The sequence below is a fragment of the Paenibacillus sp. S-12 genome (assembly GCF_030363895.1).
Lineage (GTDB): Bacteria > Bacillota > Bacilli > Paenibacillales > Paenibacillaceae > Paenibacillus_B > Paenibacillus_B alvei.
The window spans coordinates 115,343-173,013 of record NZ_JASIUF010000012.1 but is presented as its reverse complement, the minus strand read 5'-3'; the positions used below and the strand labels follow the sequence as shown (position 1 = coordinate 173,013).

Below are 57,671 nucleotides of genomic sequence, written 5' to 3'. Positions count from 1 at the left end.
CGATCATGTAGTGGCGCTAGCGACGTTCCTAACGAGATTAGAAAAGAAGGTTCTAATTGTAGATGCTACAACAACGAGAAGGATTGGAATGGAGATTGGGCTGTTGACTCAGTCGCCCATTCCTATTATGAGCTGGAATGGCTATGATGTTCTATCCGGTGCTGTATCCTGGGACGACATGCTCCAACTGATTGAATGGCATGGCGGTAGTGTGGATTCATACGAGCATATTATTATTGACACGGATCGTGCACTGTTTTGCAATGCTGAACAGTGGAAGCAGATAGATGTACGTTTTCTTGTGCAAACGATGGAGCGTTATTCCTTGCAAAAGAATAGGGAATGGTTGCAAGCGTTTCAGCAGCAATATGATGGGGAAGAGCTAGAATTTGTCCCAGTACTTCTTCGTTCATTTATGCCTGAAGATGAATATGAATTTATGATGGAATGGTATTTTTCAATTTTTGAGCATCGGTGGTCTCGAGAATATATTGCCATTGAAGAAGACGAACGCAATTGGATGGCACGTATGTCAGGCATTCATGAGGGACAGCTGCAAACATATGCTTATCCTCGTGCTACAAAACGTGCTTGGCGGTTATTGACCGAGCATTTCACCGGGAAATTGGCAGAACGAGTCTGGAGGCAATGCTTGAAAACGCCAAAGAAGGGACGAATGAATCATGCCGCTTTGTAAACATTGGATGATTTCGTCTACAGGCAGGGGGATGGCTGGGGGATCAACCGTAGCTGCTTGTACGGCAATCAGCCTTGCCTGGCAATTTCGCATTAATGTGCTGCTCATACATGCCAAAGGTAGGGGAGAGGGAGTAGAAAGATTATTTCCACCCTCTATTGACCTTGTTGGTGAGGCGGGAATTGGAGGTCGTCTTACGACTCCGAACGGATGGAGCGCTCTAGTCCGCATGCTAAAAAATCATCAAGTTGATGAAGAATCAATATCTACTTACATGACGAGCGTGATGAGCCGATTAGACATTCTTCCTGGTTACGAATCGGGGGAAATGGAAGACATGCTCAATGCTGATCTTATTCTTCATGTACAAAGGCTTGTAAGTAAGCGATATGATCTTGTGTTGTGGGATATCAATGAGCAGGATTTTATTTCTTTGAAGCTCACAGGGAACATGCATCTGCATGGTACTATTGCTGTGATATCACAAGTTCGGTCAGAGATCCATAATGCAATGGAGAATATAAGTAAAAGAGCAGATGCATTTGTTATCGGTCAGTATGATACAAATGTTAGATTGAATCCCATAAATGTGAAACGAATGTATTTTCTTCATCAGCCCATTTTTGCAATGCCTTATTCATCCGCTTACCGCAATGCAGCAGACGATAGGATGCTGATAGATTGGTACCTGCGTCAATCTCTCCGTCAGGATCGGGGGAAACGTTCTCCATTCATCTCTGAGCATGAGAAATTATGCAGATATATCCTTGAAGTGTCTGGTTATCATCCTGGAAGAAGCAGAAAGGCGGGGGGATAGGAGATGTCATTATGGAGTTACGTGTTATTCTCTATTCTCGCTGGAGCCATTCTATTTGTTGCATTGTATGTTTATTTGCGTATGCTTCGACATTGGCGAAGCCAGATTGTCTATCGAAATGAGGTTGAATGGACGTGGGACGGACTGCATCAAGCAGTGAAAGATACATTTCTAGCATGGACGAGTGATCTACCGCTAGATATGTACCGTGAAGAAGAGGAATTTTCACGTGAAATGAAACGTCGTGTTTCGCTTCGAAAATCTTTGCGTTCATGCTGCAGCGGCGATATTGCTGATAAAGAGTACATTAAGGAATGGATTGTTGACATGCTTCGGGAGCAGATCCGCTTGACAAAAAGCAACGCAGATCAGTTGTTGCCAATCGAGCGTCCAGAGCAGTTAACATCACAAGACAAATTTGATTTATTGTTATTTGTCTATAAGAAGCGGCATGGCTTGGATGCCTTGAGTAGACTAATCGAAAAATATGGTTGGGATGAACGGAAACGTATGTTGTCTGCTCAAGGCGAGTATCAATTGCATGATGTGATTACGTCAGAAGATATTGATACGTCCTTTCGCTTAGAACGGCTTCAGTTCAGCTGGGAGGATCGAATTCGCATTATCGCTCAGCGGTTGTACCAGCTTTATAAGGGGTTTTCTGTCATTGATGAGATTCGTGATATGCGAATTGATGGTGTATCAGGTGGTGTTAGTGGAATACCCGATGAAGCAATGACGAAAGGGGATTACTGGTCTAATCCCTCTCGAGCTTCATTTGCAAAGAACGAAGGTGAACCTGCAGTTGGTGTCATGCTGCGTGCATGTGATAGTATTTGGATTTTTTATAAGGGGAAGTCCATTAGGCTAGCATTTCTCACTTTCGGGACAGAATCGGAATTGCGCCGAGTATGCCACAATATCTATAAATATCAAACGCCTGGTTCGCTTACTGAAGCGGATGGATATCGGATTAATCATATGAAGGATGGTTCGCGTGTCGTTGTGTTGCGCCCGCCATTTGCTGAATCGTGGTCATTTTTCGTACGAAAGTTTGATACGCAGGTCGTATCACTTGATCAGCTTATTCGAGATAAGAATGCCGAGCTTCCGATTAAACTTCTGCATTTCCTAATGCGAGGGGCAAGAATAACGGCAATTACAGGTGCACAAGGATCAGGGAAAACAACATTGTTAATGGCATTAATTCAATCGATTTATGCATTTTATCCGCTTCGAGTACAGGAACAGGCCTTTGAGCTCAACCTTCGCAAGATTTATCCAGGAAGAAATATTTTGACACTTCGGGAGACAGAACGGATAGCCGGACAAGCTGGATTGGATGTACAAAAGAAGACGGACGGAACCGTACATATTTTAGGTGAAGTGGCAACAGACCCGGTTGCAGCCTGGATGATACAGATGTCACAAGTTGCGAGCTTATTTACTGTCTTTACTCACCATGCAAAGACATTTCCTGATCTCGTGTTATCACTGCGGAATTCGCTGCTTAAGACAGGAATGTTCCATAATGAATCCATTGCAGAGCAGCAGGTATGCCAGGTTATTCACTTTGATGTTCATCTAGCGCGGGATGCGGAAGGAAATCGATATATTGAACGAATTACGGAATGTATACCGATTAACAATGCAGACGAAAGTGATTTGAATGACGAGAAGCCTTTGATTCCAAACATAACATGGGATAGTTATATTGATTCTACACAGCGTATGCATCGGTATATTATGCGTACTCGATCATTCACGCATCGCAATATTATTGAGTATCATCATGGTCGATATTATCTCGTAAATCCAATCTCCGTAAATCAGAAGGAAGCCATGGAAGCAGAAATGACAACTGAGGACAAACTGCGCTTCCGAGAATGGCTTGCTCAGGAAGGAGGATATTCGGTTGCCAGCTAGCAGCTTGTTGATATGGATTGCAATTGGAGCAATTCTCGTTGCTTGGATATTGTGGATGCTGTCTCGAAAACTGGGCCCGACTCGTGTGGTTGCGAGTCAAACTGGTGCACGGGCACACACGACCGGAATTGCTGGTCTCTGCCAATTTTATAAGAGAGTGCTGCGTGAAGCATACCGCTGCAGTTTGAAAGTTCCTTTACTGAAGAAAAAGACAACATCTCTCCGGCAGCAGCTCGCACCTTTATACAGTTATGATGAATGGCTGTTAAGAGAGCGTACTGTTTCCATACTTCTCGGCAGTGGACTGGCGATTCTTGTTGCTGTATCGATATTTATCACCTTTGATCAAAATATCTTGTCATGGATCATGCTTATTGTTGTACTTAGTGTGGCGGAAAGTCTATATCGAGATGTGGTAATTACTCGTGCAGAAATCAAGTTACTACGATTATCTTCCCTATCAATAGGGCATATGAGACATGCGTATCATCGATACAAAATGGTAGATGCCGCGCTTGAAGATACCATTGATCGAGCGCATCCGATGCTTGTACCGCATTTACAGCGTGTTGCGAACATGATTGCGGATCCTGATACCGATACAGCCATGTCTGTCTTTGAGGAAGCAGCACCTAACCGGTATTATAAAATGTTTGGGGGCCTATCCAAGCTTGTTGCAGAATATGGCGATCCGAAGGGGGGAGATGGCTCCTCTTATTTAAAGGGGCTTGCCATGATTGTGCGTGAAATGCAAACAGAGTTGGTCATGCGTACAAGGCTTGACTATTTGCTCGGGGGATTAAAAGCCATTGCTGTTATTCCAATTTTATTTACAGATCCTCTGGAGCGATGGGCTATAACTTATTTCCCGGCGATGGAGCTGTTTTATAACTCGAAGCTTGGCTGGCTTCTTCAATTAACTGTGTTTTTATCTGTACTCATTTGTCATCGCTTATTGCAACAGCTCCATTGGAGACATGTGTCTGGACATGAACAAGTCAACCATATTGGATGGAGCAAACGATTGCTGGATCGGCGAGCAATCAGACGAATGCTCGTTAATTGGGTGAACTGTCGTTCGAATGACCAGATTAAGCGAGCACAGCACTTATTGCACGAAGCAAACGAATCAATGACATTAGAACAATACTTTGGGCGTCGTTTTGTACATGCAATCGTAACTTGCACTATATGCTTTATGCTAATTCTATCTCTTCACTTCGGCTCTGCACAATGGATGTGGAATCAAATCGATGACACGTCACAAAAAGCAGGATTGCATGAGGATTTCGTTAAAGAGTGGATCAGTAATGTTTCATTAGATATAGGCAGTTCGGGGCTTCAGCTTGATCTGAAAACGACTCTTACGGAGACATATCCTGAATGGAGTCCCCAACGTGTTGATCAATTAACAAAATCAATTGTCCCGCTTGCCATGTATTTTCGTGAGATGAAGGTGGCTTGGTGGGAAGTTGCTCTCCCATTTATCGCTGGATGGTGTGCCTTTTATGCAACTGTTATCATTTTGCGTCTTCGTATACGGATAAGGCAGTTAGATATGCGTACAGAAATCAGCCAGATGCAATCGCTCTGCATGATGCTGCGAGCTTTTGAGCGCATGACAGCCGAAATGATGATGGAATGGATGAGTCGGTGCACGATTATGTTCCGCCGACCATTACAAGTATGTTTGCTAAATTGGGAGAGCGGATCAGATCGTGCGCTTAAGCAGTTGCGCATTCAAGCGCCATATCCTGATTTTGTAAGACTTGTTGACAAGCTGGAGCTTGCCCATAATCATATTCCGCTTGTTGAGGCATTTGATGATGCGGAGCAGGATTGGGGCTATGAGCAGGATATGCTTAGACATCATTACGAAGCAAGCATTGAGGCAAAAGCAGGATGGGGAAGATGGCTGGGGTTCGCACCGATATACGCATTAATCTTTTTGTATCTCGTTATACCGCTTGTGTGGATGAGTGCGGAGCAAATGCGCTCTTCCTTTGAACAAATTCGAAACCTATAAACAAAGGAGTGTATGAAGTATGAATAATGCCCAATCTGCATTGAAGGTGGCAGCAGGGATTTTTCTTACCATTGCATTAATTACGATCGTTGTCTTATTGTTCGTCAGCGCACAAGAGGCAACGAAGACGGCGCAAAATGAGTTTTCCTCCATCCAGACAGAGCTGAGCAAGGCATCTTTTACGGTATATGATAATACCTCGGTAAGCGGTTCTCAGGTTATCAATGCAATACGGAAGTTTTTTAAACAAGATCAATTTGGTATTCGTGTAGTTACAGGCAAAAACAGAGCCAGCAAATCAGATGGGAACCATTATGGTTATTATGTGCTGCCAAATGGCGAAATTGCAGGTAACAATCGAAATGACAGTATTGATTCGGCATTGAATGAGTCGTCGGATAACTATGTGAATCCAAGCGGTAAGTTTAAAGCAAAATTAATTGTTGATTCCAGCAATGTGACAAGAGGAATTGTTTTTGAGCAGCAATAGGGGATTAATTACCAACTGTGTGATGGCAGAATCAATATACTTTTACAATAGTCGCTATTCTTAAAGGAGTAATTCAGTATGTATCATGCGAGTCGAATGGTTGAACTAGCGGTAGCATCCATATTGTTAGTAGTCGCATTGGCTGTCGCTCTACAAATGATTGGAAGTACATCTTCTGTAATTCGACAAGTGGACTCTGCGAACCAAGATAAGGATCGCAGTGTTCGCGCAACGATTGATCCGATACGCTCCAAGTCTATAACATGCGCTGACGTCATTTTGTTTATTGGGCAGTTGAGGACAAATGTTGAACTAGTAGTCGAAGGCTTGAGATTTACTTCACCAATCCATCTTGATCAGATTCAACTCGATGCGATATCGCGAACCAAGCGTTATGAACTTAGCGTGGAACGAAATGAAGGTGGCGACATCCGAAAAATGATCTTCAGGTAGGAGGATTCGTGTGGGGAATGCAGTGTTGAAGCTGCTTAGTGTGATGATAGGAGTTTTGCTGCTATTCCTTTACCCGATATTAGAATCATATCAGCGGCAGGATGATTTGGCTGTGATGTATGTGATGAGAAGTGCATCTACATTTTCAGATGCGGTAAGGGATAAGGGAGCGATTACACCTGTCATGTGGAATGATTTTATGACGGATATCGAGCGGACAGGAAATACATACGAGGTTGTTGTAGAACATTATGAGAAAAAATATGATCCAATATACACGGATCCCGTTCAGAATAGTACGTTTGCTGGTGACTATTCGATTCGGTATCAATTGAACAATAAAGCAATGATTATGGAAAAAATGTTTCCAGGAGATGGTCAATCTGTCGAATCAACTACACGTAAATACAAGCTTAGCATTGGTGACTATTTCTTTGTATCTGTGAGCAATACGAATCGGACGCGAGCCGCAATGATTATGGACTGGTTAACTGGCTCGTTTGGCCCAACGGAGCGAATTCGTATTCCTGTCGGAGGAATGGTTCGAAATGAAAATAGTTAAATTCTCAATCCTTTTCGTCTTAATCTGTTTTCCTTTATTTTGGGTGAATAAGCTGCAAGCAAGAGAGGAAGCGGAAAAGCTGCAGCTTGAGCTGAAGTTTAACGACGCAATGAATCAAGCGGTTGATGATGCGGCCCGCACATTGCGGACATCAGCAGTTTGGAAGGAGACAGAGGAAGGCTATGAATCAAAGAAGCGGCTTGAGCTTCGTCGGGACGATGCAGTTGAATCATTTTTCATGACGCTATTTCTTAACTTTGGACTATGGGATGGTGTCAGAAAACAGGATGAGTTGAAGCGATATATACCGGTGGTTGCAATCATTGGTTACGATGGTCTCGATATATATGCTGAAGAAGAGTATGTCGGCAGAAGTGGAGATGCAATACTGAATCATGTATGGAAACCTACATTGCCATATGGCTTTACGGATCAGTACGGAAATGTAATCGGGTTCACGCTGGATGATTATGTTACGATATATCATCCGTCTTCGAAAAGATGGATTACAGGGTATCAGCGTGAGTTGAAGTACGATACGGCGGAAATTCCGCTTCTGAAGGATGATCATCTTTTCGATTCAGTAAGACGTACAACAATCGTGAATACAGTTCAGAACGCATTGGCCAGTACGATTAACGCACACAATGAGATTTCTCTGCGAAATGGCGTTTCCTACACGTTTACACTACCAGCTATCTCTGAAGAAGAGTGGCATAATACGATTAATGATGTCGGAGTAATGGCTTTTATTCAAGGTCTTCCTGTAGGCTACTCTACATATAATCATTATGCACTTGGTGGTTCACGGCTGCTGAAGCGGGATAATTATCGTGGCACGATTATAAATGGAATTAAATATGCATTTCCTGAAAGATGCGCTCCTACAGATGCGATAGAATCTTATTTGTCTGCTCCTGATGCTGCTAAACGAGGGTATTTCATAAGATCATGTCCCTAATGAAATGGTTCTCGTGTATTCATCAATTATATAGGGCACTATGTTGAGATATTGTAAATCTATTGTCTCGATTCGTGCCTCATGCTAACAATATAGGAGATATGAAGACATTACGGTGATGAGACGAGGAGCAATCGAACAAGAATGAGTACCTATAGGAAGAAATTACGAGAAACGTTTGTGACTGCACTTCAATTGGGGGTAACCTCATTTGGAGGCCCAGCAGCGCATATTGGATATTTCCATAGAACTTATGTGCGGCAATTAAAATGGGTTACTGATCAACAATTTGCAGATATGCTAGCTGTTAGTCAAATGCTTCCCGGCCCTTCTAGCAGCCAGCTAGGAATTGGAATTGGGATAAGCAGGGCAGGATGGCTTGGCGGTATAGCAGCATGGCTGGGATTTACGTTCCCATCTGCTTGTCTGCTTGCCTTATTTGCATATGGGATCAACTGGATGCCTAGTCAAGATCCAGGGTGGCTGCAGGGACTGAAGATTGCTGCTGTCCCAATCATTATTCAAGCATTGTGGGGAATGAATAAGCAATTGACGACTGATACGCACCGCAGAACGATTGCTATCATTGCCGCTATTCTATCTCTTCTACTGCCTGGCGTATACGGGCAGCTAATGATTATAGCACTGTCACTAGCTGGTGGTGTCTTATTGTTCCGAAATGAACTGGATGAATCTGTACTAACCTCCAGAAATGGAGGCATTTCAACCGTATGCGAAGAAGAAGTTATGACCATGATTTCACGTACTTTTGCAAAATGGATGCTGGCACTATTTATCTTGCTGCTCGTTGGCCTGCCCATAGTGGGCTCATATATTCCCGGTGTACTAACTCAGCTTATGGAAATGATGTACCGTACAGGGGCATCAGTATTTGGCGGAGGACATGTTGTTTTACCTATGCTTAAGCAGGAGTTAATGTCCGCGGAATTGTTGGACGATTCGACATTGCTAGCGGGATATGGAGCAGCACAGGCCGTTCCGGGCCCATTGTTTACATTCGCGGCATTTATCGGGGCGTCCATTAGCCACGGTAGTTTTGGGGTTTTACTGGCTATTGTGTCAATTTTATTTATCTTCCTTCCTTCGTACTTACTGATGGGGGCGGTATTGCCATTTATGTCGCATATCCGACGAAGTCGAGTAGTTCGAGCTGCATTACATGGGGTTAATGCAGCAGTAGTGGGATTATTGCTAGCTGCTCTATATGATCCTGTAATTACGACATCAGTTACTACTCCATTGCATATGTGCATTGTGCTCATTGGGGTAATGTCACTTATCGTATGGAAGCAATCGCCGTTGATTACGGTTTTACTGTCTGCCTTGTCGGGGATGTTGCTGTTGTAAGTAAAGTAGTGATTATCAAACAGCCATTTGATGTCAGTCATTCGTACTGGAGCATCAAATGGCTATTTTCTTACGAAGATTGAGGATAAGATTGCAGGAAAAGCAGTGTACATTCAATCGCGACTGCAAATGATTAGTAAGTAGCCTTCCTTTACTTGAATAGTTGCGGCATCAACATCATCCCATTCGTTGCTAACCCCTAGAGATTGTCCGATATGTAGTGTTGCATCATCAAGCGGATACTTAAATCCGGTTAATGTAATCCCTGTTACCGTTAAGCTCAAAGGAAGTAAAGATACGTAAGGATAATTGTTAGTCTGAAGTGTTACCGTCGAGTTTGTTAACATAATAATGTTATGGTCATTGATTATACGACACATAATCCCTGCATCAACGGCTTTACGCAATAAATGTATATTAGCCATCGTGTGATCAAGACGTGTACCGGTTACTCCGAACATTGTAATTTGCGATGGTTTCATCGCTAACGCACGATTGAATGCAAGCTCTGAATCGGTATAATTTTTATCGATCGCGTCACAATCTGTATACTGCCTGCTTGATTCACGAATTCGTTCACGTTCAGCATCAGTGACAGAGTCAAAATCCCCTAAGGCCAGATCAGGTGTGATTTGATGCTGTACAAGATATAGTGCGCCTCGATCGGCACCAATAATATAATCGCAAATTTGAATTTGCATCAGAATTTGTTCCGAGATGGCTCCTCCAGCTACAATGGCAATATGTGATGGTGTTATGGGTAACTTTAGATCGTTTGGCAATGTAAAGACCTTCCTTTAATTCACTAATAGGGTTGATGGCATGCTGCATCCTTTTTATTATATCGAATTATGCAAGTCGAACCAAATATAAAATCCATTTGCATTACATAGTGACAGTCGATACAATAAGTGAAATCTTATGGAGGATGTGACCATTTATATGTTGGGGGAATTCCGCTAACAGTAAAATAGTGATAATAAAGGAGGGAGCTTCTGTGACAGAAAGTACGAAAGTAAAAGTATTGTTTGTTTGTTTGGGAAATATCTGCCGATCTCCTATGGCTGAGGCCGTGTTCCGTGACCAAGTAAAGCAGGCGGGCTTGGAACACGTGATTCAAGTGGATTCAGCAGGAACAGGGGACTGGCATATCGGTCATCCGCCGCATGAAGGAACGCGCAAGTTGTTGGACAAGCATGGTATTACTTATGAGGGGATGATAGCGCGCCAGTTGATACCGACGGATTTTCAGACGTTTACGTATATTGTTTGTATGGATCCGAACAACGAACGTAATGTGCTGGATTGGAACGGTTCAGACACTCGGACATCAGAAGTTCTTCGATTCATGTCTTTGCTGCCGGAAGAGAATAGCGACGAGGTTCCTGATCCGTACTATACAGGCAATTTCGAAGAGGTATACCGCTTAATTAAGACAGGTTGCGAGCGCTTATTAAAGCGAATCAAAAATGAACATCAATTCATGTGACAAAATTTTATTATAATAGGATCAAAGTAGTGACATACATCCTTGTATGCCACTACTTTTTTTTATTAAATAGGGATGTCTCATATCATTGCTCGTAATGTGACAGCTATAAGATAGGCGGGCTTGATTAGTCTAGGAAATGACGCAGAGCATCTGGGACGTATTTTTGCCAGAATCCCCACAAATGATGTCCATCATGCTCAGCATAGTGGACATGTGCTTTTCGATCTGTAAAAAGCTTATGTGTATCTCGGTTCAATTCAACGAAGTTGTAAGTGCCCGTATCAGTTGTAAAGGCCGTCTCTTGCAAACCAACAATCATAAAGAGATGCAGCCATGAAAGATCCTGCTCCTTCGCAATTAGCTGCTGCGAATATGGATAATAGGCGCCGGATAATGAGATTACTTGGCGGAACTTATCAGGATATTTTAGTGCCAAATGCAGAGATACTGTACCCCCAAGTGAATCACCGGCAAGCGTGATTTCTGTCCAGTCTGTTCGAACAGGATACATCTGCTCGATTGCAGGTACAATTTCTTCTGCGAATGCACGTGTATACGAATCAAATCGTTCTCCATCTGGAGCGTACTCTGAAGTGCGAATTTTCTTATTTACATCGACACCAACGATAATAAATGGCTCCATATCGTCTTCGATAATGAGCTGATTCGCGTGTGTCGCAATGCGACCGAAATTAAAGAAATCTTCTCCATCCTGACAATAGACAACCGGGTAGCTGAGAATTTCCTGGTATCCCGGCGGCAAGTATACGCGAACGTGACGGCTGCCTCCTTCGAGATATTTGCTTGGAATATCGTGTTTTACAATAGTTCTTTTTAAGATTGAAGAATCTGACATGCATAGCACCGCCTTCATGCAAAATTTTATCAATGTTGGTGAATACTAAATTCGATGGTCTTGATTAGAGAATCACTATAGAAAAAAGCAGGATTTTTGGCTTTCTACTATATAATGTTCCGCGAACAAGTATCGAGTATGTGAGTGAGTTCACAAATTTGTAACACCCTGTTATAGTCAAAAATAAGAGCTGTTATAACAACAATTCAACAAAATGTTCACTTTTTTCGCGTTTTATTTTGACCAATCGACTAAAACAGGTGTATAATAATTCTATAACAGCGAAACAAAATCTTCAAACTTTTATTGAGGTGAAAAACATGAGCAAGTTCCCATTTGAAGTTCAGACGGAAGATATTCAACCGTTGTCCGTTTTGTCTCCGGAAGGAGAAATTGTTAACCCGGATATGGTTCCGGATCTGACTGACGAACAATTGAAAGAAATCATGTACCGTATGGTATTTACACGTACATGGGATGATCGCGCAATCAACCTCGGTCGTCAAGGCCGCCTTGGTTTCTATGCACCTGTATCCGGTCAAGAAGCTTCTATGGTAGGTAGTGTATATCCTTTGCAAAAAGAAGACTTTGTTGTGCCAGCATATCGTGACATGCCGCAAATCGTATGGCACGGATTGCCATTGTACCAAGCATTCTTGTACTCCCGTGGACATCAACATGGTGGACAAATTCCAGAAGGCGTTAACGTAATGATGCCGCAAATCATCATCGGTGCGCAAATCCTGCACGCGATGGGTATTGCTATGGGCTTCAAATTGAAAAAGCAAGCACAAGTTGCAATCACATACACAGGTGACGGCGGTTCTTCCGAGGGCGACTTCTACGAAGGCTTGAACTTCGCAGGCGCATTCAACTTGCCAGTTATCTTCTTCGTACAAAACAACGGTTATGCAATCACAACTCCATTTGCGAAACAAACAAATGCGAAGTCGATCGCTCACAAATCCGTTGCAGCAGGTATCCATGGCATGCAAGTAGACGGCATGGACGTACTTGCCGTTATCAAGGCTGTTCAAATCGCTGCAGAACGCGGACGCAAAGGTGAGGGCGCAACATTGATCGAAGCGTTGACTTACCGTTACCGTCCACACTCCATGGCGGACGATACTACAAAATATCGTACAAAAGACGAAGAAGCAGAATGGGCAATCAAAGATCCACTCGTGCGCTTCGGCAAATACTTGGAGAAAAAAGGTCTTTGGACAGAAGAAGACACAGCTCGCGTAAAAGATGAAGCAAAAGCAAAAGTGAACGAAGAAATCAAACGTGCTGAAAAGACAGAGAAAATGACTGTTTCAGGTTTGATCGACAGCATGTTCGAAACAACTCCGAAATTCTTGGAAGAGCAAAAAGCAGATTTCCAATAATTCGGACAGCGATCTGAAAGTTAACGGGACTCGTATTGATGCGAGGACAACGAATCCATATAAGGTTCTGTGATAACGGTAAGGAGGAAACGAAGCAATGGCACAAATGAATATGAAAGAAGCGATTCGCGACGCAATGCGCGTTGAGTTGAAACGAGACCCTAATGTTGTGGTCTTTGGGGAAGACGTTGGCCATGTCGGCGGTGTATTCCGTGCGACTGAAGGTTTGCAAAAAGAATTTGGTGAAGAGCGTGTATTCGATACACCGCTTGCGGAGTCCGCAATTGGCGGTTTGGCAGTAGGTCTTGGTGTTCAAGGCTTCCGTCCTGTTGCTGAAATCCAATTCGTAGGTTTCATCTATGAAGCACTTGACCAAATGTGCGTTCAAGCAGCACGCATGCGCTTCCGTTCCGGCGGCCGCTACAATGCGCCAATCGTATTCCGTACACCATTTGGTGGCGGCGTAAAAGCTGCAGAATTGCACACTGACTCGCTAGAAGGATTGATGGTACAAACTCCTGGTATCAAGGTTATTGTTCCTTCCAATCCTTACGATGCAAAAGGATTGATGATTTCCGCAATCCGTGACAATGATCCAGTATTCTTCATGGAACACTTGAACCTGTACCATGCGTTCCGTGATGAAGTTCCAGAAGGCGAATATACAGTTGAGATCGGTAAAGCAAAAGTTGTTCGTGAAGGTAAAGACGTAACAATTCTTGCATACGGCTTGATGGTTCATACAGCAATGAAAGCTGCTGCTGAGCTTGAAAAGCAAGGCGTACAAGCAGAAGTAATCGACCTTCGCACTTTGGCGCCGCTTGATATCGACACAATCGTTGAGTCCATCAAGAAAACGAACCGCGCAATCGTTGTACAAGAAGCACAAAAAACTTCCGGCGTAGCTGCAGAGGTTATTGCGCAAATCAACGAAAAAGCGATTCTTCACTTGGAAGCACCTGTACTTCGCGTTGCAGGTCCAGATACAGTGTATCCTTTCGCACAAATCGAAGATCAATGGTTGCCTACACCAGCTCGCATCGTAGATGGCGTCAATAAAGTATTGAACTTCTAAGAGAGAACCGAACAGAGAGTAGAAGGAGGATTTTACTGTGGCTAAATTTGAGTATCGCTTCCCTGAACTAGGGGAGGGCCTTCACGAAGGCGAAATTATTAAAATGCACATTAAAGCAGGAGACAAGGTAACTGATGATGACATCATCATGGAAGTACAAAACGATAAAGCTATCGTTGAAGTTCCTTGCCCTGTAAATGGTACGGTATTGGAAGTATTCGCGAAAGATGGTCAAGTATGCCACATGGGCGAAGTTGTAGCGATCATCGACGCTGAAGGTGACATTCCTGAGCAAGATATGCCAGAAGAAGCAGCTCAAGAGGAAGCAGCTCCTGCACCAGCAGCAGCTGAAGCTCCTAAAGCTGAAGGCGTAGCAACAGCACCTAACCGTGATGTTCTTGCAACTCCAAGCGTTCGCAAGCATGCTCGCGATCTTGGCGTGAACATTGCTGAAGTTCCTGCTACAGGCAAGAACGGTAAAATCACTCGTGAAGATGTAGATGCATTCGCTAACGGAGGAGCACCTGCAGCTCCAGCAGCAGCTGCAGCACCAAAAGCAGAAGAAGCGAAAACAGCAGCACCAGCAGCACCTGCAACAGGGCGTGCAGCTGAAGAAGAGCGCGTACCATTCAAAGGTATCCGCAAAGCGATCTCCAATGCAATGGTTAAATCGGCTTATACAGCTCCACACGTTACAATCATGGACGAAGTGGAAGTTGGCGAGCTTGTTGCTTTCCGCACACGCTTGAAGCCAATGATGGAGAAGAAAGGTATAAAAGTAACTTACCTTCCATTCATCGTAAAAGCACTCGTTGCAGCTTGCCGTCAATTCCCTGCGATGAACGCAATGATCGACGAAGCAAACAACGAAATCGTGTACAAAAAATACTACAACATCGGTATTGCAACAGATACAGACAATGGCTTGATCGTTCCTGTTATCAATGATGCAGATCGTCGCAGCATCTGGATGATCGCTGATGATATTAAAGACTTGGCTAGCCGTGGTCGCGAAGGCAAACTTGGCCCGAACGAATTGAAAGGCAGCACAATTACAATCACTAACATCGGTTCTGCTGGCGGTATGTTCTTTACTCCGATCATCAACTTCCCAGAAGTTGCAATCTTGGGTACAGGCCGTATCTCCGAGAAACCAGTTGTGAAGAACGGCGAAATCGTGGCAGCGCCAGTTATGGCATTGTCCCTCAGCTTCGACCACCGTCTGATCGACGGCGCGACAGCTCAAAACTTTATGAACTACATCAAGCAACTGCTTGCTAACCCTGAGTTGCTTGTAATGGAGGTGTAACCGGAAATGGTAGTAGGAGACGCATCTTTGAATATTGACACTTTGGTTATCGGGGCAGGCCCTGGCGGTTACGTGGCAGCGATTCGCGCTGCCCAACTCGGCCAAAGCGTACTCATCGTAGATAAATCCGAACTCGGCGGTGTTTGCTTGAACCGCGGTTGTATTCCATCCAAAGCGCTTATTAGCGCGGCACATCAATATGAAGTAACACAACACGCTTCTGCAATCGGTATTACTGCAGAAAACGTAAAAGTTGACTTCAAAAAAGTGCAAGAATTCAAAGGCGGCGTAGTTAAGAAATTGACTGGCGGCGTAGGCGCTTTGTTGAAAGCTAACAAAGTTCAAGTGTTCAAAGGCGAATGCATGTTCATCAATGAAAATGAAGCACGTGTCTTCAACGATCAAGAAGCACCGCGCTACAAGTTCAAAAACTGCATCATCGCAACAGGTTCCCGTCCAATCGAATTGAAGCCATTCCCATTCACTGGACGCATCCTGTCTTCGACAGAAGCTTTGGAATTGCAAGAAGTTCCTAATTCCTTGATCGTTATCGGTGGCGGCTACATCGGCGCTGAGCTTGGTCAAATGTACTCCAAGTTCGGCACGAAAGTAACAGTTATCGAAGGCGCGGACATGGTTCTTCCTGGCTTCGATAAAGACATGACACAACTTGTATCGAAAAACATGAAGAAATCCAATGTTGAGATCTTCACTGGTGCTAAAGCTGAGTCTGCTACACAAACAGACAAAGACGTTACTGTGAAATTCACAGTTGGCGGCGAGTCCAAAGAAGTGACAGCTGACTACTTGCTCGTAACAGTTGGTCGTCGTCCGAACACAGACGGTGAGCTTGGTCTGGACATGATCGGCGTGAAAATGACTGATCGAGGCTTGATCGAAGTTGACCATCAAGGTCGCACAAGCATTCCACACATCTTCGCTATCGGCGATATCGTTGCTGGTCCTGCATTGGCTCACAAAGCTTCTTACGAAGGTAAAGTGGCTGCAGAAGCAATCGCTGGAATGCCTAGCGTTGTAGATTACAAGTGCATCCCTGCAGTATGCTTCACTGATCCAGAGTGCGCAAGCGTAGGCTTGTCTGAATCCGAAGCGAAGGAAAAAGGCTTCAAAGTGAAAGCTGGTAAATTCCCTTATGCAGGTAACGGTCGTGCGTTGTCCCTCGGCGGCAGCGTTGACGGCTTCGTGAAAATCGTATCCGATGCTGACACAGGTATCGTTCTCGGTTCTCAAATCGTTGGTCCTGAAGCATCGAACTTGATCGCGGAGATGGGCTTGGCAGTTGAAATGGCTGCAACTGTAGAAGACTTGGCTCTTACAATCCACGCTCACCCAACACTTGGTGAAATCGTGATGGAAGCTGCTGAAGTTGTTCTTGGTCACCCAATCCACACGGTAGGTAAGTAATCCCCTCTCTCTCTGAGGGTTCTGTATACGTTCTGTTACGGTTCTGTTTATATATTGATTTGCTTTTGCCCTTGCAGCAGCGCTGCGGGGGCTTTTTTTTACCGAGATGTAAATGGTACTGGTTGTAAAAGGTCATCAATGTAATAAATAGGGGATTTTTCTTCTATATTACTAATACCAATGTATTGATGATAAGTACACATTTACGGAATGGAGAGGATACTATGAGCAATTTCTTTGATAAATTAAAACAAGGTGCGGCGGAAGCAGGCAAAAAAGCACAGACCACGATAGAGGTAAATCGGTTGAAATTTCAAATATCCTCAAAGGAAAAAGAAATTACGGGCATTTACAGTCGTATGGGAGAATGTGTATATCATGCCATGCAAAATGAGTCATTAGAAGAGATAAGTGATCAACTGTTACTCTTTAGTGAACAGGTCAATCAAAAGAAAGCCGAAATTCAGGAAATTGAAGACCGAATTCGCACCGTGCAGAATGAGAAGTTGTGTCCGGCTTGTAGTAAACCTGCTGCATTAGATACGAAGTTTTGCTCGAGTTGTGGTCATCACTTTGTAGATCATAATCCAAATATGGAAAATGGAGAAATAAAAGTGATGGTTGTATGTCCAGTGTGTCAGGTAGCAAGTGAGAAAAGCTCTAGCTTTTGTGCGGAATGTGGACATAAATTCGAAGGGCAGCAATAAGATGGTGATGCATCCGGGTATAATATGCCCGGATTTTGCTTTTGATTTTGCCTCCTTTAGAGAATGAGAATCAAGTAACCTTAAGGTAAGGCGCAACTTGGTATACAATCAACACAATGATAATGGAATGGGATACCCGATGATTTTTTTACTTCGGAATGGTACACTAGGTAAGATACACTTCAGAACGGTAAGGAAAGTGAGTGGATAGAGAATGAAATCATATTTGGCATTGTTGCAGGATATTTTGGATCATGGTGTGAAAAAAGAGGATCGCACGGGGACAGGTACTATCTCAGTATTTGGCCGGCAGCTTCGATTTGACCTAAATGAAGGCTTCCCGCTCGTGACGACGAAGCGTCTGCATCTTCGTTCGATTATTCATGAGCTGCTGTGGTTCCTTAGCGGCGATACGAATATCGGCTACTTGAAGGAAAACAAGGTAACGATTTGGGATGAGTGGGCAGACGAGAACGGTAATCTTGGCCCTGTCTACGGATCTCAATGGCGGAAGTGGGAGACGAAAGACGGTCGTACGATTGACCAAATCACGAATGTTATTGAACAAATTAAGTCGAATCCGGATTCTCGCCGCTTGCTCGTGTCAGCATGGAATGTAGGAGAGGTCGACCAAATGAAGCTGCCTCCTTGCCACTATTCCTTCCAATTTTACGTTGCGGAGGGCAAGCTGAGCTGTTTATTGAACATGCGTTCCGTGGATACATTCCTTGGATTGCCGTTCAATATTGCTAGCTACGCGCTGTTGACGCATATGGTTGCTCAGCAATGCGATTTGGAGGTAGGTGAGTTCATATGGAGCGGTGGTGACGTCCATATTTACTCTAACCATTTGGAGCAGGTGAACACGCAGTTGCAGCGTGAACCGTTGCCGCTTCCAAAGCTGGTCATTAAGCGCAAGCCAGAATCGATCTTTGATTATCGCTTTGAGGATTTTGAATTTGAAGGCTACGAATATCACCCGGCAATCAAAGCGCCTGTAGCTGTGTAGGAGCAGCGAACGTAATGATTACATTCGACTTCTGTGACTCTGCAACAAACGAACCAAGGAGGAATTGAATTTGTCGATTACGATGATATGGGCGATGGATGAACAGCGGCTTATCGGCAAGGATAACGGGATGCCATGGCACCTGCCGAATGATATGAAGTTTTTCCGTGAGAATACGAAAGGCAAGATCGTTGTTATGGGCAGAAAAACGTATGAATCGCTGAATGGAGCACTACCGAAGCGTCGCAATCTCGTGCTGACGCGTAATTCGGAGTGGCGTACGGATGATGCCGAAGTTATTACTGACATCAATCCCGTACTTGAGCTTGCCCAAAATGAAGAAGTGATGATTATTGGTGGAGCACAAATTTACAATCTTTTCATGCCTCATGCGGATAAGCTGCTTGTAACCCGGATTTCGGGTACATTTGAAGGCGACGAGCGGTTTCCGGCATATGATGAGCATGTATGGGAGCTGGAATGGGAGCAGCCGGGCATTGTGGATGAAAAGAACGCGTATTCTCACCAATTCCAGTCCTATTTGCGGAAAAAATAGATCGAAAAACTAGTTGGTTAAGTTGCTGCTGTGTGAAGAAATGCAAATGATTTGTTCATGACTCCATTGGAATATAGGTATAAATTGAGTAGGATAGGTTGAAATAACATGTCGAAGAGTGCAATGAAAAACGATACATTAACAATTACAGGAATAGAAATACCAATCAACCTAACTCGTACAAATATACGGATGGACGGATGGAGGAAATCGCATGTCAACACCTACTGGATTTATGGAGTATCGCCGTCAGATTCCGGCTGATCGCGATCCCTTGGAACGGATGAAGGATTGGGAAGAGTTCCATAAGCATTTAAGTGAAGAAGAGCTTCGTATGCAAGGGGCCCGCTGTATGGACTGTGGAACTCCGTATTGTCATACTGGTATTGAAATGACGGGAGGAACATCAGGCTGTCCCGTACACAATCTAATTCCAGAATGGAATCAACTCGTGTATCGTGGGTTATGGCAGGAGGCTCTTGAGCGTTTGCACAAGACGAATAACTTCCCTGAATTCACAGGGCGCGTATGTCCTGCACCTTGTGAGGGCTCTTGCACGGTAGGTTTGATCGGCCAGCCGGTTACGATTAAGACGATAGAAGAAGCAATTATCGAGCGCGGATTTGCGGAAGGTTGGGTGCAGCCCGAGCCTCCTGCTCAGCGAACTGGGAAGCATGTAGCAATCGTAGGCTCTGGCCCTGCTGGACTTGCCTGTGCCGCTCAATTAAACAAGGCAGGTCATTCGGTTACTGTCTTTGAGCGGGCAGATCGTCTAGGAGGTCTACTTACGTACGGGATCCCGACAATGAAGCTCGAGAAGCATGTTGTGGATCGACGCATTCAGCTTCTAGAAGCGGAAGGCATTCAATTTTTGACGAATACGGAGATTGGCAAGGACATACCTGCAGAGCAGTTAGTTGTCTCTCATGATGCTGTCGTTTTATGCGGTGGCGCCACAAAACCGCGTGAGTTCCAAATCGAAGGAAGCAATTTGCAAGGAATTCACTATGCGATGGATTACTTGAACGGTACGATTAAGAGCTACCTGGATTCCAAGCTGGAGGATGGCCAGTTCATTCATGCGAAGGGCAAGGATGTGATCGTCATCGGCGGTGGGGACACCGGAACTGATTGTGTGGCTACAGCGCTGCGTCATGGATGCCGCAGCGTAACTCAATTCGGCACGCATGAGATGGCGCCGTTGACACGAGATGCTAGCATCAATCCTTGGCCGCAGTTCCCGAACGTATATACATTAGATTATGCTCATGAGGAAGCAAAAGCCTTGTATGGCAATGATCCGCGCGAATTCTCCATTATGACGACCAAGTTCGTCGGTGATGGGAATGGCTATATCAAGGAGCTTCATACGGTGCAGATCAAACGGATCGTGGATGAATCCGGAAAGAAGAGCTATAAGCCGATTCCGGGGACAGAGCGTGTATTTCCGGCTCAGCTCGTTTTAATTGCAATCGGATTTGATGGACCGGAACAGACCCTAATTCAGCAGCTTGGCTTGGAGACAGATCGCCGTACGAATGTAAAGTCTGCATATGGCAAGTATATCACGAATGTTGATAAAGTTTTTGCGGCAGGCGATATGAGACGCGGCCAGAGTCTTGTCGTCTGGGCGATTAACGAAGGCCGTGAGGCAGCGCGGGAAGTAGACCGTTATTTGATGGGATCGACGTTGCTGCCATAACACGGTTCAAGGATGTTAAAGTTATGTAATCCATGCAGGGAGAAGCTGTGCCTTCTAGGGACTAACTCTCATTTATCAGATAAGGAACACAACAACTTGCAAGTTAAACAGCCAGGCGTCGAAATTAATCGGCGACTGGCTGTTTCGTTTCGTTTGAATACAAAGTTTTTTATCGAGGCTTTAGTTATATTAATTACCAACTGGTTGCTCTAAACGATGGAGTTCACCTTCCCGATACTCCTATTGCCATTTAGATATTTAGGCGAGTTAACTTTTCGCATCCTTAACTGTTCCATGATTGTTGTTACGGCATACTTCCAATCTCATCTGAATTGGCTTGCATTTTTACTTCTTTTGAATAGATCGCTCTCGTTGACGACAAAAAAATCCGATATTGTCCTCATATTTTACGACATAAAAAAACATTTTCTTGAAGGTGATTTAATTTTATGTAAGACCAGGCTACTTTTAGGATGTAAGCAGTACGTAATACCAATATGCGACGGCGTTATCCCTATTCATAGAAGCATTTTACAAAATAATTATATTAAACCATGTTGCCATAAAAAACGAAGAAAATGCGTTTTTTCTTAATATCGTCAAAATATTGAATCCCAGAAATCGACAAATAAATCAGTCAAAGGTCGAATAAACGCATTATATGTCGCAAATAAATAGTTGAATAATATCAGATTCTAGGATATCCTCTTGCTTGATTAGAAATGTTGTATTCGATTCGCAAATTTGTGGGATGATTTCCATTAAAATTTGATCGATCTATATTATTTATAGCGTTAACCGATCAGTAATTTAACGATAATGGTTAATGTCTTTATGAAAAAGGAAGTGAGTTCATGCAAGTGGTAGAATCGTCGACCTTATGCGAGTTGAACCCACAAGAGAAAAAGGGGAAAAGAGGAAGCAATACGGCACCTAATCGAACTGCCTGGCAGACTTTTAGCTGCAATACTCATGACTATGTGAATCATGATCTGACCTTTGAGGTTCGACTTATCGGCTTGTTAAATCCACGGCTGCTTGAAGATAGCATTAGGCATCTAATGAATAAGTATGCTGGATTCCAAGACAGTATAAACCAGCCAATTGGCATTCATAACGTGCAGCTCGAAGAGTTGGAAATTGCGAATTATGATCCAAACACATGGGAACTGTTGCTTAGGCTGGAAGCTGAGCAGTGCGATCCAATTGGACAACATCTGCGTCATCCGTGCTTGATTAAAGTAACAGAACAAGAACACAGACTTCTCTGGAACGTGCAAGCTGCTGCATACAGACCAATCGTATATCGCTTGATTCAGGAATTGGTCCATATTTATTCCACACTTGAGGTAGATACTTCATCCTACATATACCAATCATCGACAACAGACTTCACTCCTCTTCCGTTAGAGGAAGAGCTCTCGCTTCTGCAAGACATAGACACCTTCGAAATGCTTGAATTATTCACCAATCATCAGCTAAATAAGGAATCGAGTGCTTCTAGTGCAGGATCACGACGGACAGCGTGTACAGTAAATCCGCCGATCAACACAAAGCTCGAATCATTGGCTTTGGCGCACAACCTCCATATATCAGACCTTGTAGCAGCAGCAGTGTTGACTATACTTTACCGGTACAGCGGACAGGATCGCTTCCATGTGGCCATGTCGGACGGGAGAGTAGGAACCTCTTATCTCGAAACAAGCATACAAGAGTCGGAAACGCTTGCCGATATGGCACTCCGAATAAATCATGACTTAGATATAGCCATACGTCGGCAGAAAGATCCACGGCTGTTGAGACAGATTGCACAATTGCCGGCAGGAACGCCTTGTCATCAAGTGCGCATTTCCAAGAATAACTTTCCGGACGCAAGCTTGCACACTGCAAATTTACGGTGGGAATTGTATGAAACGATAGACGGCTTATTGGGATATGAATTGGACGTCAAGTTAGACACTCGCGATAACGCGCTTGAAGTCCATTTTGTACACGGGGCGGGAAAGCGGGAACTGGAAATTGCCCAAGGCATGACCGCACATATACTAGATTTGCTGCATCGTTATACACTTGATCCTCACATTCCAATATGGCAATTGACAGAATCCATCCCGCCTCTACGACTTCGGGTAGCCATTTCATCAACGTTTACATCCGGTTTAGTTGCCGATTCCTTATCATTCTGGCTGGAGCGCCTTAGGGTGCCATATGAACTCTGTTTCGCTCCTTACAATCAAGTGTTTCAGCAATTACTCGATCCACGTAGTTTACTTGCTGCTAATCATGAAGGAATAAATTTAATTTTATTGCGTTTGGAAGATGTATTTCAGCTGCAGGACAGTAGCCAAAGTGAAGCAGATCAAGCTTGTGCGCTTGTCGATGAATGGTTCCAGACGCTTGAGGCTTATCGACGTATGAATATGGCCCCAACCCAGATTTTGATCCTGCCGTCTTCGGACCGAATACAGGCGGATGAGCACCAGCTTGAATGGTACGAAAATCTGACATCTCTGATGATACATAATGCAGGCCGTGTAACTAACGTAACGGTAACCTCACATCATGATATTTCCCGCCTATATCCAACGTTGACGACAACCGATGCATATGCTGATGAATTGGGGCATGTTCCTTATACTTCAGAATACTTCGCGGTGATAGGTACATGGGCTGTACGACACATTTACCCTCTTCTGAAGCTGCCATATCGCATGGTAATCGTAGAGTGTGATGATGTAATCTGGTCTGGCTCAAGCAGTGAAGGTGAACAAATTGAAGTTGGACAGCACCATAGCTTACTCCAGCAATATTTCGTGAATGTGCAGCAGCGGGGAACCCCGATTTGCCTCTGTGGCGCGAATGCAGAGATCGATATGATTCGGGCCTTTCGCGATCAGCCTTCTATGCCGCTGCGGCTGCGCCACATAACATCTTGGCGCTTTGGAAGCCAGCATATCTCGGCAGCAGTGCAAGAAATGGCGAACGATCAGGGGGTCAGGCTGGAAGAAATCTTGTATATAGGAGCCAATCCAGCTTTTTGTGAAGAGGTGCGCGTAAGCTGTTCAGGCATTACAGTGGTGCGCACTTCTACAGATCCTGATGATATGGTGTCTTTCTTAAAAGACACTTGGGCATTGGATGAGCATCATTTTGAAGGATGGAATCAAAAACGAGAGGAGTTACTGGTATGAGATGTGAAGAGATTCTGAGTGCAGTGACCGGTGTGCCTGAAGCGCAATTGAACGACGATTCAGGACGAGACAACGTAATGGAGTGGGATAGCCTCGCACATATTAATCTGATTACAGCGCTTGAAGAGACATACGAGGTGTCCTTCACGATCGAAGAAATTCAACAGATGAAGACGATTGGCGATGTGAAAGCCATGCTCAAGCAGAAGGGTGTAGAGACCCTTGCGGGTAACGTGTAAAGGAGGGATAGTGTGAGCTTATTTCAACTTCGCATGCAGTGGCAAAAAATAAAAAAGTCAGGTAAGCCTGCAAATGTAAAGATTGCATACTTGTCTACGTTCACGATCAACCCGCTCGAACCGTATCTGGGCATTACATTGGAGCAAAGCGGGCTCATCTCTGAAGGATTGATTAGTCCATACAATCAAGTAGTGCAGGAATGCTTGAATGATAACAGTATTACGGCACGCTTTCAACCGGATATCATGGTGGTATGGCCGAGTCTGGAGGATCTGTGGGCAGGCCAGCAGCTACCGATGGCGGATAATCTCGGTTCGTATGTGAAAGAAGCCATTGATATGGCGGATGCTGCGCTCGAAGCCTCTAGGAGATGGCAATCTACACTTGTTTATATCTTGCCTGCCGTGTCGGAACGTCGTCCTCTTGGTGTCGGGGATGCCAATAATGTTGAGGGGGTGTTTGCGGCAGCAACAGCGGTTCGTGAGGAGCTGCGGCGCAAACTTGCTCGCAAACTTGGCGTTCTGCTTGTAGACGCGGAAGAGGTAATTCGTCACTTCGGATATGAGAAATCCTACAATGAACAGTTGTATTTCTTAGCCCGCATCCCATATACGGAGGAAGTGTTCCATGCGATTGCCAGAAACACTGCGCAATTGATTACGTTAAGCAAGTCTTCGCCTCGCAAATTGATCGCCGTAGATGCGGATAATACGCTTTGGGGTGGCGTTGTCGGGGAGGATGGCGTCGAGGGAATTGATTTGGCAGACAACGGGAAAGGTGAAGCGTTCAAAACCTTTCAGTCTTACCTGCTGGAGTTGCGTCGTGCGGGTATGTTGATCGCTGTATGCTCCAAGAACGCGCACGAGGACGTTATAGAAGTGTTTGAAAAACGTCGGGAGATGAGACTGAAAAAGGAACATATCGCGGCTTGGCGAGTTGGCTGGCAGCCTAAATCAGAGAGTTTGCGCCAGATCGCTGTAGAGCTGGGACTCGGACTGAACAGCATTGTCTTTATCGATGATAATCCAGTAGAAATCGCAGAGGTGCAGGCTTCGATTCCAGAGGTTTCCTGCATTCAGATGCCGGCCGATCCATCTGCGGCCATCCGTGTATTGCAGCAAGCAGGTACGTTGGATCGTCTTCCGCCGACATTAGAGGATTTAGGACGTGCTGCTTACTATGAGCAGGAATCAAAGCGGCGGGAAGCTGCGAGTCATGCCATTGGACCGGAACAATACAGAGCAGGGCTCGAAATTCATGCCCGGCTGTTTACACCGGAAGCCACTGACATGGCACGATTCACTCAGTTAGTGAATAAGACCAATCAATTTAATATCAATTGCCGGAGAAGAAACGAATCAGAGCTGATGGAGGTTTGTAAAGATTCGGCTTATGTTCCTCTGTTATGCGAATGCAAGGATCGCTTTGGCGATTACGGAGTCGTAGGAGCGTTGATTGTAAAGTTGGAAGGTGATACGGCAGAGTTGGATACCTTTGTCCTTAGCTGCCGCGTACTAGGAAGGGGAATTGAAGAAGCAATGGTTGCAGCGACGTTCAGGCTGCTGGCTGAACGTGGGGTATTGCGCTTGCTGGCGCAAGTGGAGCAGCATCCACGAAATGAGCCGGCTAGACAGTTTTTTGCCTCAATTGGCTGTATTGCGGTCGGTGAAAAATGCGAGGTTGCGAGTGTGGAATGGCCTGCCTATATTACTCGAGAAGACGAAGTGGTTGTGTCATGATGGCACAAGTTACGCGTTCCGTTATCCGCTTTACAATGGAGGATCTGGATGAGTTTGCTCGTGCCAGCCATGACTGGAGCCCATTACATGCCGATGCATCATATGCATACCGGACGCCTTATGGGGCACGAATTGTGTATGGAGCACTGGAGCAGCTCTTCTGTTTATCTTCTCTCCCTGATCGAGAGGGATATACGTTGTCTAGTGTTACGGCCGAATTTGTACATCCGTTGTTTGTCGAGGTAGATTACATCATCGAGACCGTAAGCGAGTCTATGGAGGAGAGTCATTTCCGAATTTATGACGGCGAGCGAATAGCCGCAAAGGGAAAAGCATTCTTCCGGCCTGGCGCTCCTAGCGAACCGAACCGGATGGAGGCACAGCCGAAAGTTCGTAAAGAACCGATAGAGCTAAGTGGAAGCGACCTGTATAAGGGACGCCAGGTGAACGGAGAATACTGGCCGCTCCAGCCTTCCTTGGACATATGGATGGAAAGATTGAAGCTGCGTGACAAAGGTGTAGGCGCAGCACAGGCAGCAGCACTCATGTGGCAGACGTATCTTGCCGGAATGGTACTTCCGGGGAGGCATTCATTATGCAACAAGTTGACGATGCATTTTCGGGAGCAGGCAGTAATTGGCGATGCCGCGATTAATTATGATGCTGAAGTCATTGGTTATGACGATCGATTCAGCAAAATGCGGGCGCGTGCGACTCTCAAATCGCAAGATACATTAGTTGCAGAATCGGAGCTTCACGTCTTCTTGCGGGAACCAGTTGCTGAGGTGACAGTAGATCGGATAGAAGAGTTGCTGCCGAGATCGCGGGCACTAGTGGGGAAGGTAGCGATCGTAATGGGAGCAAGCCGCGGCTTCGGAGCAGCAATGTCGCTCGGTTTAGCGATGCAGGGCGCTACTGTACTCGCCATATATCATCGTAGCGAAGAGTCTATGAGGCGGCTGGCGGAGATGGTACCTGCCGGATGTGGAAGCATACGACCATATCAAGGAGATGCCGGTGATGCTGCATGGTGTTTGGAACTACAGAAGTGTTGGGATGATGAGTTTGGAAAGCCTGATATCTTGGTAATTAACGCCGGACTCCCGATGTTACCGATGACAACAGAGGTACAGCAACTGGAACGCATGCAGCAATACGTAGCGAGCAGCTTCCGATTGACCAGCGTGCCATTAACTGTATGGCTAAAGTCGGTTGCTGCGAAGCAAGGTTGGAGTGTTGTGCTGTCGGCTGAGAGCGTTACGGATGTTCCGCCTGATTATCCGCATTATGTTGCAGCCAAAAGCGCTATAGAAGGGCTGGCGAAAACCGTCGCCAAGCGGCACAAGGGAAAGCTCTTGATTGTACGACCTCCGCGAATGCGGACTGACCTCAGCAATATGCCGTTGGCTCGACACGAATCGATTATGCCTGAGCATGTTGCGGTGGAGGTAATTAAGCGTATCGGAAACACATCGGCTAAGGATGGCTATGAGATTCTGGAAGGCTCTTTCCGACATCAATAGGGGGGATTGGCATGCAGTTGTTAGATTTTCTAAGCCGCATGGAATTGCGTGTAGACTTTCGCCCGGCAACGGAGAAAGAGTTCGATAAGGTTGTATACCTCACGAATTGGACGGCAGACTTCCATCTGACGGCACATGGTCTGGATCGTGCAGCGTTGGAGGATTTGATCGATCGGCAGTCCCATGAATGCTGGGTCATCGAAGCCAGTGATCGCTTCGGCGAATATGGCGTGGCTGGAGTCATGTTGTTTGTGCAGAACGGAGACGTGCTGGACGTTCACTCTTATATTATTAGCTGCAAAATACTAGGGAAAAATATTGAGATTATTGTTTTGCAGAAATTAGCTGGCCTAGCAGAACGGCTAGGCTGCAAGAATATACATTTGCATTATCGCAAGACCCCTCGCAATGCGGTGTCCGCAGACTTTGTGAAACGTGTCGCTGCAAATTGGATTGTACCGGAAGAGGGAGGATTTGGTGCAATCCTGCCTGTGCAGGAGCTCATTACGTCGCTTGCAGCAGAAGGGGAGGAGACGTCAAGAGCAATTGGGCCTAGACGTTCTATCGACTTGAGGAAGGCGTTCACCGTAGGTCGGATGGAACCGAATCTGACAGAACTATGGAGTGATATTCGAAATAAACTCCGCACCAGCACACAAATTATGGAGGGGATACGCTGGAGCAAGCAGCAAACATCCGTTGATCAATATTCCGTCTACGCAGCACCACGAACGCCTAATGAAGAAACACTTGTATCGATATGGGAAGATGTTTTGCTGACGAAGCCGATCGGTATTACGGATCACTTTCTGACGCTGGGTGGCAATTCATTACTTGCTACCCAGATCATGTCCCGCATTCGCGAGTCATTTGGAGTAGAGTTGCCGATTCGAGCCATTTTTGAATATCCGACAATCGAAACGCTGGTCGAATGCATATCCGCATCGAAAATTGCCGATGAAGGATTTGAAGCGGGGTATAAATTTGTCATATACGATAAAAGCGGTGTTTTTCCGCTCTCCTTTGCACAACAGCGATTGTGGTTCTTGGATCAATTGGAGCCAGGCAGCCCTTATTACAATATGACATTGTCCATTCGCCTATCGGGTTCGCTCGTTATTGATGCACTGCAGCAAAGTATTCAGTCCATAGTTTCCCGCCATGATATATTGCGTACTACCTTTCACTTCATAGATGGGCAGGCTGTCACCCGAATAGCGCCGACTGGTTCGTTTCCAATAAAGATGCAGAAGTTGACAGGCAGCAAAGCACAGAAGCAGAAGCAATTGCAGTCAATTATCTATACAGAATCGCGGCGGCCATTTGATCTGAACAAGGGTCCGCTCTTTCGGGCAATTCTGCTTCAACAAGCGGTAGATGAGCATTTGCTGCTGCTATCGATGCATCATATTGTATCAGATGGCTGGTCTTTAGGTGTTCTGCAGCATGAGTTGCAGCAGTTTTATATGTCATACATAACGAATGAACCTCCGAATTTGGGCGAGCTTCCAGTGCAGTATGCCGATTTCGTTCATTGGCAGCGTGCATGGCTGCAAGGAGCACGGATAGATGCCCAGTTGGAGTATTGGCGCAACAAGCTTTCAGACATCCCGCCGCTGCTGCTGCTGCCGACAGATCGTCCTCGCCCTGCGGTGCAAACTTTTAATGGCGCAACGGATCGCCGGATAGTACCGGTTCAGTTGGCTGGGGAAATCAATGCGCTGTGCAAGCGCGAAAGAGTCACGTTATATATGGTGCTATTGACGGCATTCCAAGCGCTGCTTCATCGGTACACGGGGCAAGAAACCATTGTCGTCGGCTCGCCTGTGGCGAATCGGCAGCGTACGGAGATTGAAGGATTGATAGGATTCTTCGTCAATACGCTTGCTCTGCGGGCCGACTTTGCGGATAACATTTCTTTCCGAGATCTATTGCAGCAGATAAAGCTGACTACACTAGAAGCATATTCAAATCAGGATTTGCCATTCGAGCAACTGGTTGAAGCTTTGAACCCAGAACGATCTCTAGCAGCGACACCTATTTTCCAAGCTACCTTCGCACTACATAATTTACCTGCGACTACTCGCGAAGTGGAAAATGTTTGCATGGAGTTCCATGAATTATCTAACGGTACGAGCAAGTTTGATTTAAGCATGGCCGTAGAGGAAAGTGAGCGCGGTCTTTATGTAGCCATCGACTACAATACTGATCTGTTTAATCCGGATACGATCGCTCGGATGCAGGATCATTACCAGACTCTGCTGCAATCGGCAGTTCAGGATTGCTCCCAATGCATTGACAACTTATTACTGCTTTCGAGCAGCGAGCGGGAGCAGCTTGTCATTGAATGGAATGACACGAATGTGCCGCATCCTGCCGCAAAATTTGTTCATGAACTCGTAGCCGAGCGGGCTGAGATGATGCCAGAGCGAATAGCCGTTACGTGCGGAGCGGAACGGATTACATATAATGAACTGAACAAGCGTGCGAACTCCCTCGCTCATTACATGCTGGAAAAAGGTGCCGTTAATCAAACGGTTGTTGCTATCTATGCGGAACGATCCATTGATTTAGTAGTGGCTCAGCTTGCTGTGCTGAAGACAGGTGCAGCGTATTTGCCGATCGATCCTGCGTATCCGCGTGAACGCGTAGCCTTCATGCTGCAAGATGCTCAGGTCAGCATGCTATTGACAAAAGGGGAATTTCTGGAATATATACCGGTTAAGTTTATTCCGAGCACCATCTTATTGGATCGGGATGTTGAATACTATGAAAGGTATTGCACTGATAATCCGGATCATGCATGTACAACTGCTGATTTGGCGTATGTCATCTATACCTCCGGCTCTACCGGGCAGCCGAAAGGAGTAGAGATCGAGCATAACGCCTTACTCAATCTAGTTTTCTGGCATCAACGTGCCTATCATGTCACTCCAGACGATCGTGCTACTTTATTGGCGGGTACAGCGTTTGACGCTTCAGTATGGGAATTGTGGCCATACCTATCTATAGGAGCTTCGTTGCATGTGGTAGATGAAGATGCTCGCATGGATGCTGCCAGATTACGAGATTGGATGGTGTTAAACCGAATCACCCATTCGTTCGTGCCTACGCCTCTAGCAGAGACGTTAATCATGGAGCAATGGCCACAATCTGTGCATTTGCGTTATATGTTGACAGGTGGGGATCGCCTGCGCTTTGCACCATCTTCCGCATTGCCGTTTCAATTGATCAATCACTATGGTCCGACGGAATCGACGGTGGTTGCGACAAGCGGCATCGTACTCACAGGCGGAGAAGGACCGATTACAATCGGCCGACCAATCGATAACATACGTGCCTATTTGCTTGATTCGACCATGCAGCCTGTTCCGATTGGTGTGCGTGGCGAGCTATATATTGGCGGTCAAGGTTTGGCTCGGGGATATCGGGGGCGTCCGGATCTGACAGAGGAGCGGTTTGTTCCGAATCCATTCCGCAGCGGCGAGCTATTGTATCGGACCGGAGACCTGTGCCGTTATTTGCCGGATGGTTCTATTGAGTTCATTGGCCGCATCGACCATCAGGTGAAAATACGCGGCTATCGAATTGAGCTCAAAGAGATCGAGAGTGCGCTGTCCGGACATCCGAATATCAGAAGCTGTACGGTCGTTGTGCATGAAGACCGCGAAGGCACTCGCCGTCTTGTCGGTTATGTAGTTAGTGACTTCATGCTGGAACAACAGCAGTTGAAGGAATATTTGAAGGAAATTCTGCCTGCTTATATGGTTCCGACAGCATTCGTCCAGATGGATGAACTACCGTTGACCCCGAACGGTAAAGTGAATCATAAGGCTTTGCCTGTTCCTGATTACTCCATTTCCAGTGATAGTGAACACGACATTCCGCATTCGGAAACAGAAGCAGAGCTTCTGCACATATGGCAACAAGTATTAGGGATAGAGAGAATCGGTATTCACGATAACTTCTTCGTGCTGGGCGGAGATTCGATCCTGAGTATTCAGATCGTGTCCCGTGCGAATCGGTCTGGAATTCCGATTACGACGAAGCACATGTTCCAGTATCAGACGATTGCAGAATTGGCTGCTTCGGCGGCGATTGGATCAATGGTAGCTGCTGAGCAAGGAAAGGTAGTCGGCAATGTTCCGCTGATGCCGATTCAGCGCTGGTTATTCGAGCAAGAGCTGGAAGAACTTGATCAGTGGAATATGGCGATGCTGCTGTCATTGAAGCAGTCTACAGATTCCAAGCTGCTTGGACAAGCCTTCGGTTATTTATTGGAACACCACGACGCACTTCGCATGCGCTACTTCCAGACGGAGGAAGGATGGAAGCAAATCAATGAAGAAGAGGCGCCGACGCTTTCTGTAGAAACAGTCGATCTAAGTCGTTTACCTTCCGAGAAGCAGGAAGCCGCTATGCAGCAGCACGCAGACCAAGTACAGAGAAGCCTGCTACTGACCGCTGGGAAGTTAATGAACGCCGTGCTGTTCCGTCTTGGACACGTGGACAAGCTGCTGATTGTCGTCCACCATCTCGTTATTGATGGTGTCTCTTGGAGAATTCTGCTGGAGGATTTAGAGACCGTTTATCGGCAATTGGTGAATGGAGACAAGGCGGTGCTGCCACCAAAGACGACTTCTTTCCGCGACTGGGCAATGGCAGTGCAATCGTATGCGCGCAGTGAACAGTTGACAGGGCTAGAGAAGCATTATTGGCAATCGGTGGCCGACGTACAGCCAGAAGAGGCTGTGCTCCCTGTCACAGTTGATATGTCACATGGTGTAACCGGAAGCAATACGGTTGCGACTATTGGCCAAGTTACGGTTACCTTGGATACCGAACATACGAGGCTGATGTTGCAGCAAGTGCCGCGAGTATATCGAACGCACATTAATGATATATTGCTCGCTGCGCTGACCCGCGCCATCACAGAATGGACAGGTGGCCGCAGTCTTTATGTCGCCCTGGAAGGCCACGGTCGTGAGGATCTTATTGATGGTATAGATATTTCCCGCACTATCGGATGGTTTACATCGTTGTATCCAGTTCATCTGCAGTTGGGCACGGATCCATCTCTTGGCAGCCAATTGAAAGCAGTAAAAGAGCAGCTACGCCGCATACCAAATCGCGGCATTGGTTACGGACTGCTGCGTTACTTGTCCAATGATCCGCATATGAGCTGGACAGAGCAAGCTCATCCTGAACCGCAGATCAGCTTCAATTATTTGGGTCAGTTCGACCAACTGGTTGCAAACAGTGAGCTATTCTCACTTTCCAAGGGGAACATAGGAAATGTGCGTAGTTTGCAAGGCCGCAGACGTTATGCCATTGATGTACACGGAATGATCCGCGATGGTCAGTTGGAGATGATTTGGGAGTATAGTCGCACACTTCATGATGCGATTTCAATTGAGCGAGTAGCCCACGGCTTCATTGATGCACTTACACAATACATAGCGCATTGTATGTCTTCAGAAGCAGGAGGATATACGCCATCTGATTTCCCGGCATCCGCTCTAAGTCAACAGGAGCTTGATCGGATTGCGCGTGATTATAAAGAGTTGGAAGATGTACATCTGCTATCGCCACTGCAGCAAGGGATGCTATTCCATGCGTTGTATTCGCCGGAATCTACCGTCTATTTCGAACAGGCTGTCACCGAATTGACGGGACCGCTGAATGTAGAGGTGTTCGATCGTGCTTGGCGGTCTATTATTCAACGTCACGCGATCTTCCGCACATTTTTCCAATGGGAATGGCTGCAGGAGCCTCATCAGATTGTACTTGCGAACGTGAATATACCTATCAAGGTGATCAATCTGCTTGATCTTGCAGTAGAGGAGCAGCAGAAACAGATCTCGCAATTATTGGAACAGGATCGTCAAGAGCGATTTGATCTGTCTAATCAGCCACTTATGCGTCTAATGCTGATTTGTCTTGAAAACGATCGGACGAAGTTTGTGTGGAGCTTCCACCACATTTTACTGGATGGCTGGAGTGTATTTGCGGTATTGCATGAACTGTTCGACATCTATAAAGCACTCATGAATCACGAAACGCTTCATCAGGATATCGCTGTTCCATATCGGAATTATATTGAGTGGTGCGCCGCACGGAATTTGAATGAAGCGGAACAATACTGGCGCTCTTATTTACAAGGATTCAGCACACCGACATCACTGCTTATCGGTGGAGCAACCCGTCTTACAGAGGAAATATTTGAACAGCATTCAATATTACTTACGCAGTCAACAACGAAAGGGTTGCATCATATTTCACGCAAACAGCGCGTTACGGTCAATACACTCATGCAAGCAGCATGGGCTATATTGCTGCACCGCTATAGCGGCGAGGAGGATGTGCTGTTCGGAGCGACTGTATCAGTACGGCCGCCTGAATTGCCGCATATCGAATCGATGATTGGACTGTTCATTAATTCATTACCTGTAAGGATCCAAGTCAAGCAAGAAACGGAGCTGTCGGCATGGATTCAGAAGCTGCAGGAGCGCCAAGCGGATTGGATTCAGTACGCTCATACACCGCTGTCATTGGTCATGGATTGCAGTGAAGTACCGAATGGACAGCCGTTATTTGAAACGTTGCTCGTATTCGAAAACTATCCTGTTAATCGTTCTGACCTGACCGCCAAGACGGGATTGTCCGTTGGTGATATTTCGATACTGGAACGGACCACCTACCCATTGACGATTATCGTAGTACTTGGAGAACGACTCGAAGTGCGCGCCATATACGATCGCAGACGTTACGAACAGCAGGCTGTTGAAAGGCTGCTGGGGCATTTGCAAATGATTGTGACTGGTATCGTGCAAGCGGACGAGCAGCTGATGCTGCAAGAGCTCCCGTTGCTAACAGAAGCAGAACATGAATTGTTGTTAACCCAATTTAATGCGGGAGCACGAAAGGCAGTGCCCGCGAACACGACGATTCATCATTTAATCGAGGAGCAGGTTCAGCGTACGCCAGATGCAACGGCTCTGATCGTAGACGAAAAGCGAATCAGCTACCGCGAATTGGATCGAAGGGCGAATCAGCTTGCAAACCATTTGCGTCAGCTTGGGGTAGGCCCTGAATTTTTAGTTGGCATATGTATAGAACGGACTGCGGAAATGCTCATCGGTCTGTTGGCAATTCTGAAGGCGGGCGGCGCTTATGTACCGCTTGATCCATCATACCCGAAGGATCGGCTTGGATTTATTTTGGAAGACACAGAAGTGAAGGTGCTTCTGTCCCAATCTCAATTAGCGGATCGGCTGCCGTTACATGCGGCGCAAACGATATGGCTGGATACTGACTGGCCTGCTATTGATCTTCAGAGTGATGAGCCTATTGAGAGCGGTGTGTCAGAGCATAATCTGGCATACATCATTTATACGTCAGGTTCTACGGGGAGACCGAAAGGAGTGGCTCTGGAGCACCGCAATACGGTTACTTTCCTGAAATGGTGCCGTGAGAACTTCACAGAAGATGAGTTGGCTGGCGTATTAGCTGCTACTTCGATCAGCTTCGACTTATCCGTGTTCGAGTTGTTCCTGCCGCTTACATGCGGGGGCAAGGTCATTTTAGCCGAAAATGCACTTTATTTGCCGGAGCTGCCCGCTGCTCAAGAAGTAAGCCTGATCAACACGGTTCCATCCGCGATGGCAGAACTGATACGGATGAACGGGGTACCGCTTTCTGTTGTTACGGTCAACTTGGCAGGAGAGCAGCTGCCATTGAACTTAGCACGTCAAATATACGGGGTTGGTTCCATACAACGTCTGTACAACCTGTACGGTCCGTCTGAAGATACGACCTATTCGACATATTGGCTGGTGGAACCAGACGCGGATTACTCGCCGCCGATTGGATATCCAATCGCTGCGACGAGCTGCTACATCTTGGATACTCATTTGCGTCCCGTACCGATCGGGGTACCTGGGGAGCTGTTTATTGCCGGACAAGGTCTGGCGCGCTGTTACTTGCACCGTCCAGAACTGACCGCTGAGAAGTTCATTGATAATCCGTTCGCAGAACAAGCTGGGGAACGCATGTATCGCACGGGCGATTTGTGCCGTTACCGAAGCGATGGCGTCATTGAATATTTAGGACGCATGGATCATCAAGTGAAGGTTCGCGGCTTCCGTATCGAATTGCAAGAGGTTGAAACGGTATTGTCACTCCATGCGGCAGTAAGAGAAGCGGTCGTGATGGTGCAGGAAAGTCATGCGGGCAGTAAGCAGTTGATTGGTTATTTTGTTCCGAACGTGTCCGCAGCTGTGGCACCGACGACAGATATGCTGCGGACGCATCTCAAGGAATTTTTACCGGACTATATGATTCCGTCAGCATTTGTGTCGATGGACAGTTTCCCGCTAACACCAAGCGGCAAGGTTGATCGCAAAGCGTTACCGATGCCGGATAGAGCGGCAGAGGGCAGCGACAATTATGCAGAGCCGCGCAACGAGGTGGAGCGCGTGCTGTGCAGCATTTGGCAGCAGGTGCTTGGGGTGGATCGGGTTGGCATTCATGATGGTTTCTTTAGCTTGGGAGGAGATTCTATCCTCAGCATTCAGATCATATCCCGGGCGAGCCAAGCAGGCTTGAAGCTGACACCGAAGCAGTTGTTCCGCTATCAGACAATAGCCGAACTGGCTGAAGTAGCTCAAGTTACAGCTGTCCAAGTGGAGCAGGATCAGGGCGAAGTGACGGGAACTGTGGCGCTGACACCGATTCAGCATTGGTTCTTCGAATCCGATCTGCCTGATTGGAGTCATTGGCATCAAATTGTCCATCTGAATGTTGCCCGTCCTATGGATCAAGTGCTGTTGACGCAGGCGGTAGAGGAGCTGCTTAGATATCACGATGGTTTGCGGCTGCGGTTCGTTCAGGATGAAACTGGATGGCGGCAAGAGAACGTTGCATTTGATGGGACAGCGCCCGTGTCAGAAGTTGATTTATCACGGTATACCGAAGAAGAACAAGCGGCTGTCAAAGCAGCTTCCATTACGGAGTGGCAAGGTCGGCTGCATATAACGGACGGACCGCTTATCAGATTCATTTATTTCCGTACGGGAGAAGGCTGCTCGGATTGGCTGACGATCATTGTCCATCATCTTGTATCCGATGGAATTACACTACGGTTGCTGCTTGAAGATGTGCAGACGGTCTATGCACAGTTGGAGCGTGGACAGCAGCCACAGCTTCCACTGAAGCATACCTCTTATCAAGAATGGGCAGCACGCCTGGATGCATATGCGAACTCTGAGACGGCTGGCAAGGAACGAACTTTTTGGCTTAATCCTGCACGATGGGCCAGCTCACCGCTTCCAGTCGATCATTACCTTGGCGAGAATACGCACGCTTCTTTGCGTAAAGTAAGCATCAAGTTATCGGCCGACGAGACAAGGCTGTTGCTGCAGGAAGTGCCTTCTGCTTATCGAACGCAAGTCAATGACGTGCTGCTTACTGCACTTGTGCAGTCTTTTAAGGGCTGGACGGGACAACATTCCCTGCTCATTCATATGGAAGGGCATGGACGTGAAGATCTCTTTGAAGGTGTCAATGTAGCACGTACTGCAGGCTGGTTTACGTCGCTCTATCCTGTCTTTCTCAAACTTGAAGCAGAGGACGATCTCGGAACTGTATTGAAATCGGTCAAAGAGCAGCTCCGAGCGCTTCCGAATCGAGGCATCGGATTTGGCATATTGCGTTATTTATCAGAAGATCCTGAGATGCGGGCAGAGTCTTGGAGTCAACCTGATGCTGAGGTCATTTTTAATTACCTCGGTCAGTTTGATCAATTAGTAGCTGGTTCAGAGTTCTTTGACAAAGTAGAGCTGGAGCAAAGTATTGGCGGAAACCGGAGACATGTGCTTGATGTGTATGGCATGGTTAGCGATGGCGAACTGCAGATGGTATGGGAGTATAGCGAACATCTGCATCAGCGCACAACAATCGAGCGATTGGCTGATGAATTCATGTCGGCACTCCGTAATTTAATTGCACATTGTCTTGCACCAGAAGCGGGTGGAATAACGCCATCTGACTTCCCGTTGGCTAATGTTACTCAAATGGAATTGGATCGGCTGTACGCTGGAGACGGTGCGATCGAGGACATTTATCCGTTGTCGCCTACTCAGCAAGGCATGCTGTTTCACACGCTGCTCTCACCAGGATCGGGTATGTACTTTGAAAATATGAACGCGGTACTGGAAGGCAGTTTGGATACTCAGGCATTCCACAAGGCGTGGCAGACATTAGTGAATCGGCACAGCATCTTGCGAACGGGGTTCGTATGGAAAGACATGAACCATCCGCATCAGGTGGTGTACCAGCAGGCAACTATGCCTTATGTACAAGCCGATTGGCGCCAGTTGTCGCAAGCCGAGCAAGAACAGCGGCTGCAGCAGTACTTGGCAGATGAGAAGCAGCAGGGATTCCAATTGGATCAAGCTCCGCTCATGCGTGTGGCCTTGTTCCGTATCGGGCTGGAAGGAGCAGAACAATACCGGATGGTATGGAGCTTTCACCATTTGCTGCTCGATGGATGGAGCGTATCGCTTTTATTACGTGAGCTGTTCCAATTGTATCGCAGCTACTCACAGCAGCACGAAGAGTTGCAGCTTCCACCATCTCGACCGTATCGAGACTATATGGAATGGCTGCATGAGCAGAACCTGCAGCAGGCGGAGCTGTATTGGAAAGAGCAGTTGTCTGGCTTCCAAACTCCTACACCGCTTGTCATGGAAAAGAAACAAGCAGCAGCAAATGAATCTAGTTATGAAGAGCTCCGGTTGGAATTGACGGAGAAGGTAACGGCCAACCTGCTCTCCATGATGAAGCGCAAGCAGGTCACGATGAATACGATGATTCAGGGGGCATGGGCAATTCTGCTCAGTCGTTATAGCGGAGATAGCAATGTTGTATTCGGCGCTACCGTATCTGGCAGGTCGGCGAATGTACCGAACATTGAGGCGATGGTAGGACTGTTTATTAATACCTTACCGGTACGTGTGCGTGTGAATCGGGATGATTATTTGATGGACTGGTTGTGGCAGCTTCAAGACGAGCAAGCTGAACAGCGTTTGTACGAGTACACGCCGCTGTCGCTGATTCAGAACTGCAGTGAGGTGCCTAATGGAACATCGTTGTTTGATAGCATCCTTGTATTCGAAAATTATCCAGTAGACGCAGGCAGTGAAACAACCAATGAACTGCGGCTGCAATCCGTGGAAACCAGTGAACAAACCAACTATGCGCTTACGCTTGCAGTTGTACCAGGTGCAGCTTTATCCTTGCGTATGCTGTATTCGAAAGCGCGGTTCGATCCGCTTACCATTCATCGCGCCCTCGGTCATATGCAGATGCTGCTTGAGCAAATTGCAGATGCAGATGAGCAAGTTCAATTGAAGGAGCTTGTAATTCTGACTCGCGAGGAGCAGCAGCAATTGTTAGAAGATTGGAACAACACTTTGAATAATTCTGCTGCAGGATCGTGTGTCCACAAGCTGGTGGAGGAGCAGGCAGAGAAGACGCCGGATGCTGTAGCTGTTGTGAGCCGGGAGCAGCGTCTTACCTATCGCGAGTTAAACTTGCGGGCGAACCAGCTCGCGCATCATTTGGCAAAGCGCGGCGTCGGAACAGAGGTGCCAGTTGGCATCTGCATGGAACGCAGTGTGGAGCTGATCATTGCGGTACTCGGCGTATTGAAGTCCGGAGGTGCTTATGTACCGCTTGACCCTCATTATCCGAAGGAAAGATTGCGCTTCATCATTGAGGATACGCAAGTTCCGGTACTGTTGACGGCTGTGGACTTGTTGGCGCAGCTGCCTGAGAAGGCAGAGCATGACATGGTAACGCTGTGCCTTGATTCAGACTGGGCGCGCGTCGCGCAGGAAAGCGACAAAGCGCCGGAAGTTGCTGTAAGTACAGCCAACTTGGCTTATATCATTTATACTTCAGGCTCGACTGGACAGCCGAAAGGTGTGCAGGTGCAGCATGATTCGCTGCTTAACCTTATCCAATGGCATCAGGAAGCGTATCAGGTGACAGAGGCGGATCGGGCTACGCTCATTGCGGGAACGGCCTTCGATGCATCCGTATGGGAAATATGGCCGTATCTGACGGCCGGAGCGGCGCTGTATATCGTAGATGATGAGATCCGATTGAGTCCGCAGCAGCTGCGGGATTGGCTGATCGAGAGCGGAATTACGCTCACATTCCTGCCGACGCCATTGGCGGAGCGAGTTGTCAGTGTGGACTGGCCGCAGGAAACGCCGCTGCGTGCCCTGTTGACAGGAGGAGATAAGCTGCATCGCCATCCGGAGGTGGAATTGCCATTCGCTCTGGTGAACCATTATGGCCCAACGGAGAATACGGTTGTTGCGACGTGTGGAATGGTAGCATGCGGTGTGCATACGGAAGAAGCGCCGACAATCGGCAGACCGATTGCCAATACGAGATGCTACATTCTAGATGAGAATGGACAGCCTGTGCCGATCGGTGTACCCGGTGAGCTATATATTGCGGGAAGCAGCTTGGCACGCGGATACTGGAACAGACCGGAGCTGACTGCTGAGAGGTTTGTGCAAGATCCATTCCGTGCTGACCCACATGCGAGAATGTATAGTACAGGCGATCTGTGCCGATATACGGCAGATGGGGAGATCGAATACCTCGGACGCATGGACGATCAAGTAAAGATTCGCGGCTTCCGCATTGAACTGGGAGAAGTGGAAACGGTTATTTCCCATCACCCGGAGGTAGAGGAAGCAAGTGTAATTGCCCGTCAGGATGCATCTGGCCAGAACCGGCTGGTGGCGTACATTGTGCCGGCTCAAGCGCAGGCCAATGCCGAGACGGACAATGCCTCCAATGCCGTACTAACGGATACGCTGCGTCAGTTTGTGAAGCACAAATTGCCGGATTACATGCTTCCAAGCGCGTTCGTGATGATGGATCGGCTACCATTGACGCCGAATGGCAAGATCGATCGCAGAGCGCTTCCAGAAGTTGATTGGAGCAGCGAAGCCCAAGCTTATGTGGCGCCTCGGAATGCAGTGGAAGAGATACTATGCTCCATCTGGGCGCAAGTGCTTGGCTTGGAGAAGGTGGGTATTAACGATCATTTCTTCGAGCTTGGTGGAGATTCGATTCTTAGCATACAAGTTGTCGCTCGGGCTGCCCAAAGAGGTCTGCGCATACAAACTAAAATGCTGTTCGATTATCCTGTCATTGCCGAGCTGTCAGCTGTAGCTGGCGAAGAGGCTTTGGTTGTTGCGGATCAGGGTGAAATTGTAGGAGAAGTGCCGCTGACACCGATTCAGTGCTGGTTCTTCAACCAAGATATTTGCGACCGACACCATTGGAATCAGGCTATGATGCTGGAACTGCGTAAACCGATTGCCACACAAGTGCTTAGTGAGGCACTTCATCAACTGGTTCTGCACCATGATGCCCTGCGCTTGCGTTATGCAAATGGTGATAAAGGATGGACACAGCGCATCGTTCCAGCGGCAGAAGTAAAGGTTCCTCTTGAGTTCGTCGATCTGTCATCTTATGACGAAGCGAAGCAGCGATATGAGATGGAAGCACGAGCGACGTCTGCTCAGGCAGGCATGAATTTGATGGAAGGGCCACTGATTAGGGCCGTGCAGTTCGAATTGGGTAAAGACCAGGGCAGAAGATTGCTGCTGGCGATCCATCACCTGGCGATCGATGGAGTTTCTTGGCGGATTCTGATTGAAGATTTGGACTTGTTGTGCGGACAGTTGACGCAAGCACAAGCGCCTTCACTTCCTGTCAAGACGACTTCCTATAAGAGCTGGGCGGAGCGATTGACAGCCTATGCACAGACAGATGAGCTGCATAAGGAACAAGCCTATTGGCTGCGAATGGTTGATTCCTATACGGTACCACTTCCGATTGATCATGAGAATGGCTCCAATACGCTCAGCTCAATGAATGAAGTATCGGTGCAATTATCACAAGAGGAAACCCAATCTCTATTGAAGGAAGTCCCAGCCGCTTATCGCAGTGAAATTACGGAAGTATTCCTAACTGCACTTCTGCGAGCTTTTGTCACTTGGACAGGAGAACGCGGGTTAATCGTGACTTTGGAAGGTCACGGCCGCGAAGCGCTGCTTGAAGATACCGATCTAAGCAGAACGGTTGGTTGGTTTACCTCTATGTATCCGATGTATTTACAATGGAATGCTTCTGGTACGTTAAGGGATCAGATTAAGGCGCTCAAAGAACAAGTGACAAATATTCCGAATCGGGGCGTAGGGTACGGTTTGCTTCGTTGGCTGAGCGAAGGTGAACAACTGCGCGAGCAGTTGGAAGCAATTCCGGAAGCAGAGGTCAGCTTCAATTATCTGGGTCAGTTCGATCAGATTACCTCGCCAACGGGGTGGCTCGGAGCGGCTGAGGAATCGGTTGGACTTGTCCATGGAGAAGGTGCACGGCAGCATCTGCTGGACATTGTAGGTGTCGTAACAGGTGGATGCCTCAGATTGACTTGGGCTTATAGCAGCAATTATCACCGCCGCGATACGATCGAACGGCTTGCCGAAGATTATATGCTGGCGCTGCGAGAGATTATAGCGGGCTGCAAGGAAGCAGGGCAGGCTGATTACACGCCATCTGACTTCAAGCGGACCAAGTTGAATCAGAAGACGCTTGATGCGATTATGGCGCAAGTGAATCAACATAACAGGAGGTCACCGAAATAATGGGAGTATTGATTGAGGATATTTATAGATTATCTCCCATGCAGCAGGGCATGTTTTTCCATAGTCTGTATGATGAGGGATCACAGGCCTACATTACGCAAGTCCAATTCTCTCTGCATGGGGAATTGAATAGACCCGCTTTCGTAGAAGCTTGGCAGCTAGTTCTGGGCCGTCATCCTGTTTTGCGAACTTCGCTCGTCTGGGAGAATGTCGAGGAACCTTATCAAGTTGTGCAAGCCAACGTGAAAGTTCCAATGATTGAACATAATTGGGGCGAGGCTTCCTTGGAAGAACAGGAGGAGCTGTTTGCGAGACTGCTGGCAGCAGATCGTGAAGCAGCTTTTGATCTGAAGGTTGCGCCGCTAATGCGTGTGACGCTTGTCCGATTGAAAAACGATTCGCACCGTGTATTGTGGACCTTCCATCATCTCTTGCTTGACGGTTGGTCGATACCGCTTGTAATACAAGATCTGTTCAGCTTCTATAATGCGGTGGATCAGGGGATACAACCGCAGTTGCCTGAAGTGCGTCCATATGGCGATTATAGTGAATGGCTGGAAGCGCAAGATATGGGCAAAGTTGAGCAATTTTGGCGCAGCAACCTGCAAGGCTTTACTGCGCCGACTGCGCTGCCAGCAGACATTGAGCGCGGAACAGAGGCTGGATATGCGCAAGCATCACTGCGTTTGTCGCGTAACACGACTGATATCTTGAATCGATTTGCACGCAAATGTCGTATCACCCCCAATACGCTGTTCCAAAGTGCTTGGGCGTTATTGCTTAGTAGTTGCAGTGGAGAAGAAGATGTGCTGTACGGGACAACCGTGTCCGGACGACCAGCCAATCTGCCAGGTGTAGAAGCGATGGTTGGACTATTCATTAACACACTTCCTGTACGAGTAAATGTTAGTAGTGATGCTGTACTTGGGCCGTGGCTTCGCCAGGCCCAAGCACGGCAGGCCGAGCTGCGGCTGTATGAATACAGCCCGCTGCTGCAAGTTCAAGGCTGGAGTGACGTGCCGCGCGGTACGCCGCTGTTCGATAGCTTGTTCGTATTCGAGAACATTCAGACGGACAGCAAAACATGGGATGTCAATGACAGGCTGTCCGTAAGTGATCAAGATGCTCTAGAGCAGCCTGACTTGCCGTTAACTGTAGTCGTTCTGCCAGGCAAAGAAATATTGCTTCGCATGTTGTACGATGTGAGCCGCTTCAGCGAGAAGCAGGTTCACTGGCTGCTACATCGGCTACAGGTTGTGCTCGAAGCGATGAGCGTGTCTGGTGAAGGAGTTATGCTGAAGGATCTGCCGTTTATTACGGCTGAAGAAGAGCAGATGATTGTGCAGCAATGGAATGATACTTCTATCGCTTATCCGAGCGAGAAGACCATTCATCAGCTGTTCGAGGAGCAGGTGGCAGCAAGGCCGGAACATGCGGCGCTTTACAGCGAAGGAATGTCATGGAGCTATATGGAGCTGAATCGTTGTGCCAATGCGGTAGCCAGGAAGTTAGTTGAACTAGGAATTCGCAACGAACAATTGATCCCGATGATTACACATCGTTCACCGGACATGGTTATCGGCATGCTGGCTATTTTGAAAGCGGGGGGCGCCTATGTGCCCATTGATCCTGCCTACCCAAGTGAGCGGATTGAGGTAATTGTCGAAGATTGCGAGTCAAATCTGCTGCTTGCAACAAGCAAAAATAGTTTGCCTGCCTTCACATTTGACGGTGAAGTCGTCTTCATGGATGAAGTGCTTGCTTCGCTTGAGCAAGCAGGTGAAGGTGAAGATAATCTGGCGCTTGATGCAGCTCCTTCTAATTTGGCCTATGTGATGTATACATCCGGCTCTACCGGACGCCCTAAGGGAGTTATGATCGAGCACCGCAATGTGATTCGTTTAGTCAAGCATAGCAACTATGTGCAATTCGATGAACAGACATGCATGTTGCAGACCGGAGCTGTTGTCTTCGATGCCGCAACCTTGGAAGTATGGGGGGCGCTGCTGAACGGCGGACAATTGGTTGTATTGGATAACGACACTATTCTTGATGGTCGGCGAATGAAGCAGGCCATTGAGCAATATGATGTCAATACGATGTTTATAACTGCACCGCTGCTGCACCAGTTGTCACAGCAGGACAGCAGTATATTCAATAGATTGCATACGTTAATGACTGGCGGGGACGTGCTGTCCGTACCGCATATGAATCGCTTGCTGCAGTCGAATCCAGGACTGACTATCGTCAATGCATACGGACCGACTGAAAACACGACGATCTCAACGACATTCTCCTTCACAACGGAACAATCCGGAGCGATTCCAATCGGTCGTCCGATTGCGAATTCGTCGGCTTATGTTGTTGATCGACACTTGCGCTTGCTGCCTCCTGGCATGAAGGGGGAATTGATTGTCGGCGGGGACGGGGTAGCTCGAGGTTATCGGAATCGGCCGGATTTGACAGAAGAAAAATTTATCGAAAGTCCGTTCCGCCAAGAGGAGCGCTGTTATAGAACTGGAGACCTGGTTCGTTATCGAGAAGACGGAATTATCGAATTTATCGGGCGAATCGATTCACAAGTGAAAATTCGCGGTTTTCGCATTGAGCCGGGCGAGATCGAGCATGTACTTGTTTCTCACCCGCAAGTAAAGGAAGCATTGGTTATTGCTGTACAAGCGGGGAAAGGTGATAAGCGCTTGGTTGCGTACACAGTCGTGGAGCAAGTAGATGCTGCTGTAACACCGGATATACTGCGAGATTATCTCAAGCGAGATCTGCCGGAGCATATGATTCCTGCCGCCTTCGTCTTGCTGGATTCCTTCCCGCTTATGATTAATGGTAAGGTTGATCGCAGATCGCTGCCAGCGCCGGATTGGACGGCCAACGAACACCGGGATTACGTACCTGCACGGAACGATACGGAGCAGATGCTGTGTGATATTTGGGCGAAAGTTCTCGGTGTTGAACAAGTCGGGATTTACGATAATTTCTTTGAACTCGGCGGGGATTCCATTCTTAGTATTCAAGTCGTTACTCAGGCAGCTCAATTGGGTCTGCGACTGACACCAAAGCAAATATTCGAGCATCGACTGATTGCAGAGTTGGCGGAATATGTGGGCACGAAGCCAGAGGTGAATGCGGAGCAAGGAGAAGTGACAGGCTGTGTGCCATTACTGCCAATTCAGCGTTGGTTCTTCAAGCAGCAGTTCACGGATGCCCATCATTGGAATCAAGCTATGATGTTAACTGTAAAGCGACCGATTGAGACATTTATGCTTGAACAGGCATTTACGCATTTACTGGCACATCATGATGCGTTGCGGATGCGATTCGGCAATGAAGAATGCCCACCTGAAGCAACGCTTGCGGCAGCTGAGGAAATTAAGATTCACAATATCGACGTGTCTTTTCTCGATGTAGTGGAGCAGAATCAGGTGATTGAGCAGACGTCTGTTGAGCTGCAGGCCAGCTTGAACTTGCATGATGGGCCACTCGTCCGTGTTGCATATTTTAATCGAGGCTCGAAGTCGGATCCACTGCTCCTTATCATCATTCATCATTTGGCAGTTGACGGTGTTTCATGGAGAATTCTCCTTGAGGATTTGGAGACGCTATGCAATCAGCTATGTGATAATCAGCCTGTCAAGCTGCCTGCCAAGACAACTTCTTACAAGCGTTGGGGTGAGGTGCTTCAGCACTACGCACATTCGGAAGCCGTTAGAGAAGAAGCGGCAAGCTGGATAGCGAGCAGTAACAAGAAGCCTGCACAGCTTCCGCTCGACATGGCAAGTGAAGAGAATCTTGCTGCCGTGAACACTGTTGCAAATTCCACAGTTCATACTGCTGTATTATCTGAATCAGATTCATTAGCATTGCTGAATGAAGTTCCGGGGATCGCTCGAGCTAATGTGCCTGAGCTGCTGCTGTCAGCCATCGTGCTCGCAATGGGAAATTGGACAGGAAAGCGTGAACTGCTTGTGCATATGGAAGGACACGGGCGTGAAGAAATCGTGGAAGATGTAGATTTATCACGTACGGTAGGTTGGTTTACGACCATGTATCCGGTGAATCTGTCGGTTGTTGAGGCATCGCCACCTGATGCTGTAGTCAAAGCGGTCAAAGAACAACTGCGTTCGATTCCGAATAAAGGCATCGGCTATGGACTATTGCGTTACCTTAGCGAGGATGAGACATACGCCCAATTGCAACAACAGGAACCTGCGGATATCAGTTTCAATTATCTTGGCCGGTTCTATCAAGCGGTTGATGATTCTGCTTTGTTCGATCTATCTACATTGTCTGCCGGTTCGGTGCTTAGCCACCATGGTCACCGACCACATATACTTGACATCAATGTTATGGTAGTCGAAGATCGGATTCACCTCTATATTACTTATTGTCAACAATTACACAAAAAAACGACCATCACAGCGTTTGCCGAGTGGATCGAACGAGAATTGCAAGCATTGATTCAAGCGGCGCTTCATACACCAGATAAATGGTTCACTCCATCTGACTTCCCGCTGGCTATACTCTCACAGCATCAGCTTGAACGGCTGGTTGGATCAGAAGGTGCATTGGCTGGAAAGACATTGCAAGATATATATCCATTATCCTCGCTGCAGGCTGGAATGTTGTATGAATCGCTGCTTGAGGAAAAGGCTTATGCATATTGTCAACAATCGGTCTTCACGCTGCGGGGGCATGTTCGGGCTGCTCTGTTCGAGAATGCTTGGCAGCAAGTGATTGACAAGCATGATATATTCCGCACTGTATTCGTGTGGGAAGGAGTGGACGAGCCTCATCAGGCTGTTATTGAGAGAGCGAGCCTTCCGATTTATTGGGAGGATTGGAGCGGTGTGCCGCCACATGAGCAAGCAGTGAAGCTAGATATACTGCTGCAAGAAGATCGTGATCGTAAGTATAATTTGCTTGCGGCTCCGTTAATGCGGATTACGATGATTCGGTCAAGTGATGATTGTTATAAGATGGTATGGAGCTTCCATCACATTTTGCTCGACGGTTGGAGTTTGCAATTGGTGTGGGGAGAGGTGCTGCAAACGTATGAGTCAGCCGTGCAGGGCCAGTGGTTTGCATCCCATAGACCGAAACCCTACAAGGAGTTTATTCGATGGACCCGTCAGAAGAACCAGTATGAAGCTGAGGCATTCTGGCGAGATTATTTGCAAGGAGTTCCTCCAGGACAGTTGGCTATTATGCAACCGAGTGAGACAGAAGGAAACGGCACAGGGGGATATGCCATCAAGTTGTCCGCGGATGTAACGAATATGTTGCAGCAATTAGCACGCAGTCATCAACTGACGATGGGTATCCTTGTTCAAGGAGCATGGGCTTATCTGCTAAGTAAGTATAGCGGGAATGATCAGGTTCTGTTTGGCGTAACCGTCGCAGGTCGTCCGACGGATATCCAAGGTGCTGATTCTATGATCGGCCTATTCATTAATACACTGCCAATGAAAGCAACGATTACACCGTCGCTGCGGCTGGTCGATTGGCTAGAGCGCTTGCAGCAGGACTTAAGCGACATCCGTCAATATGAGCACTCTTCATTAATCGATATTCAGGGTTGGAGTGATGTTCCGCGAGGAACACCACTAATCGAGAGCTTGGTTGTCTTTGAAAATTATCCAACAGATACGGCTGCACAACAAGGTATGCAAAGTTTGAAAATCGAAGACATTCGGGCATATGAAAACCCGGATATTCCGTTAACTATCGCTGCTGTGCCTGGTGAAGAAATGATGTTGTCGGTTCTGTACGAACGCAGTCGTTTCTCTCCGGCAGAAATGGAGCGACTGCTCGGGCATTTGCAGGCCGTATTGGAGGGCATGATTTCGAATCCGATGCAGTTGCTTGGCACATTGGATATTCTGACCGAACAAGAACGTAAGCAATTAATCGTAGAATGCAATGATACGACTGTTGAGATACCTGATCAACCGATACACGAGCTGTTCAGAGAGCAGGTAGCGAAGCGACCAGACGACCATGCTGTGATCTCGAAATCTAGAGTTATCACGTACCGCGAATTGGATGCGCTGTCTAACTCATTAGCCAACGTATTAAAAGAACGTGGAATTAAGAGGGAAGAGCTTATTCCGATTATGGCAGAACGTTCACCGCAAATGATTATTGCGATGCTGGCAATACTCAAAGCGGGTGGAGCATACGTACCGATCGATCCAACTTATCCGCGTGAGCGAATTGAGTTCATGCTTGAAGATACTGACGTGCGCTTGCTCATTGTGTCCACGCGGGATGGGCTGCCGGCATTCTCCTTTACCGGAGAGGTACTGTCGATAGATGAAATGTCGTTGACCACTGAGCAAGCAGAGACAGAGAACGTAGGTTATTATGGCAATGCTGCCGATCTAGCGTACGTGATGTATACATCTGGCTCAACGGGAAGGCCTAAGGGTGTTATGGTAGAGCAACGCAATATTATTCGACTTGTTAAAAATATCAACTATGTACGGCTCGATGAGAATTCACGTATTCTACAGGCAGGAGCGGTTGTATTTGATGCTTCTACGTTTGAAATATGGGGTGCTTTACTTAATGGTGGCCAGGTCTATTTAACAGATAATGAAGTGATACTCGACGGCCAGCGGTTGAAGCAGGAAATTGAAAACTATCGTATTAACACGATGTTCTTGACAACTGCGCTTCTGCATCAGCATGTCACGCAGGATAGCGGTATTTTCCAAGGACTTGACACCTTGCTAGCGGGCGGGGAAACCATCTCTCCACAGCATGTGAATCGACTGCTCAAAGATAACCCTAATCTGACGTTCCTGCATGTTTATGGACCAACAGAAAATACGACCTTTTCGACGATGTACCGAGTTGCCTGTGAACATCCCGATGTTGTTCCGATCGGAAGTCCTATTCCGAACTCGACCGCTTATGTCGTGGATAGCCAATTGAACTTGCTGCCGATTGGCGTGCCCGGTGAATTACTAGTTGGCGGTCAAGGAGTTGCCAGAGGGTATTGGAAACGTTCTGACATGACGAATAAGAGCTTCATTCCAAGTCCATTCCGTGCCGGAGAACGCTGCTACCGTACGGGCGACTTGGTCCGAATGAATGAGGACGGCCAGATCGAATTTATCGGACGTATCGACAATCAAGTAAAAATACGCGGCTTCCGCGTAGAACCAGGAGAGATCGAAGTAATTCTGCTGACACATCCAGATATCCAAGAAGCTGTCGTGATTGTGCGGGAAGATGAGCCGGGCAATAAACGATTGGTTGCTTATCTAGTTGCAGCAGAGCTGGCAGGGGATAGCGTCACACCGGATGTGTTGCGTCAATTCGCCAAGGAGCACTTGCCTGAGCATATGATCCCGTCTGCATTCATCATACTGGATACACTACCACTGACGATCAATGGTAAGGTTGATCGCAGAGCATTGCCAGTTCCAGACTATACTTCTAATGAAGTTGAACCAGAGCAATTGACTGTGGTTCAAGAATTGCTTGTATCGCTTTGGTCGCGTGTACTAGGTGTAAGCCATGTACGTATTACAGATGATTTTTTCATGCTCGGCGGACATTCTTTAATGGCAACACAGCTTATTTCGCGTATACGTGAAGTGTTCAAGGTTGATTTGCCGCTGCGAGCCATTTTCAACTATCCAACGATAGAACAGTTTGCCTTACAGGTGGAAGTTGCCCGCAAGCATGGAATAGAAGCTGCGCAACCAATGGTTCCTGTTACAAGGCCGGACATCCTGCCGTTATCCTATGCACAGCAGCGATTGTGGTTCTTGGATCAGCTTGAGCCGGATAATCGCTTTTATAACATTTATACAGTGCTGCGCTTGAGCGGAGAATTCCATATAGAAGCCTTTGAACTTAGCTTGAAGCAGATCGTGAAGCGTCATGAAACGTTCCGTACAACATTCGTATCGAAGGACGGCAGTCCACGGCAGGTCATTAGTCCAGAAGTGCATGTGAGCGTACCGATAGTTGATCTGAGCGATGTTTCGAAGGACAAACGCGAGAAAGCTGCGCTCCGAATAGCTGCGGAAGAGGTACAGCGGCCATTTGACTTGACGACAGACTGCTTGATAAGGGTTACTGTATTGAAATTATCTCCTGATAATCATGTTGTTGTGCTTGTAATGCACCATATTATTTCAGACGGCTGGTCAATTGGCGTGTTCGTAAGGGAACTTGGGACTTACTATGAAGGCTTCTGTTCAGGTGAAGCGGTGAGTCTCCCGGATCTGTCAATCCAATATGCGGATTATGCGCTATGGCAGCGTGAATGGCTGCAAGGTACGAATCGTGAAGTGCAATTATCTTATTGGACTAAGAAACTAGAAGGGATTCCGACTATTCTGGAACTGCCTGCCGATTATCCAAGACCTCCGATACAAACGTTCTCGGGTGCGCTTGTCAATTGCATTCTGCCAAGTAAAGTGGTACTGGAGCTTGAGAAGCTGAGTCGTGAAGAGGGCGCGACATTGTACATGACTTTGCTAACTGCATTCCAAGTTCTGCTTCATCGTTATTCTGGGCAGGACAGCTTATGTATTGGCATTCCCGTTGCGAACCGGAACCGCCCAGAGATTGAGAGCTTAATCGGATTCTTCGTCAATATGCTGCCGATTCGTGCGGACTTCACAGCAGGTACTACAGTTCGAGATATGCTGCAGCAAGTGAGAGAGACGACTTTGGAGGCGTTCGATCATCAAGACTTGCCTTTCGAGCAATTGGTAGAGGTTATGCAGCCAGAACGTAGCTTGACTCATAGTCCATTATTTCAAGTAATCTTTGATCTTCAGACGAAGCAAATGAGCACGATTGAATTACCAGGGTTGTCTACGACACCTATGAATGTTGAACTGGGAGAATCCAAGTTTGATCTGGAACTAACAATGGTAGAAGTACCAGAGGGAATGCTTGCTTCCTTCAATTACAACACCGCTTTGTTCCAAGCAGAGCGAATCGAACGGATGATGGTACATTACTGCACCTTGTTAGAACAGATGGCAGCGTATCCTGATCGACCAGTGGACGAAATCAGGATACTGACGAATGAGGAGCTCGAGCAAGTGCTTGTAAAATGGAATGCGACAGCAGCTAATATTCCTAATTTATGTAGTCATGAACGGTTCGAGCAACTCGCAATACAAAGACCGGATGCGATTGCGCTTGTTGTAGAAAACAAAACCATAACTTATCGAGAGCTGAATGAGCGTTCCAATCAACTGGCGCATTATTTACGTAAGCTGGGAGTCGCTCCTGAAGTGTTGGTGGGGATATGTGCCAACCGATCAGTTGAATTTGCAATTGCTTTGCTTGCGGTCTTCAAGGCAGGCGGCGTGTATGTCCCGATCGATCCAGATTATCCGCAAGAGCGGATTGCCTATATGATGGAACATTCAAAGCTCGAGTTCTTGCTAACGCAACAACAACTTTTGGAACAGTTACCGAAGCATGCGGCTAGAACAGTTTGCTTAGATTCTGACTGGATCTCGATCATGCAAGAGCCTGCTACTGCGATCGATGACGATGCTAGTAACGTGACTCAGGAGAATGCTGCCTATGTCATTTATACGTCTGGGTCGACGGGCGAACCAAAAGGTGTTGTCGTTACTCACGGCTCTTTGATTAACCATAATCTAAGTGTAAGCAAGGTATTCGGGATTCGTGCAGAGGATCGTGTGCTGCAGTTTGCAACGATTAGCTTTGACGTAGCGTTAGAGGAATTTTTCTCTGCATGGACGAGTGGAGCCACAGTTGTCATGGCTGTCGACCGGCTAATGACAATTGAAGCATTTAGCAAGTTTGTAGATGATTATCAATTAACTGTACTGAATCTTCCATCAGCCTACTGGCATGAATGGGTACGCGATCTTGTTCAGACTGAAAACAAGCCCCCTGATTGTGTGCGTACTGTCATTGTTGGCAGTGAACGCCCATCACCAGAGCATCTGGCAGATTGGATAAGAATCGTCGGTGATCGCATCGCTTGGTTTAATGCATACGGTCCTAGTGAGGCGACGATTACGTCTACCATATTCAGTATTCCTGCGTTGGATGCTGACGGAGGATCGCATTATGACGAGATACCGATCGGAAGGCCAATTGCCAATACTCAAGTCTATCTGTTAGATGAGTACATGCGGCCTGTTCCAATCGGGATTCCTGGTGAACTTTACATTGGTGGCAATGGTTTGGCACGCGGCTATTTAAACAAGCCTGAACTTACAGCAGAACGCTTCATACAGCATCCGCTTGGCTTGGATGGGATTCTATATCGTACAGGAGATTTGGCTAGATATAAGGAAGATGGCAATATCGAGTTTTTAGGCCGTACTGATTATCAAGTGAAGATACGAGGGTTCCGCATCGAACTTGGGGAAGTAGAGGCTGCACTGCGGCAGCAGCTACATGTGCAAGATGCTGTTGTCATCGCTTGTGAAGCTCGTCCAGGTGAACAACGGTTAGTCGCTTATGCAGTACCACAAGCTGGAAGACAGCTTGATGTCAACTCATTGCGCAATGCGTTGAAGGAGAAGCTGCCGATCTATATGGTTCCAGCTATGATTGTGGCATTATCCGAGCTGCCGATGACACCTGCAGGCAAAGTAGATCGCAGAGCACTCCCAGCTCCAGATTGGTCGGCGATAGAAGCTGCGGTTGAATATGCGGAACCACGCAATATAACAGAGTTACAGCTCTGTCGAATTTGGCAGCAGGTGCTTGGAATTGCTCGTGTTGGCATTCATGATAACTTCTTCGAATTAGGTGGAGACTCTATTCTTAGTATTCAGATCGTAGCTCGGAGTAATCAGGCAGGTTTAAAGCTGACACCGCGGCAAATGTTCCAGTATCAAACGGTAGCGGAATTAGCTACTATCGTCGAGTTTGCTGCACCTGTACAGGCTGAACAGGGGATCGTGACGGGTGAAGTATCCCTTACCCCAATTCAGCAATGGTTCTTTGAGCAGTCGATGACGGAACCTCACCATTGGAATCAGGCAGTCATGCTTACGATAGCGCAACCAGTAAATATTTTTGCTCTGGAGCAGGCATTCGTGCATTTGTTGAACCATCATGATGTACTGCGCGCACAATACGAGCGGACAGGGTCGGGCTGGGTGCAGAAAATAGCAGAGGCGAGTTCAGCGTATACAGTTGACAGATTCGACTTGTCCGCACTGTCAGCAGACGAGCAGCGTGATGCGCTACGAGCGCATGCAGACAAGTTGCAAGCGAGCTTGAATTTGACCGAAGGACCACTCTTCAAGTCGGTACTGTTCGACACAGGGGCGACGCAACCAGCAAAATTGCTATTGTTTGCACATCATCTGGTCGTGGATGGCGTGTCATGGAGAATTATCCTTGAAGATGTGCAGGCTGCTTACTCGCAACTCATACAGGATCAACCTGTAACACTGCCGCTCAAGACAACCTCATATACTGCTTGGTCTACAGAACTTCAGTCCTTTGCCCAGCAGCCGGGAGTGTTGCAAGAACTATCCTACTGGCTCGAACAGTCAGGTTCGGCTGAGCTACCGCTTGATTTTGAGCTGAGTGCACAAGATGTAGCAGCAGCGAATACGTTCGCTTCCGTGCAATCGGTTGAGGTGTCGCTCGATGAGCAAGAGACGAGAATGCTGTTGCAAGACATGCCAACGGTGTTCAAAACGCAAGTAAACGATGTATTGTTGACGGCATTGGCGCTTGCTGTCAAAGGCTGGACTGGGCAAGAAGCTGTACTTATTCATCTCGAAGGACATGGACGCGAGGAATTGGTCGGAGACATCGATCTGTCACGAACGGTCGGCTGGTTCACAGCTGTGTACCCGCTTAAGCTCGATATCGAACATACAAATTCCCAATTGGATGCGCTCAAAAAAGTAAAAGAACAGCTTCGCCTAGTTCCAAAGCATGGAATCGGATACGGTTTGCTTCGCTATCTGAGTGAAGATGATGCCGTACGAGAACGGCTGGCGGCCATGGCAGAGCCGCACATTATCTTTAACTATTTAGGACAATTCGATCAAGTGATGCAGGATGGAACATTATCTCTCGCTCATGAGTCAACAGGAACGATGCAAAGCCCGTCATCTCCAAGATCGAATCCGATTGAAATTAATGCGGCGGTATCGGGTGGCAAGCTGCAACTTACCTTTATGTACAGTGAGAACCTTCATAAGAAGGAAACATTGGAACGATTGGCCGCTGGCTATGTGCAGTCTGTGCGAGAAATATTGTGTATACCTCGCGCTGCGGAACTGTCTGTGCTTACACCGTCCGACTTTCCGCAGGCTTTGGTCGACCAACAGCAATTGGATACGATCATCGCCAGAATCACTCATTTGGAAGATCTATATGCACTGTCTCCAATGCAAAAAGGAATGCTGTTCCATACGTTATACTCCGAAGAATCATCAACCTATTTTGAACAAACGGCGTTCTCGATCAAAGGAAATCTGGATGTGATGCAGTTCCGCCGCGCTTGGCAAGAGGTAGTTAATCGACATTCCATCTTACGAACTCAACTCGTTGTGAATGGGGTGTCTGAACCGCATCAAGCCGTGCTAGCCGCGGTAGAGTTGCCGTTCGTAGAAGTGGATTGGCAGCATCTTGCGGCAGAGGAGCAAGCAGTTCGCTTGTCACAGTTCCTTCAGGAAGACATTGATCGCGGGTTCGACTTGACGCAGGCACCGCTTATGCGTATTACCTTATTCAAAGAGGCAGCGGATCGCCATTCGCTCGTATGGAGTCATCATCATCTGTTAATTGATGGCTGGAGCGTTCCGATCATACTATCCGAAGTCGTACATATGTACGATTCATATATGAAGGATGCTGCTGTAGAACTGAATGACGTACGTCCGTTTCGGGACTATATCGCCTGGCTGCAAGAGCAGGATATGGATCAAGCCCAAGCCTTTTGGCAGGATATGCTTCGCGGGATAAGTGAACCTACGCCGCTTCCGATGAAGCGTTCGTCGTCCAGTTCCTCGATAGCGGCAGACTGGAAGACCATTGGTTTGTCCAATATGCTGTCGGCACGTCTGAATCAAATCGCGCGCACGCAAAAAGTGACGCTCAATACGATCGTACAGGCAGCATGGGCGATTCTGTTGAGCAGATACAGTGGAGCGGAAGAAGTTATTTACGGTACAACGGTGTCTGGTCGGCCTGCTGATTTTGCAGGGGTCGAATCTATGGTCGGTCTATTCATTAATACGCTGCCAGTGCGTGTAGCTATCGATGAAGAGCAAGCAGTTCAGCAGTGGTTGAATCAGTTGAACAAGCAGATAGTCGACATTCGACAGTTCGAGTATAGCCCGCTCGTTCAAGTGCAAGGCTGGAGCGATGTGCCGAACGGAATTCCGTTATTCGACAGTCTTGTTGTATTCCAAAACTATCCGGTGCAAGACGTTCTGGAGCAAGATCATCCAGATGCGCTGCAGCTGCAAATCTCCCGTGCGTACAAACAGACGAACTATCCAATCACCTTGGTTGCGATACCTGGCGACGAGCTGCAGTTGCAAGTGTTGTTCGATCCGAAGCTGTTTACAGCTTCCAGCATAGAGAGCATGCTGCGACATCTAGGAACACTGCTGGAAGAGATGGCGAATCGGCCAGCACAGAAAATTGGCAATCTGCAGCTTCTCTCTGAACAGGAGCGCAAGCAGACATTGATGGAATGGAACAGCACTAGTACCGAGCTCCCGCTTGACAAAACTGTTGCGGAATGGTTTGCAGAGCAGGTGCGGATACAGCCGGACGCTGTTGCGATTGTATCTGAGGAGCGAGCCGTTACTTACGGCGAGTTAAGCCGCATGGCTGAACGATTAGCGTACAGTTTCATTCAAAATGGTGTTGCAAGCGGTGATATTGTAGCTATCTGCATGGAGCGTTCTATCGAATCGGTAGCAGGTATGCTTGGCATCTGGAAGGCTGGTGGGGCTTATCTTCCACTGGATTCGACTTATCCGCAGGAACGTCTGTCATATATGCTCGCCGAAGCGCAAGTGAAAGTGCTGCTGACACAAGAGCGGGTACGTGAGCAGCTGCCTCCATTCGCTGGGCGTATCGTAGTGGCAGAAGATGAACTGCAGGCTGTAGTGGGTGAAGGTGCTGAGGCGGATGGAGGATTTGAAGCAGTAGAAGCAGCTATTGGCGCTCAAGTTCAGCTTCCTGCAGCGGCTGGCATGGATCAACTGGCATACGTCATATTTACTTCCGGATCGACAGGTCAGCCGAAAGGGGTAGAGATTACCCACCGCGGCTTGATGAATCTGATCGGGTGGCATCGACAGACGTATGATGTACAGGCAGCCGATCGGGCAACGATGCTGGCAGGTGTTGCTTTCGATGCTTCCGTCTGGGAGTTGTGGCCTTATATTGCGGCTGGAGCCAGCATCTATATTGCAAATGAAGAGACGAGACTGAATCCGGTCGCATTACGCGACTGGCTGCTCGCAAATGAGATCACGCTCTCCTTCATTCCAACGCCGCTCGCTGAGCCGATGCTGACGCTTGAGTGGCCGGATAAATGCAAGTTGCGCGCCATCTTGACAGGTGGTGATCGACTTGCTCAATATCCGCCAGATACGCTGCCGTTTGCCTTGTATAATCATTACGGCCCATCGGAATCGACGGTTGTTGCAGCGGCTTGTCAAGTTCCGACGCAGTCGAGCAAGTCACTTAGCGAGATCGCTCCATCCATCGGCCGACCGATTGCCAATACACGGGTATATATATTGGATCGCAAGCTGCGTCCGGTTCCGCAAGGAGTGCCAGGGGAGATGTATGTTGGCGGTGAGGGCCTTGCCCGCGGTTATATGAACCGTCCCGATTTGACGGCAGAGCGGTTCATCGACAGTCCGTTTGTACAAGGAGAACGGCTGTATCGAACAGGCGATCTTGCCAGACATTTGCCAAGCGGTGATATTGAATTTCTTGGACGCAATGACGATCAGGTGAAAATACGCGGCTATCGCATAGAGCTGGGTGAAATTCATGCGGCCATTGCGGAGCATGCAGCAGTACGAGAGGCTTCCGTCATCGTACGTGAGGATCGTCCAGGTGATAAACGATTGGTTGCATACATCGTGCTGCATCAGAAGCAACAGGATGACCAGCATGACGGAGCAGTCCATTCCGTCCGCAGCTACTTGCAGGAACGGCTTCCTGATTACATGGTGCCGCTGGCTTTCGTCACACTTGATGCCCTGCCTCTGACGGCTAATGGCAAGGTAGATCGCAAGCAGCTGCCTGCACCTGCATGGGAACAGATGTTGAATGCGGGCTCGTATGTCGCGCCGCGCAATGAGGTAGAGCGCAGCTTGACAGCTATATGGGAAGAGGTACTCGGTATTGAGCAGGTTGGCATTCATGACAACTTCTTCGAGCTCGGCGGGGA

Annotated in this window: 26 protein-coding genes (2 of these 26 running past the window's edge); 24 read left to right on the top strand and 2 right to left on the bottom strand. The window is 47.3% G+C overall.

The window, feature by feature from the left end; translation table 11 throughout:
* The 9 genes from NO352_RS11850 to chrA form a co-directional block, all read left to right on the top strand.
* A protein-coding gene (locus NO352_RS11850; protein ID WP_268599481.1) for a hypothetical protein crosses the window boundary here: on the top strand, positions 1–697 show its 3' portion. The gene continues 38 nt to the left of window position 1, outside the view; only the last 697 of its 735 coding nucleotides appear in the window; the start codon falls outside the window, past its left edge; the stop codon is at positions 695–697.
* Positions 684–1,514, top strand: a complete 831-nt coding sequence (locus NO352_RS11845; RefSeq protein ID WP_289355747.1) for a CpaE/TadZ family protein — start codon at positions 684–686, stop codon at positions 1,512–1,514. The genes NO352_RS11850 and NO352_RS11845 overlap by 14 nt, the downstream gene beginning before the upstream one ends.
* A gap of 3 nt (positions 1,515–1,517) precedes the next feature.
* Positions 1,518–3,440, top strand: a complete 1,923-nt coding sequence (locus NO352_RS11840; RefSeq protein WP_289355746.1) for an ATPase, T2SS/T4P/T4SS family — start codon at positions 1,518–1,520, stop codon at positions 3,438–3,440.
* Positions 3,430–5,466 carry a GTPase SAR1 gene (locus tag NO352_RS11835; protein WP_289355745.1) on the top strand — a complete coding sequence of 679 codons (2,037 nt, stop codon included), beginning with the start codon at positions 3,430–3,432 and terminating at the stop codon, positions 5,464–5,466. Before NO352_RS11840 ends, NO352_RS11835 begins: the two co-directional genes overlap by 11 nt.
* A 19-nt stretch (positions 5,467–5,485) precedes the next feature.
* Positions 5,486–5,956: a hypothetical protein gene (locus NO352_RS11830; protein ID WP_005549910.1), complete on the top strand. Its 471-nt coding sequence runs from the start codon at positions 5,486–5,488 to the stop codon at positions 5,954–5,956.
* A 78-nt stretch (positions 5,957–6,034) separates the two neighbouring features.
* Positions 6,035–6,409: a hypothetical protein gene (locus NO352_RS11825; RefSeq protein ID WP_289355744.1), complete on the top strand. Its 375-nt coding sequence runs from the start codon at positions 6,035–6,037 to the stop codon at positions 6,407–6,409.
* Positions 6,410–6,419: 10 nt separating this feature from the next.
* Positions 6,420–6,971, top strand: a complete 552-nt coding sequence (locus tag NO352_RS11820) for a hypothetical protein (RefSeq protein ID WP_268599486.1) — start codon at positions 6,420–6,422, stop codon at positions 6,969–6,971.
* A complete protein-coding gene (locus NO352_RS11815; RefSeq protein WP_289355743.1) occupies positions 6,958–7,932 on the top strand; it encodes a hypothetical protein in 975 nt (324 codons plus the stop codon). The genes NO352_RS11820 and NO352_RS11815 overlap by 14 nt, the downstream gene beginning before the upstream one ends.
* 144 nt (positions 7,933–8,076) lie before the next feature.
* Positions 8,077–9,300, top strand: a complete 1,224-nt coding sequence (gene chrA / locus NO352_RS11810) for a chromate efflux transporter (protein WP_289355742.1) — start codon at positions 8,077–8,079, stop codon at positions 9,298–9,300.
* A 113-nt stretch (positions 9,301–9,413) separates the two neighbouring features.
* Here chrA and NO352_RS11805 read toward each other — a convergent pair whose 3' ends face one another.
* The gene (locus NO352_RS11805) at positions 9,414–10,082 is read right to left on the bottom strand and encodes a thiamine diphosphokinase (protein ID WP_289355741.1); all 669 of its coding nucleotides are present in this window, start codon (positions 10,080–10,082) and stop codon (positions 9,414–9,416) included.
* 215 nt (positions 10,083–10,297) lie between these two features.
* Here NO352_RS11805 and NO352_RS11800 point away from each other — a divergent pair, with 215 nt between their 5' ends.
* Positions 10,298–10,789 (top strand): low molecular weight protein-tyrosine-phosphatase, encoded by a 492-nt coding sequence (locus tag NO352_RS11800; RefSeq protein ID WP_268599489.1) that lies wholly within the window; start codon positions 10,298–10,300, stop codon positions 10,787–10,789.
* Positions 10,790–10,916: 127 nt separating this feature from the next.
* On the opposite strand, the gene NO352_RS11795 is transcribed toward NO352_RS11800, so the two are convergent.
* The gene (locus tag NO352_RS11795; protein WP_268599490.1) at positions 10,917–11,648 is read right to left on the bottom strand and encodes an alpha/beta hydrolase; all 732 of its coding nucleotides are present in this window, start codon (positions 11,646–11,648) and stop codon (positions 10,917–10,919) included.
* A 320-nt stretch (positions 11,649–11,968) separates the two neighbouring features.
* Between NO352_RS11795 and pdhA the strand changes: the two genes are divergently transcribed.
* The 14 genes from pdhA to NO352_RS11725 all read left to right on the top strand — a co-directional run.
* Complete coding sequence (gene pdhA, locus NO352_RS11790; RefSeq protein ID WP_005549922.1) at positions 11,969–13,036, top strand: pyruvate dehydrogenase (acetyl-transferring) E1 component subunit alpha; 1,068 nt, start codon at positions 11,969–11,971, stop codon at positions 13,034–13,036.
* A gap of 97 nt (positions 13,037–13,133) precedes the next feature.
* Positions 13,134–14,111: an alpha-ketoacid dehydrogenase subunit beta gene (locus NO352_RS11785; protein ID WP_005549923.1), complete on the top strand. Its 978-nt coding sequence runs from the start codon at positions 13,134–13,136 to the stop codon at positions 14,109–14,111.
* A 37-nt stretch (positions 14,112–14,148) separates the two neighbouring features.
* Positions 14,149–15,420, top strand: coding sequence for a dihydrolipoamide acetyltransferase family protein (locus NO352_RS11780; RefSeq protein WP_005549924.1), 1,272 nt, complete (start codon positions 14,149–14,151; stop codon positions 15,418–15,420).
* Positions 15,421–15,426: 6 nt separating this feature from the next.
* Positions 15,427–16,845 carry a dihydrolipoyl dehydrogenase gene (gene lpdA / locus NO352_RS11775; RefSeq protein ID WP_005549925.1) on the top strand — a complete coding sequence of 473 codons (1,419 nt, stop codon included), beginning with the start codon at positions 15,427–15,429 and terminating at the stop codon, positions 16,843–16,845.
* A 224-nt stretch (positions 16,846–17,069) separates the two neighbouring features.
* Positions 17,070–17,552, top strand: coding sequence for a zinc ribbon domain-containing protein (locus NO352_RS11770; RefSeq protein WP_005549926.1), 483 nt, complete (start codon positions 17,070–17,072; stop codon positions 17,550–17,552).
* 214 nt (positions 17,553–17,766) lie between these two features.
* Positions 17,767–18,561: a thymidylate synthase gene (thyA, locus tag NO352_RS11765; RefSeq protein WP_005549927.1), complete on the top strand. Its 795-nt coding sequence runs from the start codon at positions 17,767–17,769 to the stop codon at positions 18,559–18,561.
* A gap of 70 nt (positions 18,562–18,631) precedes the next feature.
* On the top strand, positions 18,632–19,117 hold the full coding sequence (locus NO352_RS11760) for a dihydrofolate reductase (RefSeq protein WP_289355740.1): 486 nt from the start codon (positions 18,632–18,634) through the stop codon (positions 19,115–19,117).
* Between the two features lie 214 nt (positions 19,118–19,331).
* Positions 19,332–20,819 (top strand): glutamate synthase subunit beta, encoded by a 1,488-nt coding sequence (locus NO352_RS11755; protein ID WP_289355739.1) that lies wholly within the window; start codon positions 19,332–19,334, stop codon positions 20,817–20,819.
* Positions 20,820–21,673: 854 nt separating this feature from the next.
* Complete coding sequence (locus tag NO352_RS11750; RefSeq protein WP_289355738.1) at positions 21,674–24,010, top strand: hypothetical protein; 2,337 nt, start codon at positions 21,674–21,676, stop codon at positions 24,008–24,010.
* Positions 24,007–24,249 carry an acyl carrier protein gene (locus tag NO352_RS11745; protein WP_268599494.1) on the top strand — a complete coding sequence of 81 codons (243 nt, stop codon included), beginning with the start codon at positions 24,007–24,009 and terminating at the stop codon, positions 24,247–24,249. The genes NO352_RS11750 and NO352_RS11745 overlap by 4 nt, the downstream gene beginning before the upstream one ends.
* A gap of 12 nt (positions 24,250–24,261) precedes the next feature.
* Complete coding sequence (locus NO352_RS11740; protein ID WP_197267980.1) at positions 24,262–25,989, top strand: HAD-IIIC family phosphatase; 1,728 nt, start codon at positions 24,262–24,264, stop codon at positions 25,987–25,989.
* Positions 25,986–27,512: an SDR family NAD(P)-dependent oxidoreductase gene (locus NO352_RS11735; RefSeq protein ID WP_268599496.1), complete on the top strand. Its 1,527-nt coding sequence runs from the start codon at positions 25,986–25,988 to the stop codon at positions 27,510–27,512. Before NO352_RS11740 ends, NO352_RS11735 begins: the two co-directional genes overlap by 4 nt.
* A gap of 11 nt (positions 27,513–27,523) precedes the next feature.
* On the top strand, positions 27,524–42,247 hold the full coding sequence (locus NO352_RS11730; protein WP_289355737.1) for a non-ribosomal peptide synthase/polyketide synthase: 14,724 nt from the start codon (positions 27,524–27,526) through the stop codon (positions 42,245–42,247).
* Positions 42,247–57,671: the 5' portion of a non-ribosomal peptide synthase/polyketide synthase gene (locus tag NO352_RS11725; protein ID WP_289355736.1), read on the top strand. 1,576 nt of this gene lie beyond the right edge of the window; 15,425 of the gene's 17,001 nt are visible here — the first part of the coding sequence; its start codon is at positions 42,247–42,249; the stop codon falls past the right edge of the window. Before NO352_RS11730 ends, NO352_RS11725 begins: the two co-directional genes overlap by 1 nt.

What these genes read in the sequence shown, in the direction of transcription:
- chrA (WP_289355742.1), top strand. Translation starts at nt 8,077, where the DNA reads ATGAGTACCTATAGGAAGAAATTACGAGAAACGTTTGTGACTGCACTT.
- thyA (WP_005549927.1), top strand. Translation starts at nt 17,767, where the DNA reads ATGAAATCATATTTGGCATTGTTGCAGGATATTTTGGATCATGGTGTG.
- NO352_RS11730 (WP_289355737.1), top strand. Translation starts at nt 27,524, where the DNA reads ATGCAGTTGTTAGATTTTCTAAGCCGCATGGAATTGCGTGTAGACTTT.
- NO352_RS11750 (WP_289355738.1), top strand. Translation starts at nt 21,674, where the DNA reads ATGCAAGTGGTAGAATCGTCGACCTTATGCGAGTTGAACCCACAAGAG.
- NO352_RS11825 (WP_289355744.1), top strand. Translation starts at nt 6,035, where the DNA reads ATGTATCATGCGAGTCGAATGGTTGAACTAGCGGTAGCATCCATATTG.
- NO352_RS11795 (WP_268599490.1), bottom strand. Translation starts at nt 11,648, where the DNA reads ATGTCAGATTCTTCAATCTTAAAAAGAACTATTGTAAAACACGATATT.
- NO352_RS11735 (WP_268599496.1), top strand. Translation starts at nt 25,986, where the DNA reads ATGATGGCACAAGTTACGCGTTCCGTTATCCGCTTTACAATGGAGGAT.
- NO352_RS11755 (WP_289355739.1), top strand. Translation starts at nt 19,332, where the DNA reads ATGTCAACACCTACTGGATTTATGGAGTATCGCCGTCAGATTCCGGCT.
- NO352_RS11770 (WP_005549926.1), top strand. Translation starts at nt 17,070, where the DNA reads ATGAGCAATTTCTTTGATAAATTAAAACAAGGTGCGGCGGAAGCAGGC.
- lpdA (WP_005549925.1), top strand. Translation starts at nt 15,427, where the DNA reads ATGGTAGTAGGAGACGCATCTTTGAATATTGACACTTTGGTTATCGGG.
- NO352_RS11845 (WP_289355747.1), top strand. Translation starts at nt 684, where the DNA reads ATGCCGCTTTGTAAACATTGGATGATTTCGTCTACAGGCAGGGGGATG.
- pdhA (WP_005549922.1), top strand. Translation starts at nt 11,969, where the DNA reads ATGAGCAAGTTCCCATTTGAAGTTCAGACGGAAGATATTCAACCGTTG.
- NO352_RS11830 (WP_005549910.1), top strand. Translation starts at nt 5,486, where the DNA reads ATGAATAATGCCCAATCTGCATTGAAGGTGGCAGCAGGGATTTTTCTT.
- NO352_RS11745 (WP_268599494.1), top strand. Translation starts at nt 24,007, where the DNA reads ATGAGATGTGAAGAGATTCTGAGTGCAGTGACCGGTGTGCCTGAAGCG.
- NO352_RS11840 (WP_289355746.1), top strand. Translation starts at nt 1,518, where the DNA reads ATGTCATTATGGAGTTACGTGTTATTCTCTATTCTCGCTGGAGCCATT.
- NO352_RS11785 (WP_005549923.1), top strand. Translation starts at nt 13,134, where the DNA reads ATGGCACAAATGAATATGAAAGAAGCGATTCGCGACGCAATGCGCGTT.
- NO352_RS11815 (WP_289355743.1), top strand. Translation starts at nt 6,958, where the DNA reads ATGAAAATAGTTAAATTCTCAATCCTTTTCGTCTTAATCTGTTTTCCT.